This window comes from Leucogemmata humicola (genome assembly GCF_055379415.1).
Genome location: NZ_AP040875.1, coordinates 4,997,942 through 5,055,403 on the forward strand (window position 1 = coordinate 4,997,942; position 57,462 = coordinate 5,055,403).

The 57,462-nt window shown below is 63.3% G+C and carries 51 protein-coding genes and 1 pseudogene (1 of these 52 running past the window's edge); 23 read left to right on the plus strand and 29 right to left on the minus strand.

All coding sequences use genetic code 11. From position 1 onward, the window contains the following. The first annotated feature begins 115 nt into the window (after positions 1-115). Positions 116-1,828 carry a gamma-glutamyltransferase gene (gene ggt / locus AC6H4Z_RS21485; RefSeq protein ID WP_497544018.1) on the plus strand — a complete coding sequence of 571 codons (1,713 nt, stop codon included), beginning with the start codon at positions 116-118 and terminating at the stop codon, positions 1,826-1,828. 22 nt (positions 1,829-1,850) lie between these two features. Here ggt (AC6H4Z_RS21485) and AC6H4Z_RS21490 read toward each other — a convergent pair whose 3' ends face one another. Next, complete coding sequence (locus AC6H4Z_RS21490; protein ID WP_497544019.1) at positions 1,851-2,027, minus strand: hypothetical protein; 177 nt, start codon at positions 2,025-2,027, stop codon at positions 1,851-1,853. Positions 2,028-2,311: 284 nt separating this feature from the next. On the opposite strand from AC6H4Z_RS21490, the gene AC6H4Z_RS21495 reads away from it, so the two are divergent. Beyond that, positions 2,312-3,052: a hypothetical protein gene (locus AC6H4Z_RS21495; protein ID WP_497544020.1), complete on the plus strand. Its 741-nt coding sequence runs from the start codon at positions 2,312-2,314 to the stop codon at positions 3,050-3,052. A gap of 13 nt (positions 3,053-3,065) precedes the next feature. On the opposite strand, the gene AC6H4Z_RS21500 is transcribed toward AC6H4Z_RS21495, so the two are convergent. Beyond that, positions 3,066-3,290 (minus strand): hypothetical protein, encoded by a 225-nt coding sequence (locus AC6H4Z_RS21500; protein ID WP_497544021.1) that lies wholly within the window; start codon positions 3,288-3,290, stop codon positions 3,066-3,068. A gap of 148 nt (positions 3,291-3,438) precedes the next feature. Here AC6H4Z_RS21500 and AC6H4Z_RS21505 point away from each other — a divergent pair, with 148 nt between their 5' ends. Continuing rightward, complete coding sequence (locus AC6H4Z_RS21505; protein WP_497544022.1) at positions 3,439-3,873, plus strand: hypothetical protein; 435 nt, start codon at positions 3,439-3,441, stop codon at positions 3,871-3,873. Between the two features lie 6 nt (positions 3,874-3,879). Here the strand turns inward: AC6H4Z_RS21505 and AC6H4Z_RS21510 are convergent, their stop codons facing one another. Together AC6H4Z_RS21510 and AC6H4Z_RS21515 are read right to left on the minus strand one after the other, a co-directional pair. Further along, on the minus strand, positions 3,880-4,905 hold the full coding sequence (locus AC6H4Z_RS21510; RefSeq protein WP_497544023.1) for an ion channel: 1,026 nt from the start codon (positions 4,903-4,905) through the stop codon (positions 3,880-3,882). Between the two features lie 166 nt (positions 4,906-5,071). Then, a complete protein-coding gene (locus AC6H4Z_RS21515) occupies positions 5,072-8,131 on the minus strand; it encodes a S9 family peptidase (RefSeq protein WP_497544024.1) in 3,060 nt (1,019 codons plus the stop codon). Between the two features lie 204 nt (positions 8,132-8,335). On the opposite strand from AC6H4Z_RS21515, the gene AC6H4Z_RS21520 reads away from it, so the two are divergent. Genes AC6H4Z_RS21520 through AC6H4Z_RS21530 form a run of 3 tightly spaced genes read left to right on the plus strand, consistent with a single transcriptional unit; the run spans position 8,336 to position 12,022 of the window. After that, positions 8,336-8,923 carry a hypothetical protein gene (locus tag AC6H4Z_RS21520; RefSeq protein WP_497544025.1) on the plus strand — a complete coding sequence of 196 codons (588 nt, stop codon included), beginning with the start codon at positions 8,336-8,338 and terminating at the stop codon, positions 8,921-8,923. 58 nt (positions 8,924-8,981) lie between these two features. Beyond that, a complete protein-coding gene (locus AC6H4Z_RS21525; RefSeq protein ID WP_497544026.1) occupies positions 8,982-9,344 on the plus strand; it encodes a PadR family transcriptional regulator in 363 nt (120 codons plus the stop codon). Beyond that, complete coding sequence (locus AC6H4Z_RS21530; RefSeq protein ID WP_497544027.1) at positions 9,341-12,022, plus strand: ABC transporter permease; 2,682 nt, start codon at positions 9,341-9,343, stop codon at positions 12,020-12,022. Before AC6H4Z_RS21525 ends, AC6H4Z_RS21530 begins: the two co-directional genes overlap by 4 nt. A gap of 10 nt (positions 12,023-12,032) precedes the next feature. Here the strand turns inward: AC6H4Z_RS21530 and AC6H4Z_RS21535 are convergent, their stop codons facing one another. The 7 genes from AC6H4Z_RS21535 to ggt (AC6H4Z_RS21565) all read right to left on the minus strand — a co-directional run bounded on the left by AC6H4Z_RS21535 (position 12,033) and on the right by ggt (AC6H4Z_RS21565) (position 18,485). Further along, positions 12,033-12,785 (minus strand): hypothetical protein, encoded by a 753-nt coding sequence (locus AC6H4Z_RS21535; protein ID WP_497544028.1) that lies wholly within the window; start codon positions 12,783-12,785, stop codon positions 12,033-12,035. After that, positions 12,782-13,213, minus strand: a complete 432-nt coding sequence (locus tag AC6H4Z_RS21540; RefSeq protein WP_497544029.1) for a hypothetical protein — start codon at positions 13,211-13,213, stop codon at positions 12,782-12,784. Before AC6H4Z_RS21540 ends, AC6H4Z_RS21535 begins: the two co-directional genes overlap by 4 nt. Further along, positions 13,210-13,821 carry an RNA polymerase sigma factor gene (locus tag AC6H4Z_RS21545; protein ID WP_497544030.1) on the minus strand — a complete coding sequence of 204 codons (612 nt, stop codon included), beginning with the start codon at positions 13,819-13,821 and terminating at the stop codon, positions 13,210-13,212. The genes AC6H4Z_RS21540 and AC6H4Z_RS21545 overlap by 4 nt, the downstream gene beginning before the upstream one ends. A 33-nt stretch (positions 13,822-13,854) precedes the next feature. Then, entirely contained in the window at positions 13,855-15,012 is a 1,158-nt protein-coding gene (locus AC6H4Z_RS21550; protein WP_497544031.1) for an MFS transporter, read from the minus strand. 199 nt (positions 15,013-15,211) lie between these two features. Beyond that, a complete protein-coding gene (locus AC6H4Z_RS21555) occupies positions 15,212-15,877 on the minus strand; it encodes a hypothetical protein (protein WP_497544032.1) in 666 nt (221 codons plus the stop codon). 61 nt (positions 15,878-15,938) lie between these two features. Next, positions 15,939-16,721 carry a DUF5715 family protein gene (locus tag AC6H4Z_RS21560; protein ID WP_497544033.1) on the minus strand — a complete coding sequence of 261 codons (783 nt, stop codon included), beginning with the start codon at positions 16,719-16,721 and terminating at the stop codon, positions 15,939-15,941. A 102-nt stretch (positions 16,722-16,823) separates the two neighbouring features. Beyond that, positions 16,824-18,485, minus strand: coding sequence for a gamma-glutamyltransferase (ggt, locus tag AC6H4Z_RS21565; protein WP_497544034.1), 1,662 nt, complete (start codon positions 18,483-18,485; stop codon positions 16,824-16,826). A gap of 236 nt (positions 18,486-18,721) precedes the next feature. Here ggt (AC6H4Z_RS21565) and AC6H4Z_RS21570 point away from each other — a divergent pair, with 236 nt between their 5' ends. Continuing rightward, the gene (locus AC6H4Z_RS21570) at positions 18,722-19,468 is read left to right on the plus strand and encodes a carboxypeptidase regulatory-like domain-containing protein (protein WP_497544035.1); all 747 of its coding nucleotides are present in this window, start codon (positions 18,722-18,724) and stop codon (positions 19,466-19,468) included. Positions 19,469-19,477: 9 nt separating this feature from the next. On the opposite strand, the gene AC6H4Z_RS21575 is transcribed toward AC6H4Z_RS21570, so the two are convergent. The 5 genes from AC6H4Z_RS21575 to AC6H4Z_RS21595 all read right to left on the minus strand — a co-directional run bounded on the left by AC6H4Z_RS21575 (position 19,478) and on the right by AC6H4Z_RS21595 (position 23,503). After that, positions 19,478-20,050, minus strand: coding sequence for a nucleotidyltransferase family protein (locus AC6H4Z_RS21575; RefSeq protein ID WP_497544036.1), 573 nt, complete (start codon positions 20,048-20,050; stop codon positions 19,478-19,480). Beyond that, complete coding sequence (locus AC6H4Z_RS21580) at positions 20,047-20,415, minus strand: iron-sulfur cluster assembly scaffold protein (RefSeq protein ID WP_497544037.1); 369 nt, start codon at positions 20,413-20,415, stop codon at positions 20,047-20,049. The genes AC6H4Z_RS21575 and AC6H4Z_RS21580 overlap by 4 nt, the downstream gene beginning before the upstream one ends. Beyond that, the gene (locus AC6H4Z_RS21585) at positions 20,412-21,464 is read right to left on the minus strand and encodes an XdhC family protein (RefSeq protein ID WP_497544038.1); all 1,053 of its coding nucleotides are present in this window, start codon (positions 21,462-21,464) and stop codon (positions 20,412-20,414) included. Before AC6H4Z_RS21585 ends, AC6H4Z_RS21580 begins: the two co-directional genes overlap by 4 nt. 5 nt (positions 21,465-21,469) lie before the next feature. Continuing rightward, positions 21,470-22,198: an SGNH/GDSL hydrolase family protein gene (locus tag AC6H4Z_RS21590; RefSeq protein WP_497544039.1), complete on the minus strand. Its 729-nt coding sequence runs from the start codon at positions 22,196-22,198 to the stop codon at positions 21,470-21,472. An 81-nt stretch (positions 22,199-22,279) separates the two neighbouring features. Then, a complete protein-coding gene (locus tag AC6H4Z_RS21595; protein WP_497544040.1) occupies positions 22,280-23,503 on the minus strand; it encodes a 4-hydroxy-3-methylbut-2-enyl diphosphate reductase in 1,224 nt (407 codons plus the stop codon). Positions 23,504-23,569: 66 nt separating this feature from the next. On the opposite strand from AC6H4Z_RS21595, the gene AC6H4Z_RS21600 reads away from it, so the two are divergent. Together AC6H4Z_RS21600 and AC6H4Z_RS21605 are read left to right on the plus strand one after the other, a co-directional pair. Beyond that, positions 23,570-25,525, plus strand: coding sequence for a serine/threonine-protein kinase (locus AC6H4Z_RS21600; protein WP_497544041.1), 1,956 nt, complete (start codon positions 23,570-23,572; stop codon positions 25,523-25,525). Continuing rightward, the gene (locus AC6H4Z_RS21605) at positions 25,522-26,499 is read left to right on the plus strand and encodes a S66 peptidase family protein (RefSeq protein ID WP_497544042.1); all 978 of its coding nucleotides are present in this window, start codon (positions 25,522-25,524) and stop codon (positions 26,497-26,499) included. The genes AC6H4Z_RS21600 and AC6H4Z_RS21605 overlap by 4 nt, the downstream gene beginning before the upstream one ends. Here the strand turns inward: AC6H4Z_RS21605 and AC6H4Z_RS21610 are convergent. Beyond that, a complete protein-coding gene (locus tag AC6H4Z_RS21610; protein WP_497544043.1) occupies positions 26,484-27,053 on the minus strand; it encodes a DUF84 family protein in 570 nt (189 codons plus the stop codon). The two genes, AC6H4Z_RS21605 and AC6H4Z_RS21610, sit on opposite strands and share 16 nt — an antisense overlap. A 179-nt stretch (positions 27,054-27,232) precedes the next feature. Between AC6H4Z_RS21610 and AC6H4Z_RS21615 the strand changes: the two genes are divergently transcribed. Then, a complete protein-coding gene (locus AC6H4Z_RS21615) occupies positions 27,233-27,901 on the plus strand; it encodes a CGNR zinc finger domain-containing protein (protein ID WP_497544044.1) in 669 nt (222 codons plus the stop codon). A 30-nt stretch (positions 27,902-27,931) separates the two neighbouring features. After that, the gene (locus AC6H4Z_RS21620; protein ID WP_497544045.1) at positions 27,932-28,456 is read left to right on the plus strand and encodes a GNAT family N-acetyltransferase; all 525 of its coding nucleotides are present in this window, start codon (positions 27,932-27,934) and stop codon (positions 28,454-28,456) included. Position 28,457: 1 nt separating this feature from the next. Here the strand turns inward: AC6H4Z_RS21620 and AC6H4Z_RS21625 are convergent, their stop codons facing one another. The 4 genes from AC6H4Z_RS21625 to AC6H4Z_RS21640 all read right to left on the minus strand — a co-directional run bounded on the left by AC6H4Z_RS21625 (position 28,458) and on the right by AC6H4Z_RS21640 (position 33,162). Next, positions 28,458-31,109, minus strand: coding sequence for a DEAD/DEAH box helicase (locus AC6H4Z_RS21625; protein WP_497544046.1), 2,652 nt, complete (start codon positions 31,107-31,109; stop codon positions 28,458-28,460). A gap of 104 nt (positions 31,110-31,213) precedes the next feature. Further along, positions 31,214-31,591, minus strand: coding sequence for a hypothetical protein (locus AC6H4Z_RS21630; protein ID WP_497544047.1), 378 nt, complete (start codon positions 31,589-31,591; stop codon positions 31,214-31,216). Positions 31,592-31,800: 209 nt separating this feature from the next. Next, positions 31,801-32,880 carry a 6-phosphofructokinase gene (locus AC6H4Z_RS21635; RefSeq protein ID WP_497544048.1) on the minus strand — a complete coding sequence of 360 codons (1,080 nt, stop codon included), beginning with the start codon at positions 32,878-32,880 and terminating at the stop codon, positions 31,801-31,803. Positions 32,881-32,928: 48 nt separating this feature from the next. Further along, positions 32,929-33,162: a hypothetical protein gene (locus AC6H4Z_RS21640; RefSeq protein ID WP_497544049.1), complete on the minus strand. Its 234-nt coding sequence runs from the start codon at positions 33,160-33,162 to the stop codon at positions 32,929-32,931. Between the two features lie 95 nt (positions 33,163-33,257). On the opposite strand from AC6H4Z_RS21640, the gene AC6H4Z_RS21645 reads away from it, so the two are divergent. From AC6H4Z_RS21645 to AC6H4Z_RS21665, 5 genes are all read left to right on the plus strand, one after another. Continuing rightward, entirely contained in the window at positions 33,258-33,680 is a 423-nt protein-coding gene (locus AC6H4Z_RS21645) for a pilus assembly FimT family protein (RefSeq protein WP_497544050.1), read from the plus strand. A 167-nt stretch (positions 33,681-33,847) separates the two neighbouring features. Continuing rightward, positions 33,848-34,387: an RNA polymerase sigma factor gene (locus AC6H4Z_RS21650; RefSeq protein ID WP_497544051.1), complete on the plus strand. Its 540-nt coding sequence runs from the start codon at positions 33,848-33,850 to the stop codon at positions 34,385-34,387. Continuing rightward, positions 34,380-34,964, plus strand: a complete 585-nt coding sequence (locus AC6H4Z_RS21655; RefSeq protein WP_497544052.1) for an isoamylase early set domain-containing protein — start codon at positions 34,380-34,382, stop codon at positions 34,962-34,964. The genes AC6H4Z_RS21650 and AC6H4Z_RS21655 overlap by 8 nt, the downstream gene beginning before the upstream one ends. Beyond that, positions 34,961-35,629 carry a hypothetical protein gene (locus AC6H4Z_RS21660; protein ID WP_497544053.1) on the plus strand — a complete coding sequence of 223 codons (669 nt, stop codon included), beginning with the start codon at positions 34,961-34,963 and terminating at the stop codon, positions 35,627-35,629. The genes AC6H4Z_RS21655 and AC6H4Z_RS21660 overlap by 4 nt, the downstream gene beginning before the upstream one ends. A gap of 1 nt (position 35,630) precedes the next feature. Beyond that, complete coding sequence (locus AC6H4Z_RS21665; RefSeq protein ID WP_497544054.1) at positions 35,631-36,917, plus strand: glycogen-binding domain-containing protein; 1,287 nt, start codon at positions 35,631-35,633, stop codon at positions 36,915-36,917. A gap of 258 nt (positions 36,918-37,175) precedes the next feature. Here AC6H4Z_RS21665 and AC6H4Z_RS21670 read toward each other — a convergent pair whose 3' ends face one another. From AC6H4Z_RS21670 to AC6H4Z_RS21680, 3 genes are all read right to left on the minus strand, one after another. After that, positions 37,176-38,360, minus strand: coding sequence for a DEAD/DEAH box helicase (locus AC6H4Z_RS21670; protein WP_497544055.1), 1,185 nt, complete (start codon positions 38,358-38,360; stop codon positions 37,176-37,178). Between the two features lie 323 nt (positions 38,361-38,683). Continuing rightward, positions 38,684-39,538, minus strand: coding sequence for an alpha/beta fold hydrolase (locus AC6H4Z_RS21675; protein WP_497544056.1), 855 nt, complete (start codon positions 39,536-39,538; stop codon positions 38,684-38,686). 27 nt (positions 39,539-39,565) lie between these two features. Further along, on the minus strand, positions 39,566-40,726 hold the full coding sequence (locus AC6H4Z_RS21680; RefSeq protein ID WP_497544057.1) for a hypothetical protein: 1,161 nt from the start codon (positions 40,724-40,726) through the stop codon (positions 39,566-39,568). Between the two features lie 259 nt (positions 40,727-40,985). Between AC6H4Z_RS21680 and AC6H4Z_RS21685 the strand changes: the two genes are divergently transcribed. Further along, a complete protein-coding gene (locus tag AC6H4Z_RS21685) occupies positions 40,986-41,354 on the plus strand; it encodes a hypothetical protein (RefSeq protein ID WP_497544058.1) in 369 nt (122 codons plus the stop codon). Positions 41,355-41,505: 151 nt separating this feature from the next. Further along, the gene (locus AC6H4Z_RS21690; RefSeq protein WP_497544059.1) at positions 41,506-42,330 is read left to right on the plus strand and encodes an alpha/beta fold hydrolase; all 825 of its coding nucleotides are present in this window, start codon (positions 41,506-41,508) and stop codon (positions 42,328-42,330) included. Between the two features lie 7 nt (positions 42,331-42,337). On the opposite strand, the gene AC6H4Z_RS21695 is transcribed toward AC6H4Z_RS21690, so the two are convergent. Both AC6H4Z_RS21695 and AC6H4Z_RS21700 read right to left on the minus strand, forming a co-directional pair. Then, positions 42,338-44,278 (minus strand): serine/threonine-protein kinase, encoded by a 1,941-nt coding sequence (locus AC6H4Z_RS21695; protein WP_497544060.1) that lies wholly within the window; start codon positions 44,276-44,278, stop codon positions 42,338-42,340. Beyond that, positions 44,279-46,156 (minus strand): protein kinase domain-containing protein, encoded by a 1,878-nt coding sequence (locus AC6H4Z_RS21700; RefSeq protein ID WP_497544061.1) that lies wholly within the window; start codon positions 46,154-46,156, stop codon positions 44,279-44,281. It lies immediately after the preceding gene. Between the two features lie 358 nt (positions 46,157-46,514). Here AC6H4Z_RS21700 and lon point away from each other — a divergent pair, with 358 nt between their 5' ends. After that, positions 46,515-49,115, plus strand: coding sequence for an endopeptidase La (gene lon / locus AC6H4Z_RS21705; protein ID WP_497544062.1), 2,601 nt, complete (start codon positions 46,515-46,517; stop codon positions 49,113-49,115). A 111-nt stretch (positions 49,116-49,226) separates the two neighbouring features. Here lon and AC6H4Z_RS21710 read toward each other — a convergent pair whose 3' ends face one another. Continuing rightward, complete coding sequence (locus AC6H4Z_RS21710; protein WP_497544063.1) at positions 49,227-51,284, minus strand: transglycosylase domain-containing protein; 2,058 nt, start codon at positions 51,282-51,284, stop codon at positions 49,227-49,229. 110 nt (positions 51,285-51,394) lie between these two features. Here AC6H4Z_RS21710 and AC6H4Z_RS21715 point away from each other — a divergent pair. Next, positions 51,395-52,201 (plus strand): annotated as a pseudogene (locus AC6H4Z_RS21715) (nitrilase-related carbon-nitrogen hydrolase); the annotation flags it as partial. A gap of 228 nt (positions 52,202-52,429) precedes the next feature. Beyond that, the gene (locus AC6H4Z_RS21720) at positions 52,430-53,233 is read left to right on the plus strand and encodes an NAD+ synthase (protein ID WP_497547074.1); all 804 of its coding nucleotides are present in this window, start codon (positions 52,430-52,432) and stop codon (positions 53,231-53,233) included. A gap of 49 nt (positions 53,234-53,282) precedes the next feature. Here AC6H4Z_RS21720 and AC6H4Z_RS21725 read toward each other — a convergent pair whose 3' ends face one another. Both AC6H4Z_RS21725 and AC6H4Z_RS21730 read right to left on the minus strand, forming a co-directional pair. Beyond that, positions 53,283-53,690 carry an HNH endonuclease gene (locus AC6H4Z_RS21725; RefSeq protein ID WP_497544064.1) on the minus strand — a complete coding sequence of 136 codons (408 nt, stop codon included), beginning with the start codon at positions 53,688-53,690 and terminating at the stop codon, positions 53,283-53,285. Between the two features lie 260 nt (positions 53,691-53,950). After that, positions 53,951-54,622, minus strand: coding sequence for an HIT family protein (locus AC6H4Z_RS21730; protein WP_497544065.1), 672 nt, complete (start codon positions 54,620-54,622; stop codon positions 53,951-53,953). Positions 54,623-54,712: 90 nt separating this feature from the next. Between AC6H4Z_RS21730 and AC6H4Z_RS21735 the strand changes: the two genes are divergently transcribed. Further along, on the plus strand, positions 54,713-56,488 hold the full coding sequence (locus AC6H4Z_RS21735) for a diguanylate cyclase domain-containing protein (RefSeq protein ID WP_497544066.1): 1,776 nt from the start codon (positions 54,713-54,715) through the stop codon (positions 56,486-56,488). A gap of 15 nt (positions 56,489-56,503) precedes the next feature. Then, positions 56,504-57,462 carry the start of an alpha-ketoacid dehydrogenase subunit alpha/beta gene (locus AC6H4Z_RS21740; protein ID WP_497544067.1) on the plus strand. It continues 1,150 nt past the right edge of the window, so 959 of the gene's 2,109 nt are visible here — the first part of the coding sequence; its start codon is at positions 56,504-56,506; the stop codon falls past the right edge of the window.

A 57,462-nucleotide genomic window follows, 5' to 3' on the forward strand; every position in this document is an offset into this window, starting at 1 on the left:
CCCGCAATGGGACGGACGGTGTTCGGAATCTGTTGCGACGGCGCCTGGCGATGACGAGGGTGAGCGGTAGCTTCCTGCCGATCGCTTTTCCCCGCTGAAATTCGTGAGGTTCGTCATGCGTCGCGTTTGGCTCACTGCGTGTCTGCTCGCCCCCGCCGGCGTCCCATCGCTTTTGGGCGCCCAGCAATCCGACTCCGGCATCGTGTCGTCGAAGAACGGCATGGTCATCACGACGTCGGCCCCGGCGTCGGACGTTGGCGCAGCGATTCTGCGCAAAGGCGGCAACGCAATCGACGCCGTGGTCGCGACAGCCTTCGCGCTCGCGGTCACGCATCCGAGCGCCGGCAACATCGGTGGCGGCGGGTTCATGGTGATCCGGCCTGCCAACGGCGCGCCAATCACGATCGACTATCGCGAACGCGCGCCGCTCAAGTCGACGCCGACGATGTACCTCGATTCGACGGGCAAAATCGTGCGACAGATGACGGCGACCGGCTACCTCGCGCCCGGAGTACCGGGCACCGTTCGCGGGTTGGCCGCCGCGCACAAACGCTTCGGCAAACTCTCCTGGAAGGCCGACGTCATGCCGGCGGTCGAGCTGGCCGAGAAGGGATTCGTCCTCTCCGAAGCCCTCGCACGCTCGCTGAATCGCGAAGTGACCGGCTCGATGGCGCGATACCCGGCGTCCGTGGCCGCCTACGGCAAACCCGGTGGCGGTCAGTGGAACGCCGGCGACACGCTCGTACTTCGCGACCTCGCCCGCACGCTTCGGGCAATCGCCACGAAAGGCCCGGACGCGTTCTACACCGGCTGGATCGCCGATAGCATTGCCGTCAGCATGTCGCAGAACGGCGGCCTGATCACCAAGAAGGATCTCGCGCTGTATCAAGCCAAAGTGCGCGCACCGGTGCGGGGGAAATACCACGGCTACGAGCTGATCAGCATGCCGCCACCGAGCAGTGGCGGGGTCGCGATCATCGAGATGCTGAACATCCTCGAGAACTTCGACCTTCCCAAGCTCGGTCCGATGTCGGCGCAGGCGATTCACTACGAGATCGAAGCAATGCGCCGCGGCTATCTCGATCGCGCGCGCTTCCTGGGCGATCCCGACTTCGTGAAAATGCCGCTCGAGCGGCTCATGTCGAAGTCGTACGCGAAATCACTCGCCGAAACGATCGATCCGCAGCACGCCTCGAAGAGCGCCGAGCTTGGAAAGGACATCGTGACACAGGTCGCGTCGAACGAACACGATGAAACGACGCACATCTCGGTCGTGGACAAAGCCGGAAACGCCGTGTCCAACACGTTCACGCTCGAGGGAGGCTTTGGCTCACACGTGGTGGTGAGCGGCGCCGGTTTCATTCTCAACAACGAGATGGGCGACTTCAACAAGAAGCCCGGCGAAACGAACGCCACCGGCGATATCGGCACGCCCGCGAACATCATTGCGCCGGGCAAGCGGATGCTGAGCTCGATGTCGCCGACGATCGTCACGAAGAATGGAAAGCTCTTCATGGTCGTGGGCTCGCCGGGCGGTCGCACCATCATCAACACGGTCTTCGAGATCGTGCTGAATGGGCTCGACTTTGGAATGGACGCTCGGCAGGCGGTCGACGCGCCGCGCTTCCACCATCAGTGGATGCCGGACGAGATCACGTTCGAGCGCAACGCGCTCCCCGATTCGACGACGCGCGCGCTCCAGGCAATGGGGCACACGATCAAGACGGGCGGCACGCAGGGCGACGGACACACCATCATCGTAAAGAATGGCGTGGCCTACGGCGCGAACGACCATCGGAGCGCTGATTCAAAAGCCAGCGTCCCCTGAGGGCCGCTGGCTCAATCGCTGATCAGAACTCGCGCTTCTTCATCTGGGAGAACAGCTCGTCCGCCTCGTCGTCCTTTTCCGTTCGGGGACGACGCGTGGCGTCGAGCGTGGCATCATAGCTCTTTCGTGGCTGCTGCTTTGGCTTCGCTGCCTTTGCGACCGTCTTCTTCACGAGCTTGGCGAGCTGCTTTTCGTCCATGGGCCCGAACTCCCGACTGTGGGTGAGCGTAGCGGATGCTCCTAAGTTATTGTTCAGCAACGATTCCAAACAGACCCGCCGCACCTTCCCACTGAATGGAACCGAGTACCGAGCGAGGCCGTGCGCTGTCTGCGGCACGAGCACATCTCGATCGCGGATTTCGTTTCGAACAGGCCGGAAGCCTGGAACGGGCGCTGGAGGCCTATCGAGACGCTCTGGGGGCTCGCCCCACCCCCGTCGAAGAAATCGAAGGGCGACTGCGCATCGCGCGGGTCTTTCGCGGCATGGCCTCCTGGGAGGAATCCCGCGCGGCGTCCGACGAGGCGATCAGGCTCGCCGATGAGATCCAAGCCCACGACCTCGCCGCCGAAGCGATGAACGTCGAAGTCGGAGCGCTCCAACATCAGGGACGTTTCGCCGAAGCTGACGCCATCTCACTCCGGGCAATCGCACGAGCGCAGTCGGCTCGGGTGCGCGGCATCACGCTGCAGAATCTCGGTCGGAGCGCCGCGGAGCGACGCGACTTCGACGCATCCGATCGCTACTTCAGCGAGTCGATCGAGTCCTTCCGCAACGCCAACTACGACATCGGGCTGGCCGTCGCGCTCACGAACGCATCGAAGGTATCGCTCGACCGCGGAGACGCCGAAAAGGCGCTCGAAATCGGCGACGAGGCGATCAGCCTGGCGCGTCGATTAAACGCACTGGACGTGCTTCTCACGGCGGTTCAAAACCAGGCGGAGGCGTTCGTCGCACTGGGAAACCTCGATTCTGCCGAGTCGCTAATCACCGAGGCGCTCGGACACTTCACGAGCGCACGGAATCGAATGCGGCAGGCGGAATGCCTGGAGGTCATGGGCCGCCTGAACGAGCTTCGTCCCGACGGAGGATTCACCGCCAGGCGGTGCTACGAACGAGCGCTGGAACTGGCTCTCGAGGTCGGAGACGCTCCGCTGGTTGCGCGGCTCCAACAGCGTCTGGCGACCATCAAGGCCTCAGAGAGCGCAGGCGACAGCGCTCCCTGAGACAACTTCGGTTTTACGGGCGAACCGGTCGCGTCGCGCTCGGGCTCTGCGGGCGGTCTGGCGCGCAGTACGGGTTGCCGTCCTCGTCATAGGCCACGACGTAGCCGCTCTTGCACGTCAGGTCGAACGACGGACGTTCCGTAGGAGCTTTGCTGCTCGGAGCCGACGGAGACATCGGGGATTCAGCGCAGGCGGCCATCATGAGCGCGCCACCGACAATCAACAAAAGCTTCTTCACGACTCCCTCCGCGGACGTTCCGCTTGCCAGTCTCTTCGTTATTGTAGGTCTGCCCGATCCGAGTCGCTGTGCACGAAGGCACAAGTGACACAACCGGCACCGGACTCGGGCAAGGCACTTTCCGTGCTCAACCCGGTACGGGACGCACGTGTTCCGCTCGCCGGGTGGCGCGCAACGCGTGCGCCCGTTGTACTTTATGCCAACCTTGGCCGAGGGCCCGACCGACATGGCACGTCAGGGACGACGAGTACGAACGTCCAGCAAGCAGAAGCAGCCGCCGAAGTCCGATTACTTCACGCAACCGGGCAAACGCGGGGCTGTCATTGTTTTACGCAAACCAATCGGCAATCGGGCCACGGCGAAGGTGTGCGGCGTGATGCCGACGCGCGTCCATGCGAAAATGCTCATGACTCAGCTCGAGAAGGCTGAGTCCGTCGTCAAAGACCTCTTCATGGAGGCGACCGATGACGGCATCGAAGCGCTCGAGGCTGTGCTCGCTGCGTGCTGCAGGGAAGTGATGGAGAAGGGCCCCAAGGTGCGGCAGGAAGTCGACGCCGATGCACCCGAGCCCGGCTCGAAGTAACGCGTCTCAGGGCTTTGAATCGCGACGCGGCGGAGCGTATCCGGCGAAGTGCCCGGTGTGGTGCCACGTCGACGTCGCTGCCCAATCCTCCTCGGCTGGCTCCGTTTCGCTGAGCTTGCGAACGTCGATGCTCACCACGCCCTGATCGTCCATCCCGTTATAGATGTTGACGAAGCGGTGGCCGTAGACGATCTCAGCCGCCTTGTATGACGAGCGCGCGTGGACGGTCTGCGAAAACGTCTCGTCTGTTCCGGCGAGGAGAATCATGACCTCGGCATCGCGACGGACGAGGTCGTCGTGCAACATCGTGAACATCGGACTCTTGTCGTCGATCGGGTGGACGATCGTCCAGCTGAGCGGAAAGAAAACGACGCGTGTCCGTTCCAACGCGAGCTGGTAGTACCGGCGCGACGACCCTTCGATGTAGCTGAAGAGCACCTTCGCCTCGAGCTCTACCAGCTGATTGCTGCGTGCGTTGGTGATACGGAACATGAACGCCGTGAGTCCACGATATGGCGTCACGACGGCGCGTTCGCTGAACATGACCGCGGCCGTTGGACGAGAGAAGCGCGCGAACAGAATTCCCGTCCCCAGCGCGAACGCCAGCAAACCCACCAGCGACTCGGCCGTCATGACGAAGTGCGCGGGCAATCCATTCGGCGTGATGTTTCCGTAGCCAATGGTCGCCAGCGTTTCGACACTGAAGAAGAAGGCGCGCCAGAACGCGTTGCCAATCGCGGACGACGTCACTCCGACGAGCGAGTCGGTGCCGCAGGCGAGATACGCGAGGGCAAACAGCATGTTGGTGGCGAGATATCCGCCAACGGCCAACACAAAAAATCGCGGCCAGCTGATCGTGAGGAAATGGTGATAGAAGCTGAGCGATCGAAGGAACGACAATCCGCGGCGGCGCGGATTGAACGTGCCGTCGCGATTGAGCAGCCGCTTTTCGTTGATACCACCAACGACACTCCCGAAGCCAAGATCTTTCGGTTCTTCGGATGCCTGGTCTTGCAATGCAGGTGAAGACATGAGGTAGATGCGAGATGCTAGGTGCTAGACACTAGGCGCTAGAAATTCGGAAGGAGTTCATTTGATGAAACCCCCGTCGGATCTCTAGCGCCTAGTCGTAGTTTCTTCCAATCAATTTTCTTCCGAATCTCTAGTGTCCAGCGCCTGGCGCCGGCACTCGGCGCCGTTACGGCACAATCGTCGGTCCGGCCTGCTGCGCTTTCAGTTCCTTCCAATAATCATCCATCTTCAGGCGCGGAATGCCCTTCGTCATCCAGTCCGGAGCGGGCACGCCCTTGAGATAGTGGTCGAACCAGTCCTTCTGACGCATCGCGTAGTCCTTCTGATTGATCGGACGCGCGAGGCCATGATTCTCGCCGACGTACTCGAGCAGAATCACGTTCTTGTCCATCTGACGAAGCGTGTTGAAGTACGTGATGCCCTGGTTGAAGTCGACCGCGCCATCCTTGTCGTCGTGCAGGATGATCAGCGGCGTCTTCACGTTCTTCGCGTGGAAGACCGGCGAGTTGCGAATGTACGCTTCATAGTTGTCGGTGAAGTTGCCCTTGAAGCGGCCCTGGCTCGACTCGAAAATCGCCTGGTTCGTACCACCCGAGTTCCAGTAGATCGAGCTGTACATGCTCACCATGTCGGTGAGCGGCGCGCCGGCGATCGCCGACTTGAAGATGTTCGTCTGCGTGACGAGGAACGCCGTCTGATAGCCGCCCCATGAGTGGCCCCACAATCCAACATTCGTCGAATCGACGATGCCGGATGCGATCGCAGCCTTCACCGCGGGAACCACGCACCACACTGCCGACATACCCGGATCGTTGATCTTGTAGACGATGTCCGGATCGAACACCGCATAACCCTGGCTGGTGTACATGCTGCGATTCGGCGTGCTCGTTTCGTTCGGCGTCACGTAGCTGTGTGCAAGCTGCGAGCGCTTCTCGTAGATCGTGACGAGCATCGGATACTTCTTGCCCGGCTCGTAGTTCGCCGGCAGGTACAGCGCGCCTTGCAGCTTGTCACCCTTGGCGCTCGTGTAGTTGATCAGCTTCACGCCGCTCGTCCACGCAAACTCCTTCTGCTGTGGGTTCGCATCGGTGAGCTGACGTCCACCCTTGAAGTCCGCGTTGGCGACATAGTAGTTCGGGAAATCGATCGCCGACTGCTTCGTGTAGACGTAGACGTCCGCGTCCTTCGCCTTCTGGAAGGCGTACTTCGCGTCGTCGTACACGAGAACCTGCGCGCCCGGCTTGCTCGGATCGACCTTGGCGAGACCTTCCTTCTTCGTGCGCTCGCCGTACGTGCCGAAGTACATCGGCTGCGAGAGATCGATGCCATTCACCGCACCGCCGCCACGTCCACCGCGTCCGCCGCGGCCACCACCCGCTGCCGCCGCACCGCTCGCCTCGAACGAATAGAGGCGCTGATAGCGAATGCCATTCTTCTTACCGTCGACGGTGAGATTCGTCGCCGTACCGCCGCTCACCGGAACCTTCCACACGTCGAAGCCGTCGGACAGCAACACCGCGCTCCCGTCCTTCGTCCAGCCGAGTGGCTGTGTCGGCGGCGGAACGATCGTGTTGTGGTCGTCGGAGGTGTCCGCGAACATCGCCGGAATGCCCTTCGTGAGTCCCTTCTTCTCGCCAGTGGCCAGATCCAGCAGCCACCACTGCGCATCATCACCCCAGTAGATCACGCGCTTGCCGTTCGGCTCGGCGACCGTTGCCGTCGAGACGCGCTTCTTGAGCAGCAGCTTGCGCTGACCCGTCGCTAGGTCGACGCTATAGAAATCCTCATAGCGACGGCCGCTGTAGCTCGCCGCCTGTTCGTACTCGCGCGTGTCCACGCCGTACGCGGCGCGATCGTGACCGACGACGTTCACCGAACGCAGCGCGTCGTCCGACAGGCGCACGAACTTGTTGTCGACGATGCGGTACTCGGACAGATAGTTGAACGCGCGGTCCTGCGCTTCCTGCACGATCTGCTGCGACTGAAGTCGCGGATCCTTGGCGTGCCAGAGAATGAGCGACGGATTCTCTTCGTTCGCTTCGTTCACGCGCGGCTGGTTGATCGTGCCGCCCATACCCGGCGCACCCGCTTGCGATACGCCGCTCGGACGCGTCGCAACCTGTCCGGCCGGCAACGCCTTTTTCGCTTCCTTGATGCCGAAATAGATCGTCGAGTAGTCGTCGGAGAAGCGCGGCGCGCGGTCGATGGCGACCTTCATTCCCGCCGGGAAATCGCTGCGCCCTGCCGGATCGAACACGACCTTCTTCGGCGACGGCACGTTGACGTTGTTGAAGCTCACGACGGCGAAGAGCGTGTCGTGCGTGAGCGTGTCGAGCTTGCCGCGAAGCGCGGCCAGTGCGTAGCCGCTATCGGACCACACGAGCGAGCGATACATCGCACGGTCGGAATCGATCGCACGCACGACATCCGTGCGCATGTTGCGCAGCTGAATTCCGTTGCCGATCTGATCGCGCGCGTCGATCGCGTAAGCAAGCCACTCACCAGAATCATCAAACCCGAACTCGGCCACATTGCCAACGTTCACCGCGTCGGTCGACGCGAGGTTGTAGAGGACCAAGTCGGTACCGCTTGCTGCGCCGCCACCACCGCCGGCGCCACCGCGTCCGCCTCGGCCGGCTGCCGCCGCGCCAGCATCGGCGGCACCCGCGGCAGGGGCGTCTGCATAGCCCTGCATGGCGACCCAGGTCGGCTTGTCGCCGTTGAATGAGAAGCGACGAACCTTGTCGAACTCCTTTTTCTCGCCCGTGGCGAGGTTGAGAAGTCCCATCTTGTTCTGCGTAGGCGCGGCGGGTGTCGCGGCTGCGGCAGGAGCGGCCCCTCTGCCACCGCGTCCACCACGGCCGGCAGTTGACGGCGGAGAAATCGTGTACGCGACCCAGCGTGAGTCCCCGCTCACCGTGAATGCGCCGCCGCCAACGCCGCCGTCGCCGATCGAGATTTTTGTCTCTTTGGCGTCGGTACCGGTCGATCGCGCAACGAGGGTCGCGTCGCCCTCGTTCGGCGCGATGACGTAGACAAACCATTTGCCGTCGTTGGAGAGAACCGACTGACGGATCGTCTTCCACGCCTTGAGATCGGCGGGAGACATCTGCTTCGTCGGGCCTTTTGAGGCAGTTGCCTGCGCCATCGCGACCGGTGCGGCGGCGATGACCAGGACAGCGGGGACGGCGGCGAACCGGGTGCGCCGGAAGCGTGCGAGCGACATGTGAGTCTCCCCGTCAGCGCGTGACGGTGGACAAAGGGGGAAGAAGGCCAGAAGCTATGGTAAGGTCACCGACCTGTCCATCGGCGGGCACCGCTGGGGCCGCCCTCAAGTCCTCGGCGACGCCGACCGATACTCATTTCCGGGAAGTCCTGCCCCGCTGCGGGCGGCGTACATGTACGGAGCTCGAGGACGAGGAGAGAGGCCATGCAAAAATCGATCGTCGGCGTCGCGATGCTTGGGGCGGTAGCCGTTTTCAGCTACGGATGCTTCCGCAACGCGCATCCCAGCCATAAGCCAGACGCGCAAGGCAACGCGGCGCCGATCAAGGACGTGGCCACCGAGGCGCACGCCAAGGATATCCAGCAGCTCGAGCCGTACGACGGGGTTGACCACCTCTATCGAAACGCCAAGAGCCAGATCCCGACCTCGGTTCGACTGGCAATCCTCGACACCGCCGATTGGACGGCAATTTGGCGCCGAATCGTTGGCAACAGCTCGCCGGCACCGGTTCCTCCGGTCGACTTCTCGCGAGAGATGCTCCTCGTGGTCGGGATGGGCCAGGCGCCGTGCATGGGCTACCAGATCAACGTGGACACGGTTTTTCGCGACAAGGACAAGCGCATCTACGCCGTCGTTCGCGAGCGCCATCACGGATCGCGCTGCGGCTGCCTCAACGAGGTCGTGTCCCCAGTCGACGTGATTCGAGTTCCACGGACGATCCGCCCCGTCACCTTCCTCGAGCGTTCCGAAACGAACGTCTGCGAAGAGAGAGACCAGTTCCCGTTCAAGTAGCCTGACCGGCCCATCACCGCGCCCTTGCCGACTACATCCGCGACGGATATAGTCGGTCATGGCCCAGCGCGACCCGAAAACCAAGCTTCCACTCACGCCGGTCGTCCTGCACATCCTCCTCGCCCTCACTGACGGCGAGCGGCACGGGTACGCGATCGCCCAAACGGTCGAACAGGCGACGGACTCGCAGATTCGGATGGGGCCGGGAACGCTGTATGGCTCGATCCAACGGATGCTCACATCGTCGCTGATCGAGGAAGCGCCACACCGCCAGCGCGCCGAGGATGACGACGAGCGCCGGCGGTACTACCGCATGACGACCGTCGGCAAGCGCACCCTGGAGCTCGAGCTCCAGCGGCTCGCCAGCGTCGTTCGACTCGCTCAGAGTAAAGATCTCCTCAGCGGTCCAGGCGTCGCATGACTCCGCGCTCTCGATTCGAGCGCGCTTACCGCGCGTCGCTGCTGATTTTTCCGCCCGATTTCCGCGCGCGCTTTGCTGACGAGATGACGTCGTTCGCACTCGCTGCAGTCGCCAGCGCACGAAAGCGTGGCGTCGCCGCCGAGCTGCAACAGATCGCCACACTCGTTGCCGACGCGATTGCCTCCGCGCCAGGACAATGGATCACCGAACTCCGTGAGCAACGCGCCGCACATGCGGCCGCGATTGCCTCCGGCGAGCTACCGAGAGACAACATGGACATCGTTCTCCAGGATATCCGATTCGGCGCACGCGCGCTGCTAAGGCGCCCGGCGTTCACCGTCGTCGCTGCGCTCACGCTCGCACTCGGCATTGGCGCGAACACCGCGATCTTCTCGGTGCTCAATACGGTGCTCATTCGGCCGCTCGCATACCCGAACGCTGATCGCATCGTCGCGATCTGGGGCGTACAGGGCACTCAAGGACAGAACGGCATCGTCTTCGCCGACTATCTCGAATGGCGCGCGCAGAATCGCTCGTTCGAAGACATGGGTGTGTACCGCGGACAGAGCGTCAATCTCACCGGCGGCGACACTCCGCAGCGCGTCACGGGATCATTCGTGTCGGCAAGCTATCTCCGTCTCACCGGCGCAACCGCCGCACAAGGACGCATCTTCACCGACGCCGAAACTGAAATCGCGACCAAGGCGCCGGTTGCGGTTCTCACCTATGAAGCGTGGCAAACGCGCTTCGCTGGCGATCCCGCCATCCTCGGCAAGACGCTCTTTCTGAACGGGCAGGCGCACACGGTCGTAGGCGTCACGCCCGCGAACGTGCAGGCGCCATTCGGCCGGCCCGACGTCTTCATTCCAATTCCCTACTATCCCAACGCGAGCGGCCTTCAGCGCGGCAACCGCGGCATGCTCGCACTCGGTACGCTCAAGCCAGGTGTCACGCTCGCGAACGCCGAGCGTGAGCTCAAGACGCTGGCGAAACAGCAAGAAGAGGCGTATCCGGCCACCAACAAAGGCTTCGGCGTCGAGCTGCAGTCGCTGAAAGAACAGCTCGTCGGCCAGACGCGCGCACCCATCTACATCGTGTTCGGCGCAGTCGCCGTCGTGCTTCTCATCGCCTGCGCCAATGTCGCAAACCTGCAGCTCGCGCGCGGTGCCGCACGCTTTCGCGAACTCTCCGTTCGCGCCGCGCTTGGCGCCGGACGCGCGCGAATTGCGCAGCAGCTGCTCACCGAAAGTGTGTTGCTGTCGCTCGCCGGCGGTGCTGCTGGAATTCTGCTCGCCGTGTTGGGTACGAAGTGGCTGAGCACCGCGTTGGCCAACGCGATTCCGATTCCGACCGAGATCAAGGTTGACGGAACGGCGCTCACGTTCGCCGCGGTCATCTCGATTGCGTCGGGCATTCTGTTCGGAGTGGCGCCGGCGTGGAAAGCGTCGCGCACGAGCGTGCACGACATGCTACGGACGCGCACCGGCGCGCCCGGTTTGGGACACGCGCGAACGCGCAACGCACTCGTCATCGTGCAGCTTGCGCTGTCGCTCACGCTTCTCGCATGCGCGGGGCTTCTCACCAGATCACTCATGGAGCTGCAGCGCGTCAAGCCGGGCTTTGACCCGAGCAACCTGATGACAATGCAGTTCCGCCTACCCGTAGCCAAGTACGACAATCCCGACAAGATCTGGACGATGTTCCAGCAAACCGTCGCCGAGATTCGTGCGGTGCCTGGCGTACAGTCGGCGGCGCTGGTGCGGGCATTTCCGCTCACCGGCAATGGCGATTCGTATCCGGTGACGATCGAGGGTCGCGCGCCCGTCGCGCCTGGAGATGGACCACAGGTGCTGATCAACAGCATCACCGATCAGTACTTCTCTACGATGCGCATTCCGCGACTCGCCGGTCGCGACATCCAGACGTCGGACACCAAAGACGCAACGCCGGTGATCGTCATCAACGACGAATTCGCCAACAAAACGTGGCCGGGCCAATCCGCGCTCGGCAAGCGCATTCAATTCTCCGGCGACGATCGTTGGTGGACCATCGTTGGCATCGTCGGCGCAGCGAAGCACCGCACGCTGAACGAAGCAACGCTGTTGCAAGGCTATGTCCCGCACGCGCAGCGTCCGCAGATCTTCACCACGCTCGCAGTGCGTACCACCGGAGATCCGCTGCGCCTCGCCAACGACTTGCGCAAAGCGGTGTGGCGCGTCGACAAGGACCAACCCGTGTGGGGCACGCAGTCGATGGATCAACTCCTCGACAGTGCAGTAGGATCGCCGCGTTTGATCGTGCGCATGACGATGGGCTTCGCGATCGTCGCGCTGCTCCTGGGCGCGATCGGCATCTACGGCGTGTTGAGTTACACCATGTCGCAACGCACGCACGAGGTCGGGATTCGCCTGGCGCTCGGCGCGGAGTCGCGTCAGGTCGTGCGAATGGTTGTCGGCGAAGGCATACGAATCGTCGCAGTGTCTGTGGTCATTGGACTGCTCGGCGCGTTCGGCGCGACGCGACTACTGCGAAGCCAACTCTTTGGAGTGGGCCCGACCGACATTGTCACATTCACCGTGGTCACCGCGCTCTTGAGCGGTGTCGCGATTCTCGCGTGCTATCTCCCCGCTCGACGCGCGAGCCGCGTCGACCCAATGGTGGCGCTCCGCAGCGACTGACCCTGCCGCGCTACTTCTTCGCTGGAACGAGCTGCGGACGAACCGTGAGGATCAGCGCGCGCTGACCAACGCTGTCGCCCGCAGCCGTCGTTCCGAGGACGACTGTCTGTCCCATTGGCACGGTCACGCCGGTCATCAGAATTCTTGGAGTGGAGCTCACGCGGCCGGGGATTGCCGGACCAGCCGGCTTCCATAGCTCGACATTGAGGTGTACGCTCGCATCCGAGCCGCCGACGCGTAGATCGGTGACGTCAACAGTGAGCGTGAACGCCTCCCGTTCTGTGGGAATGCTCTGCGAAATGCGTTCGCGCTCGCTCGCGGTAGCAACCGATGTTCCGAGCAGGCGGTAGCCCGAAAACTTGAGTACACCACGCAGCAGCGAATCGAGTCCGGCGACCGCTGGATCGCGCGTGCCGCCGTTCTCGGCGGAAATGAGCTGAAAGTTGAGCATCACGTTCGCCGGATCGCGATCGTAGCGCGCGAGCACGACCATCATTTCGTCGAAGATGTCCTGACGTTCGCGGATAGTGACCGCTCGAATCGACGGAACGTCGTAAACGCCGCCCCCGGCGGTTCGGGAATAGGGCGAGAGCAGCTTCACTGCTTCGCTCGACGAGAGATGGTGGAGCTCGACCGTTTTCACGACGAGCGCTTCGGGGTGTTTCTTTTCCGCGAGCTGCACCGCTTGGCTCTGCTGCTGAGCGAGGCCCGTTTGGGCGAGCAAACCAATAGCGGCGACCGCGACGAGGCGAGCGATTTTCATTGTCCCACTCCTGGCGTCAGCCAGATGACAGTGACCGTCGAGTCTGCAGTCTTGAGAACGGTTGTCTGTTGGCCACGCGCGACGTCCACAGACACGTTGCGCGCGACGGGCAGCGACGGATCAGGCACTCGCGGCGACACAATCGGCGCCCGACGCGCGTTCATCGACACAACCACGAGCAACGCGGCAGCGAACGGCAACGACGCGATGACCGCAAACCGCCGCGCGGAGCGCGTATGCTGCGCCGTTCGCGTTCGCCGGCGAATGAGTAAATCGAAATGTGTCGTTTGGCTGACGATACTCGCCGCGCGCGCACGGCAGGCGTCGCACACCGAGAGATGTGCCGAGAGTGCCGACGTCGGGGCACCGACGCCCAATTCAGCCGGTTCCGCGACCAACATCGCGTCGCGTGCCTGAGTGCAATTCATGACGTGTACTCCTTCAACAATCGTTCGTGATGCTCGAGCATGCGTTCGCGAATGGCCTTCCGCGCGCGGAACAGGTGCGCGCGGACAGTGACCTGTTGCATTCCCAGCTCGTTCGCGATCTCGACGGGCGACCAGCCGCGCACGTCAGAGAGTTCGAAGATCTGTCGCTGGCGTCGCGGAAGCGTGTCGAAGTACTGAAGGACAAGCGCGGCGAGTCGTGCGGCGTCGGGATCGTCGCCGGCGGGCTGCGCGGTGTCGATAGCGAGCGCGCCCTGCCGTTTGAGTAGCTCTGCTCGTCGCTCGTCACGACGGAGGTGCGAGAGCGCGACATTACGAGTGACGGCAAAGAGCCACGTCGAAAAGCGGCTCTTGCCGTTGAAACGGCGCACACGCCGCTCGAGGCCGATGAGAACGACCTGAGTCACGTCGTCGGCCGCGTCGGCGTCATTCGTGAAGCGGGCCGCCCAGGCATGTACCTGGGCGCGCACGCGGACGGCGAGCCGCTCCACGGCGGCAGGTCGCCCCGCACGAACACCATCTACGAGGGACGGCAGGTCCCCGTCGTCGCCGTTCCCGGCGATCACCGCAGCGCGTATGAACACGTCCATCAGACGCCGCCTCCTCGGACGGCGTTTACCTGCCTACTCGCCGAACGCCACTCCGTGTCGCTCGCGACCCACCCACGCAGCAACGGCACCGAGCGTGAATACCGTAATTGCCGTAAGAGCCATGGCGTGCGCGTAGGTCATTCGATCGGCAAACACCGCTTCGATGTACGCCACAGATCCTGCCACCGCGACGCCGCACTGATACGCAAAGCCCGGCAGGAAGCCGCGCACGGAGTCCGGCGCCAGCTCGTTGATGTGCACCGGAATCACGCCCCACGCGCCCTGCACCATGAACTGCATCGAGAATCCGCCAATGATCAGCAGCGGAACCGACGGCGAGAACGCCCAGAGCGGAATCGCACAGATCGCCAGAACGAGCGCCGTAATGATCGTGCGCCGACGACCGATCTTGTCGGAGAAGTGGCCGAACAGCAGTCCGCCGAGGATGGCGCCGGTGTTAGCGATCATGCTGATCTGTGCGACGCGCTGCGGCGTGAAGTGCCAGTCGCGCTTCAGGAACGTCGGATACATGTCCTGCGTCCCATGCGAGATGAAGTTCATCAGCGCCATGAAGACGAACAGGTACGCGAACAGCTTCCAGTGCGACGCCACTTCTTTCGCGTAGTTCGAGAAGCTGCGACGCGTACGCCGCTCCCACACTTCAGACTCCGTGACGTACATCCGGACGTAGAGCGCCAGCAGCGCCGGAATTCCGCCAACGAAGAACATCGCGCGCCAGCCAAAACGCGGGAACACGAAGAAGTACGCTGCCGCAGCCAGCAGATTTCCAGCCGCATACCCTTCCTGCAGCAACCCGGAGAAGATCCCGCGGCGGTGCTTCGGCGCTTTTTCCATCGCCAGCGACGACCCCACGCCCCACTCGCCGCCCATTCCGATACCGAAGATCGCGCGCCAAAAGAGGAAGCTCGTGTAGGTGCGCGTGAATCCGGTCGCAACTTCGGCTGCCGAATAGAAGAGCAGATTCGCCATCAGCGCTTTCTTGCGGCCGATTCGGTCGGCGAGCAGACCGAAGAGCAGTGCGCCAACTGGCCGGAACATCAGCGTGAGCGTCAGCGAGAAGACGATCGCCTTATCGGTGACACCGAAGTCGGTGGCGATGGTCGTCAGCGTGTACGTGACGAGAAAAAAGTCGAACGCGTCGAGGGTCCAGCCCAGAAAGCTCGCGGCCACTGCGGCGCGATGCCCCTTCTCCGCCGGCGGAGAATAGGTCGACTGGTCTCTTTGGGTGACTGTAGCTGACAAGCGAGAAGCGGAAAGGGGACGCGGAAGTGGAACGGCGGTAGGAAAACAAACGGTGGCGCCCAAGATGTGTCTTGGGCGCCACCGTCGCTAGAACCTCGAGCCTCGAAACCTCTACATCAACGCCGACTTACTTCATCACCATGTAGTTGGAGATGTGCACGTCGAGGTTGTGGTTCACGCGGAAACCCGACTGGCCGCTGGCGTCGGTGATTTCCTTGCGCGAGATCGCATGCACCTGAGCGTTGTTCACGAGGAAGCGCACGGAATCCACACCAACCTTGATCGCCAGGTCGTTCGAGGTGTTCGGCGCGTCGTCGAACTTCTTGATCGCGGGGTTCGCGGTCCAATCGACGATCTTGTGCACGTCGGCGCCAGCGCGATGGTTGATCAGGAACTTGCCGTCCTGACGAACCAGGAAGTAGAAGTAGCTCTGCTTGGCGGGATCATCGAGATCCTTGCCGCCCGTGAACAGACCGAAGGCTTCGCCGGCGTCGCCGTGGCCCGTGATCTTCTTGGTCTGACGGAAGTTTGCCATGACCGTGAACGGCGCGTTCGGCTGAGCGTCCTTCGTCGTGTAGTAGATCGCCGCGCCACCCGACGTCACGTGATAGCCGGGACCCATCGTGATGAACTTGGCGGACATCGAAGCGGCCTGCGGATCCAGCTTCATCGACCAACCGGCTGGCAACGGTGCCTTGTCGACGGCGGACGTCGGATCCTTCGCTGCCTGCTGCTGCGCTGCCAGCGGCGCAGCAATCGCGAGCGCGGCGAGCACGGAAAGCGTCTTTCGCATCGGAATCTCCCTCTGTCAGGTGCGGTGAGACGAGGAATATGACCCGGTGCACGTGCCGTCGCTACGGCAGCTTGAGCTGCTGCCCCACTCGCAAGCGAGTTGTTCCCAACCTGTTGAGCGTTTGTATCTGCCTCGTCGTCGTTCCCGTGCGCTTGGCAATCGTCGACAGATTGTCGCCCGCGCGAACACGGTAGCTCTTCGCGCCTTTGTTCGGCCCGCCAAGGTCACCGCTGGCGCTCTGAACTCGCTGGGCCGATGACGAACGCGGTGGGGGCTGGACCGTCGCGCTCGCCAGTTGGCTGGCGTGCAGCTCCGGTGCCTGATCGAGCACCGCGACGTGGAAGTGTGGCGGACGTCGCTCCTCAGTCGCCTCGATTACATGGCGCTGCTCGAGTGCCAAAAGGTTCGTCCGTAGCCACGAAAGGCAAGCGCCGGTCGGCTTGTGAAAGTCCACGGCCATTCCGGTCGGATGCACTGACAGCGGCGACGCGTTCCGCGGCTGCTGGTCCACAGGGCGCGCGCCGCTCGTCACCACGAGCCGCTCACCGCAGCCGGCATGGTAAGCGGCTGCCAGCGAGTCGACGAAGCGCTTGGTATTCGGGAGGACGAACGGAAAAACGACGCGCTGAAGCGTCACGTCCTTGGTTATGCCAAGAACCTTCAGGTCACCCAGCCGCGCGGCCTCGTACAGGTCCGCCTTGGTTTGCAGGAATGCGAGCTCATGCGTCCGCGCACTCGCATACATGAGATCGACACTCGCATGCGACCCGCGCAACGTCTGCCCGCGCGCCGCACTCCCGGCCATCGCGATCCCCACCATGACTACACAAATGACTGCACGCATATGCCGCTACAACGCACTGACCGTGCTACGCGCAACATCCTGCTCGCAGTCCGACGTTCACTAAAAACTTCTAGCGTCTCGCGCCTGGTGCCCCGCCAGTCGTCAGTACCCGGCGGCGTGACCGTCCTTTCGCGGATCCGACCCCGCCACGTAGCCCTTGAGCAACTTGATGATCGCCTGACTTCCGCCGAACGACGACGCCTTCGCGATGTTCACGTCGTGGCCCATGGCCTTGAGCTGCCCAATCACGCTATCCGGAATGGCCGCCTCGACGATCACCCTGGCGCCCTGTTCGTGCCGAAAACGGCCGGCGTCCATCGCTTCCTGCACATCCATTCCAAACACGAGCATGTTGATGAGGAATTGCGCATGCCCCTGTGCCTGCATTGCGCCACCCATCAGTCCAAAGCTCATGTACGGCGTGTCGCCCGTACCGTCCGCGGCGCTCGTTGCGCCCGGCTTGGTCACGAATGCCGGGATCAGTGTGTGAAACGGACGCTTTCCGGGCGCGACGGTGTTCGGCAGCCCCTCCGTCATCGTGAAGCCTGAACCGCGGTCCTGCAGCGCGAAGCCGGTGCCGGGCACGACGACGCCCGAGCCAAATTCGTCGAACAGGCTGTTGATGAACGACACCATGTTGCCGTCCTTGTCGGCCACGGTGAGGTAGATGGTCTCGCTCGACGTCCGCTCCGGGCCCGGCGCCACCTGCGTCGTTGCCGCCTTCTTCGAATCGAGATGGCTGCGCCGTTCATTGATGAACGGATCGGACAGCATCTGAGCCGGCGAAATCGTCAGGTGATCGGCGTCGCCCACGTACTTGGTGAGATCGGCGTACGCCAGCTTCTTCGCCTCGATCAGATGGTGCAGATAGATCGCCGAGTTCTGTCCCATCGCCTTGAGATCGTACGGCTCGAGGATGCGAAGCATCTCCAGCGCCGCAATGCCCTGATTGTTCGGCGGCATCTCCCACACGCGATAGCCCTTGTACAGCGTCGAAATCGGCGTCACCCACGTCGGCTGATTCTTCTTCAAGTCCTCGAGGGTAATGAACCCGCCGAGTTGTTGGATGCGCGTCACCAGCTTCTGTCCCAGCGCGCCGCCATACAAAGTCGACATGCCGTTCTCGGCGACATCACGCAGCGTCGCCGCGTAATCGGGATTGCGGAACCACTCGCCGGCCTTCGGCGCGCGACCGTTCGGAAGGAACGTCGCCTTCGCACCTTCGTCGCGCTCGAGAATCCGCGCCGCGCCAGACCAGTCGCCGGAGATGACTGGCGTCACGGGAAAGCCATTCTCGGCGTAGCCAATCGCCGGTGCCACGGCTTGGGCGAGCGTGATCGTTCCATACTTTTTCAGCAGCGCGTCCCAACCGGCGAGCGCGCCCGGAACCGTCACGCTCTCTATCCCCCGCTCGACCCGCGTCCGACCGCGTTTCACCAGCTCGGCGCGCGTCATCAATGCGCCTGCCCGTCCGCTCGCATTCAGCGCGACGAGTTTTTTCTCTTTCGCGCTCCAGATGATCGCGAACATGTCGCCGCCAATTCCGGTCATCATCGGTTCGACGACGGACAGCACGGCCGCGGCCGTGACCGCCGCATCGATCGCGTTGCCCCCGTGTTGCATCACGGAGATGGCGGCTGTGGTCGCCAGCGGCTGACTCGTGGCGGCCACGCCATTCGGCGCATACACCGCCGATTTGCCAGCCATGGTCGGCGCGCGCTGCGCCTCGGACTCCTCGGCCGAAAACGACAGGAGGCTAGTCATCAGCACCAAGAGGCGTAGAGCTGTGCGGGAGGGGGACATCAGCCATCTCCATGATTGGTTCGCGCGTGCGATCGTGTCGTACTACCAACGCCCGTCCGCGGGATGGCGTTGACGAAAACCGGGGGCTCCCGTGGCGATCAACCATACCGCCAGAAGGTCTGGATTTACAGACCATACCGATATTCGTTTTCTTTCGTCAGCGTTCGTACACGTGTCGCCACCCCGACATCGGTTCAATGCGCTCACTGCATCGCCTCACCGTCGCTCTCGCGGTGACACTGACAGCCGCCGCTCGCGGATCGGCGGCTCAGGGCCGAGGGTCCGTCCCGCGCGGAATGATGGACGGCGTCGTCACCGACTCGCTTCTCATGCCGCTAGCCGGCGTGACGATCTCTCTTGCCGGCTCCTTCATCTCCGCGACGACTACCGATAATGGACGTTTCCGCATCGTCGCGCTCCCGGCGGGCGACTACGTAGTGACGGCGCGTCGCTTCGGCTACAACACCGCGTCCACAGCATTGCATATCGATGGCGGCGACACGCTCCGGCCGTCGTTCTCGCTCAGCCGCGTCGTTGCGGAGCTCGATACGGTTCGCGCGTTGGCGAGGCACGCGCCAAATCGCATGAGCGAATTCGAGGAACGCCGAGCCAAGAAGATCGGACACTTCATCACCGCCGAGCAGCTCGAACGGCAAGCTCCTGTCTATGTCGGCGATGCGCTCGAACGCGTTCTCTCGGTCAAGATCAGGGGAATGAGGCTCGGCGAACGCGTCGCATTGTCGATGCACACCATCAATCCATGTCCATTCACCATCTTCGTCGACGGACGGATCCACTCCGAAACGGGCGACGTCGCGGGCACGCCCTCGCCCAAGGACATCGCCGGTATTGAGATCTACTCGGGGCCGTCGTCTATTCCGCTCGAATTCAGACGCCTCGATATGATATGCGGCGTCATCCTGATCTGGACCAAGCGCGGATAACCGAAGCGATCAGTTCGACAGCGTTCTTAGATCTTCCGCAGTGTCTACATCGCGCGGAGCCGCAGTCGGCACGTCCACAAACGCAACGCGCTCACGCGACCGCTCGATCAGCGATCGTGCTCCCTGATCTCCCTGCAGCAGCATGAGTTCCTCGAACACCTCGCGCGCAAACAGCACGGGGTGACCGCGTCCGTCAGTGTACCGCGCAACGACGATCGGGCGTTGCGTTTCTCGCCACCGCGCGATCACGGCGCGCGCCACTTCCGGATCGATCCCCGGCTGATCACCGAGCGCGACGACGACGCACTCGGCGTTAGTCGGCGCGGCGCTGATACCAACCTTCAGCGACGTCGCCATTCCCTCTGCCCACGACGCATTCTCGACGATGTGCGCGCGAACTCCGTCGAGCGCAACGCGAACCAGTTCGGCGTCGTTCCCCACTACGACGATCACGTCATCGACCGCCTGCGCCAGCGTATCCGCAGCACGTCGCACGATTGGGACGCCACCCAACTGCGCGACGAGCTTTTGCGATCCGAATCGACGCGCGCCGCCTGCAGCGAGGAGCACTCCAACGATCACAGCGCGCGCTCGTTCACAGCGCGACGCAGCGTGTCGAGCGGAAGCGCCGCGCACTTGAGACGACCCGGCGGCGGATCACCGTCCAACAAACCGCTGATCCATGCGGCATCGAGCGCCGTGGCCGCGTCCGTCGTCATGCCTCGCACGCCCTCAGTGAGCAATGATGCAGATGCGATGCACAGCGCGCAGGCGTCGGCCGTAAATCGCGCCTCGACGATCGCATCACCTTCGACGCGAAGCTGAATCCGAATTCGGTCGCCGCACAACGGATTCGCACCCTCGGCGTCGCGATTGGCATTGGGCAGCGTCGAGCGATTGCGTGGTTTGCGAAAGTGCTCGAGGACGACCGCCCGGTACGTCGTCACGCACGCTTCCCGCTGCGAATCGCTACCACTTCGGCGAGAATCGACAGCGCAACTTCAGGCGAACTCTTACCGCCGATATCGAGACCGATCGGCGTGCGAATCCGCGACAGCTCCTGATCGCTGAATCCTTCGTCACGTAGCAGCTCGCGCACTGCCGCACCGCGCTTCTTGCTGCCGAGCAGTCCCAGATAGCCAACTCCGGAGCGCAGCATGCTGCGCAGCACCGGAAGCTCGTATTTGTAGTCGTGGGCTACCAGAATCATCGCGACGCGTTTGCCCGGCGCGATTCCCGCCACGATTTCCGACGGCATGCCGACGCGAATTTCGTCAGCGTCAGGAAAACGATCGCGCGTCGCGTAGCGCTCGCGTCCATCCACCACGATCGTCCGCATCTCGAGCTCGCGGGCAAAGCGCGTGAGCGACATCGCGATTTGCCCAGCACCAACGATCACGAGCGTCGTCGGCGGCGCGTATCGATCAAAGAATACTCGACGTTCGCCATTCGACGTCCGGAGCAATTCGGCGCGCGACGAGGTCCGCAGCACATCGGCGGCGACCGTCGCCGCAGCATCGTCGAGTGTCTCGTCGCCGAGGGTGCCGGTGCGCGTTCCGTTTTCGTCGATCACGAGTGACATGCGCGGTCCGTCGAGCGACGACGCGACCACAGCAGCGCGATCTCCATTGATCGCGTCGCGGACCGCAGCGTGCGACGCCACGACGGGATCGCCTCGATCCGTAGGCGCGATGCACTCGATCAGCACCTCGACGTTCCCGCCGCAGGTGAGTCCAATTTCCCACGCCTCATCGTCGTCGAGCGAAATGTCGAGCATTCGGCGGCCGCCCTCGGCGATCAGTGCGTCACCAGCCTCGATTACCTGCGCGTCGACGCATCCGCCGATCGTCACACCACCGAGCAGTTTACCGCTCGCGCCAACGAGCATCTTGGCGCCGATCTTCTTCGACGAACTTCCGGTCGCCGACACGAGCGTCGCCTGCACGACGCGCGCTTCGTCGCTCCGATCGAGTGACTCGAGAATGGTGTCCGACATACCGCTCAAGTCTGCTCGGCGGTGTCGAGCGCGTCCAGCCAGAGGTGCCGAAGTTCGCTTGCTCCGCGGGCGTTCGGCTCCACGAGCGATCGCTTCCAATACCAGCAGTCGGCCGCCGGGGCCGACACTCCGTGGCCCATGAACCGCGCGTATGCGTCGGCCAGAACGAAAGTCGCCGTTCCGCCGGCGAGAGCACGAATGTGGTCGTTCAAACGGTCGAGCACGTCGAGGGGCAGGTTTCCGCCTGCGTCGAATACGCCGGGGATCTTCGCCGTTCGGTCCGACGGATCGCAGACCGTCGTCAGGATGATCCGGCCATTCGGAAACTGACCGCGCAGTGTCTCCGCCAGAAAGTCGTATGCCTCGATGATGTCGGCGCCGATCTTATCGATCAAACGACTCCGTGAACGAATACTCGCCGCACTGAACACATCCGTCTGACCGATCGTCAGCGTCAGTAGCACCGGTTCATCGCTCGGCTCGATCTGCGTCAACTGCTCGCCGAACACTTCGCCAATCGTCGCGCCATCCGTAGCAAGATTCTCGAACTCGAGGCTCGGGTACCGCGACGACAGATCGTTGCCAAGATCGTCAGGCCAGTGCTCTTCGGAATTCTGAAAGAAGAGCGACGCCGCGCCCACGGCGCCAACACGTCCGGCCGACGCCACACGTTCGAGCGCCACCGCAACGTCGATCTCGCCCGCATCCAGCGCGGGGTATAGATCGAGCGACATCGAGTCGCCGAGAGCGATGTACTTCGACGGAGTGAAAATGAGAGTACGTGAAAGTGTGAAATGCGCTCTGGTTCGCGCCGGTCACACGGGCGCGGACAGCCCTCTCGTTGCTAGGATACGCGCAACGACGTCGCCAATCTTGTTGTTCGGCGTACTTGCACCAGCGGTTACACCTACACGCAGCGGGCCACTGGGCAGCCAGTTGACGGCGTCGGCTTCGGTGTGCTTCACGAGCGCCGGGCGAAAGTGAACGCTCCCAGCATCGGGATTGATCGCGCTCGACGTTTCAATGTGGTACGTCGGTACGCGATCCGCGCAGAGCGCCGCGAGCGAGATCGTATTGCTCGAATTGAAGCCGCCGATCACGACCATCACGTCCACGCCCTCGTCGAGCAACTCGCGAACGGCGTCCTGGCGTTCCTGCGTTGCGCTGCAGATGGTGTCGAAGCTGCGAAAGTTCGCCGCACGTGCCGCTTCACCCCGACCTCGTGCGATCGACGCGCCAACTTCCTCGGCGATCGCCAGCGACTCGCGTGCGAGCATCGTCGTTTGATTGGCCACGCCTACGCGCTGCAGATGACGCTCCGGATCAAAGCCCGGCGACACGGCACGCGCAAACGTCGACATCAGCGCGTCGCTCGACAGACGCCCCTCGATGTATTCGCAGACGAGTCGCGCTTCATCCATGTTGCGCACGATGAGGTAGTGTCCCTCGGGATACTTCCGCACCTGCGACGCCGTGGCGCGCGTCTCTTCGTGGTAGTACTTGCCGTGAATCAGCGCCGTAAATCCGTCGCGCGCGTAGCTCTCGACGCGCTTCCAGACGTTGAGCACCGACCCGCACGTCGTGTCCACGAGCACGCAACCGATCTCGCGCAGCGCCGCGAAATCGTCGATCGTGACGCCGAACGCCGGCATGATCACGACGTCTTCAGCGGCGATCTGACTGAAGTCGAACGCACCGGTCGGATCCGGCCGCTCCAGAATCTCGACGCCCATTTCGCGGAGCCGAGCATTCACGTGCGGGTTGTGAATGATCTCGCCAACGAGAAAGATCCGGCGCTCCGGGAACTTGCGGTGCGTTTGATAGGCGTAGTCCACCGCCCGCTCTACGCCGTAGCAAAACCCAAACTCCCGAGCGAGCCGGACCGTAGTATCTGCCACGGTCAGCGTGTACTCGTGCGCCTTCAACAGGTCGACGATTCGTCCGTCGTAGTCGGCCGCAAGTTCTTCCTGGACATCGGCTTTGAGGCCGAAACCCTTTCGGAAATACGTCGACGGGTCGCTTGGGGAGGGGGGCGCCATGTGTTGTAAATCTAGTTATGCGTTCATAGGATAGCCGGTGCGCCCTCCGCCCTTCAGCCGCCCAGAATGACCGCCCCAGACTCGCTGTTCGTCCAGTTCCAGACGGCCCTCGCCGGAGAGTACTCGCTCGAACGAGAGCTCGGCCGTGGTGGAATGGGCGTCGTGTACCTGGCCCGCGAGGTTCGCCTTGCGCGCGAGGTCGCGATCAAGGTTCTGCGACCGGAGCTCGCTACGCTGCCGGAGCGACGCGACCAATTCGTTCGCGAAGCCCAGATCGCGGCGCGCCTGTCTCATCCGAATGTCGTGCCCATCCACCGCGTCGACGAGGCTGGCGGCTTCGTCTACTTCGTGATGACGTACATCGCGGGCGAGACTCTGGCGCAGCGGATCGCCGAGCGTGGGCCGTTGCCGCCCCATCAAGCAGCGCGCGTGCTTCGCGAAACGGCGTGGGCGCTCACATACGCGCACTCGAACGGCCTCGTCCATCGCGACATCAAGGCCGACAACATTCTCATCGAGCGTTCGACCGGCCGTGCAGTCGTCACCGACTTCGGCATCGCTGGTACGGCGCACACCGACGCGCGCTCCTCCGACGGTACGATCACCGGTAGTCCGCACTACGCGAGCCCGGAACAGATCGCCGGACAGCCCGTCGACGCCGCGAGCGATCTCTACTCGCTCGGCGTCGTCGGCTACTTCGCGCTCACAGGCCGGCTGCCATTCGATGCGCCCACGGTTCGCGAAGTCGTCGGCATGCACCTTACCGCCCGGGCGCCGTCGATCGCGTCGATCGCTCCAACCGTTCCCCCTCGGCTCGCGCAGATCGTCGAGCGCTGTCTCGCGAAACGATCTGAAGACCGCATTGCCGATGCGCGTACCTTCGCCGAATCACTGGATCAAGCGATCGATCCGCCGCGAGAGTTGCCTGCGCCGATTCGCGTCTGGCTCGCGCGCACACAATGGCGGAATGCGGCGCCGCCGGTGTTGGCAGCGTACACCGCGCTGCTGACGGGACTCCCGTTCCTCTGGGCCGGCCGATGGGGCATCATCGCCGCACCCATCGTTGGACTCTGCATCGGCGCACTCGCGGGCTCGATCCCCGCCCTTCTGCGCACGCATCGTCTGCTCGCCGAGGGATATGGGATCGACGACATACGTGCTGGGTTGCGCGAGTATTGGCAGGCGCGCCGCGAAGAGTCGGCTTACGAATGGAATCAGCGACGCAGTCTCTCGAGCCGAACGACTCTATCGCTGTTTGCCGGTGGCCTGGCCAGCTGGATTGGCATCGGCGTGCTGACGTCCTTCACCAAGCAGGTCTGGCTCGCGCCGCTGGTGGGGCTTGCCGCGATTTTCACGATTGGGACAGGCGCGCTTTCGTTTGGCAGCAGGATTCGTCGCAAAATCAGCCCGAAACTCGGCGGCGGTCAGATCAAATTCTACGACAGCAAATGGGGCGAGCGGTTCGTGAAGCTCGCCGGCGTCGGCATTGATAAGCGTGTTCCAGTCGAGACACTTCCTCAGCTCACGGAAGTCGCGCTCGGACGCGCCACCGACGCGCTGTACGATGCGCTTCCCAAACATCTCAAGAAGCAACTGAAGCATCTTCCGAGGACTGTGCATCGCCTCGAGCACGACGCGCGCGACCTGCGCGCTGAAATCGATAAGCTCGATGCCTCGTTGATGTCACTCGACGGCGACGCGAATGCAATGCCCTCGGCACTCACAACGACCGAACACGAAGCATCCGTTCGACGCGAACGCGATCGCCTACATGCCGACGTTCGTGCGACGCGCGACCAGGCGGCGGCGCGATTGGCGTCGACCGTTGCGGCACTCGAGAACATTCGGCTCGACCTTCTACGGCTACAGCTCGGCGACGGCAACGTGGAGTCGGTCACGGCATCGCTCGACGCGGCGCGTGAAGTTGCGTCCGACCTCGGCGCCTTCGTCGACGCCACCGAAGAGGTAGAGCGCACGCTACGACCGCCGTTGCGCCTCACGCCGCGCACGTCGCTGCCATGAGCGACATCGGCCTTCCAACACCAGACACGCAACGCCCAGTGTTGCTGCGCCCGCCAGCAATCTCCAAGGGCGACACGATTGGCGTCGTGTCACCGTCGTACGCGCCGAAAATGGGGTGGCTATCGCGCGGAGTACGTGCGCTCGAGCGCGCCGGCTTCCTCGTGAAGCTCGACCCCGAAATCGATCGCCTGCCTCGCTTCACTCGCGCCGAAGACCTGCGACGTGCAGAAAGTCTCATGCGCATGTGGGTCGACCCCGAGGTCAAAGCGATCGTCGCCAGCACCGGCGGGTACGGCGCCGTTCGTCTGCTGCCGCACCTCGACCCAGCAATCTTCCACGACAATCCGAAGGCACTCGTTGGCTATTCCGACATTACCGCGCTGCACCTGTGGCTGATGCGCCGCGCGCACCTTCGGAGCTTTCACGGCCCTACAGTCGACGATTTGATTCCGAGCCTGCGCGATCCGACCACGTCGGCACTCGTCACCGCGCTCACGACGCCGTGTCCGCTCAAGCCAATCGGACGCGAACTGTCGCGCGCTGTCAAACCGGGACGCGCCACGGGGCGTTTGGTCGGTGGCAATCTGTCGCTCGTACAGCAGACGATCGGAACGTCGTATCAGGTCGATATGGACAAATCGATTCTCTTCATCGAAGAGACTCGCGACCCAATGTCCGTCGTTGATGAACGGCTCGTACATCTCCGCGCCGCCGGACTGCTCGAGCAAGTGTCTGGAATCATCTTCGGTCAGCTCTCGCTCGACCGTTCGGAGGAAGACGAGTTTGAGGATTTTCTACTCGACCTCATTTCCGACCTCGACGTCCCGGTGCTCATGGATTTTCCCGCCGGGCACGAGAATCCGAATCTCACCATTCCCTTCGGAACCGAAGTGGAGCTCGTCGTCGAAGATCAGCGCGGCTGGATCGTGTATCGCGAGGACGCGCTGACCGCGCCTGCTCAGCCAGCGTCGTAAAGCTCGGGCGTGATAAAGCGCGCCGCTGCGTAGCTCACGAGCACTTCATACGCGCGCTGCCGATCCACGAGGCCAGCCGTGAGAATTCCCACGGCACCCAAGCCATGCTTCGTGTTCTGCTCTCCGATGAGTTTGTCCATCGCGTGGCCGAGCTCGAGCCCGTCGCGAATCATTGCCGCGACGCGATCGGGAAGTGGCATCGCGAGAGACCCGCCGACGCCAACACGCCCCGCTTCATCGACGATCACCGCCCACGCACACGTGCGCATCGAACCGTCGGGTTGTTCGACGACGCCGCCTTCGATACCGACACCGAGCTGCGAGTGCGCGGCAATGCGCGCTGCAGTCGCACGCGCCAGCGCGCCGCGAATCGTCTCGTCGTCTCCGAACGGTTGATCGGCAACCGTTGATGCAACGGCAATTCCAGTGATCGTTGCGCGAGGCGCCAGCGGGCCGAGCACTGCACGCGCCGCAGCAATCTTGACCGGGTTCGTTGAGCCGACGGCAATCGTCGCGATTGCATCGAGTGACGACACTGCTGCGTCAGTGGACATGAAGAACATTAAGTATCTTTTCGTTCACAATTCACTGGTAAAGCGCGGCAAATGTACAGGACACAATCTACCGTCGTTAGGGCCGGGCTCGGATAAATCCGTCAAGTACTTGGGCTCGCACTCGCTCGCTTGCTGTGCGTCGTGCGGCAGGATATGCTTGCTGACCTTCGCAGCCGACGATGCTCACACTGACTCCCGTTTCAGACACCGCCGCGGTCACCGCATTCGCGCCTCCGCGTGCAACGATTGAACGTTCGCCCTTCGTGTTTGTTGGTGAACGGCTGTGGCTCGATTTCGTGAACTGTGAGCAGGGACTTCGTCGGTTCGATGCACTCCGAGATTTCGAGACGCTCGTACGCTGGCTTGAAGCAGCGTCCATTCTCGATGCGGAGCGCGCCGGTGGTATTCGTCGTCGCGCGCAACAGCAGCCTGCTGGCGCCGCCGCCGCACTCGTCGACGCGCGCCGCGTACGCGGTGCACTGCGCAGCCTGGCGGAGCGTGGACCGATGAGTGAGCGCGTGCGCGCCGAAGGACTCACGGAGATCAATCGCGTGTTGGGACGCAGCGCGGGCACACGACGCGTTGACCTCCGAAGCGACGGCACCTTCATTCGCGCCTTCGTTCCCGTCGGTGACGCATTTGCCGGTCTCGTGATCCCCGTCGTCGAGTCAGCAGCCGATGCACTCATCCTCGGCGAACTCTCGCGCGTACGACGCTGCGCCGATCAGCGCTGCCAGCGCGTCTTCTTCGACAACACGAAGAATGGCCGTCGCCGTTGGTGCGACATGGCCACGTGCGGCAATCGTGCGAAAGCCGCGCGCCATCGGGAGAAGTTGAAGTCGCATTGATGTTCGCGTCGACCTCGCGGTGAACTCGCAGTGAGTCCGTCCATCGAAGTCGTCCGCACCTACCTCGAGCTGCGATCGCCATCGCAGCTCTGTGCGGCACATGCAGCGGATTCGAGCGTCGAGTTTCGTCGACTCGACGACATTTCGGTCGAACGCTACCGGCAGCTATACCAGGCGGTCGGCGCGCGTTGGCAGTGGGTCGACCGCAACGCGTGGAGCGACGATAGACTTGCTGCGCACCTGGCTCGCACGGAGATCATCGTTTGGGAATGTTTGGTCGCCGGAGAAAGCGCCGGTTTCTTCGAGCTCGAACGTCGCGACGATGGTTCGACTGAGATCGCCTACTTCGGTCTCGTCGAAGCGTTCATCGGACAAGGGCTCGGCAAGATCATGCTGACGCGCGCCGCAGAAGAAGCCTGGATGCTCGGCGCAACGCGCGTGTGGCTGCACACGTGCACGCTCGATTCACCGCACGCAATGCCGAACTACAAGGCGCGCGGCTTCGAAGAAGTGAAGAGCGAGACGTACGTCGTCGATCTGCCGTCGGCGGACTGACTCAGCGACGACGACGGCCTCGCCCCTTCGAACCTGGCGGGCCCTTCGACGATCCGGGCGGCTTGAATCGACGCCCGCGCTTTCGTTCTCGACGATCGTCGTGCGCGCGTTCGAGGTCGGCAATCTCTTTGTCGGTGAACGGCCGCTCGAGTTCATCCTGCAACGCGGTCAGCGTATCAGCCCGCGCCGCGCCGCGCGCACCACGTGTTACGATGAAGCGCAGTGGACGATCGAGCCTCGGCAGTTCATCCTCGGTGAGCGAGCGCGCGATTTTTTCCGGCAGTCGCAGGCGTGCCACACCTACTGGACCGCTCTCGGTCTCTTCGACGTCGTAGTGAATCTCGACATCTCGTCCGCGCACAGACACGTTCGACGGTAGCGATGCATACTGCTCGCGCACCTCGTGCGGCACGATCTCGTCTGCATTGATGTCGAGCGGCACGTGGCGAAAATCCGCCATCGAGTTCACCGACGAGAGCTGACGTTCGTAGAGCGACGCGAGCTCCGCTTGTCCGAGCTTCGGCGTCTTTCCACCCGAGCGACGATACGTCTCACGAATCGTATCGATCGCCTGCTGGTTCCGATGCGCTCCACCGTGTCGGGCCTCGCCGCGCGCGAGCGCTTCTGCCAGCACGCGCCGCGCACGCTCCGCCAACTCCGGCGGAAATTCGTCGATCGCTTCGATCTCGCGCTCGAGTTCGAAGCCGTGATAAGTCACACGTCGCTGAACCGAAAGCGGGGCGCGTTTGCTGTCGGCGTTGTACACCAACTCGCCTTCCTTCACGCCCGCATAGGGACGCAGCAGCGAGTAGGGCACCTGCGTGCCCTCGATCGACGCGCGCGGATTGCCAAACTTGTCGGCGAAATACCGCAGCGATCCGGTGATCGGTCCCCAACTTCCACACACGCTCGTCTTCGACACGCGCGCCTCGTCACCTGACGACGTGTGCTCGTCGATCACCAGCGTGAACGGCATGAACTGCGCGAGAAGCGCCTGGAACGCACGCAGCGTTTCGTCGCCCGCAATCGTCAAACGATTCGGCAGTTCCACGCCCACCGCGCGATAGATACTGGCCATGCCGAGCGCCGCATCCTCGATCGACTTCACCAGCGCACCGCGACGCTCGGCCCAACGCTCAATGCGAGCCTCGTCGAAAATGTGGCGCGGGAGACCGTACACGCTCCCCATACGGCCGGCAAAATTGTACGCGTCGGCGTACAGATTGTACGCCGTGAGGTGATCGCTTCCCGGAATGATCAATCCGCCGAGGTCGCGCTCTTCGCGTGTCATGCGGTGCAGCGATTCGACGGAGCTCATCACCGCGAGGTACGGCAGCAGCTCGTCGCCGGCATTGACGAGCAGTTCGGCCCACGCGCGCTCCACCGGCATTGCCTCTACCGCGCGGCCGTAGCGTGTGAGTCGTCCACGTTCGACGATGCCGCGCTCTTCGAGCAGCGCCATCGCCGCACGATACGACACGCGATCGAGCGGGACCGGAAGATCCAGCTCGTCCGCACGCACGCCCAACGCCGCGCACGTCATTGCCACGCGTTCGGAATCGCCAGCGAGCTGGAATTCTGGCTCTGTCGGCGTGAGCGCCGTGAACTCGATGTCGCGATCCGACAGAATGAAAACGCGACCGCCTTCGACGCGACCGTGTACGCGCCCGGCCATCTGCAGGATCTCGTTCGCGCCGAGGTGCTCCTGCGTCAGCACGTTGCGGCCGCGATTGATGACGTTGAAGAACTTCGTGTCGTCGATGATCACGGTGTCGAGGCCGCGCACGTTCAGCGCGCTCTGGCCGGCTGCCGTCATCGCGAGGAAATACGGTTTCTGCTCGCCGCCCTCGAGAAACGGCCGCAGAATACGAATCGGCTCGCCGCCGTGATAGAACGCCGTATTGATGCGCGGCGCCAGATGACGCACGTGCTCGGCCGCTTCTTCCACACCACGCCGCGTCGGCACGAACAGCGCGACACCGCGCCGCTGCTTGCCAAGCTGCTTTAGAAAACCATCATCGAGAAACTGGATCGGCCGTTTGCGGATCACCTTCACGTCGGCCGCTTTCTTCGGGTCGAAGTCGAAGACCTCGAGCACCTCGGATGAGCCGAGGTAGCGCGCATAGAACGCCGGGTTGACCGTGGCCGAGAGCCAGACGTATCGACAGCCGACACGTTTGCCCAACGCGAGACACAACTCGAGTTCGGCCGACGTTTGATGGATCTCGTCGACGATGATCGTGTCGGTCTTGAGGATGTCACCCTCTTCGAACCATCGGCGCGCGATGCCCGTGGTCACGACGATGACGTTCCAACTCGGCGTCTCAGGCGTCGCTTCTCGCTCGCGATTGACGACGCCGACCTTCAGCGTCTTCGTCCGCAGGATTTCCTCGGCGATCGGTCGGATGGCGAGCGTCTTTCCGGTGCCGGTTCCGGCAACAATCCCAAAGCCTCGCCCGGACGCAGCGAGCTCACGAACGCGCGCACCATACCGCCGCTCGAGAAACGTCTCTATATGAAGTCCGACGGCGAGCTCGATCGTTTCGCACGCCGCGCGCGTTGGCGCGATGACAATGACACGACCCGTCGGCGGCTCAGCGCCTACAAAGGAGTCGTGGTCGGGGAGATACGGATCGCGGACGTTTCGCAGCACTCAGCACGGTAAGGGACACAGGGTGAACGGTGAAGTGCGAAACGGAAAGCAAAAACGCCCGGGATGCTGAGCATCCCGAGCGCCATACCCTAAACGATCGACAACTATTGTTGTGGCGGCCGCTTGGGCAAAACCTGCGCGGGCGCAGGCTTCGTGTCCGTGAAGCCTTTGATGTTCGGTGGAAGCTTGGGCTTGTCGCCCCCCTTGGTCTTTGCCGAATCGGCGAAATCGTCGCCAAACAGGATTCGCGCGTTCGCCGGGAGATTCTTCACCGCGGTTGGGCAGTCGGTCGCCGCAGGCTGCTGCGCCGCCGGCACTCCGTTGAGCCACACGCGGCACATGCCCTTGGGCGGACGAGCGTCCGCAGGGATGGCAGACCGCTTCGCACTATCCTTCTGCGCGCCCGCCGAACCCTGCGCCTGAGCGCGGGGAGCGAGCACAGCAATCAACGCGACGGATACGACCGAACTCAACAGCTTCATTCACCCTCCACATCTACCACCCGGACATCGGGCGACGACACCGAACTTAGGCAGAGCCAGTGCCAGCGGTCGCGATTGGACCCACCGCTCGAACACTAACGATTTCAACCACTTACGGGAAACACTGTATACATATTTCCCGATTCGGTGTCCGTGGCGCAGGAATGAAGTGTCCCGCGAATGAGACGGTAGCGCGACTGGATGCCCGCTTAGTCGCCGAAGCTGATTCCCGTGGCGCGCGCAGTCAGAACCACATCGTGCAACGGATCCACGCGCTTTGGCTCACGCAGCGCTTCTTCGATCGGAATACACACGATATTGGGCGACTGCAGCGCAACCATGTGGCCCCACTTCCCCTCCTCGATCGCTCGCACCGCCGCGCCGCCAAAACGAGTCGCGAGCAAGCGGTCGTAGCCCGTCGGCATTCCGCCGCGCTGGAGATGCCCGAGCACCAACGATCGCGTCTCTTTTCCAGTCATGCGCTGAATCTCGCGGGCGATCGGCTCACACAATCCGCCGAGTCGTCGCGACTCTCCCGGGAGCGATTCGCCGATCAGCGATACGGTGCCGCCCTTGGGGAACGCGCCTTCGGCGACAACCACGATCGAGAAATGCCGTCCCGCGCGATCGCGCGCCCGGATCTTGTCGCACACTTTCTCGAGGTCGTACGGAATTTCGGGAATCAGAATGACGTCCGCCGTTCCCGCGAGACCGGCATGCAGCGCGATGAATCCCGCTTCACGACCCATGACTTCCAGCACGATCACACGATCGTGGCTCTCTGCCGTCGTGTGTAGCTTATCGATCGCCTCGAGCGCCGTGTTGACGGCCGTATCGAAGCCGAACGTGGTGATGGTTCCACTGACGTCGTTGTCGATCGTCTTCGGCACGCCCACGATCTTCATGCCGCGGTCGCAGAGCAGCTTCGCGATCGTCAACGAGCCGTCACCGCCGATCGAAATGATCGCGTCGATGCCGTAGCGGCTTGCGGCCGCGATCAACTCGTCGGACCGGTCCACTTCGACCATCGTGCCGTCGGGAAGACGCGTCGGATAGAAGAACGGATTGCCGCGATTCGTGGTGCGGAGAATCGTTCCGCCAAGGTGCGCGATTCCGCGCACTGAATCCTTCGTCAGCGGAACGACTTCGTCCTCGCCCATTAGCCCGGCGAAACCCCGCTTGATGCCGAGCACCTCCCAACCGCGGTTGATCGCTGACAGCACGGCGGCGCGAATGACCGCGTTGAGGCCAGGGGCGTCGCCCCCGCCAGTCGAGATTGCAATGCGCATGATCAGGGAAACATAGCAGACCCTGAAGTACCGCGACGACCGCGCACGTCAGCGCGAAATCGGAATGTTGTTCACCGCGGCAATGCGCGAAATGGTCGAGTCCTGCTTCATGAGAATGGTATGAAGCGAATCGATCTGCGTCTGCATCTGCGCCACGTCGTTCTTCAGACCGCTGATTTCGTTCGCGGCGTCATTGAGCGCTTGAGCAACGCCCGCTTCGGCGCGGGGATTGGTGCAGGCCGCAATCCCGGCGGTCGCGAGTATCAAGACGGAGAGACGCATGAGGCGCATGGGCACGGACTGATTTGAGGAACACAACGGGAAGGATCGAAGCAAAATGATCACGGCCGGCCGGCACGTCGAGGTTTCTTTGCGCCATGACGCGGCGCGGATTCACTCTCCTCGAGCTCACGATCGTGTTGACGATCGTCGGCGTTCTGCTCACCCTGGCCCTCCCGCAGTTGTCCATAGCGCGTGATCGGTCGGCGGTTCGCTCTGCGGTGAACGATCTCTCCGCAGCGCTGTCCACTGCTCGCCGATCGGCCATCCTTCGACGAACCCTGGTCGCGGTCGTCCTTGATTCCACGCATGGAGAGGTACACGTTCGGGCCGGAAGCCAGACCGTCTTCACGCGCGCGCTTCGCTCCGCCTATGGGATTGCGCTCGGCTCGAATCGGGATTCTGTCGTGTATGACCCACGTGGACTGGGCTACGGCCTATCGAACCTGACAGTGACGGTTCGCAGTGGACCTATAGTTGACACGTTAACCATGTCTAGGCTCGGTCGTGTCAGGTGGTGATCCCCTACATTTGAAGAAAAGCGCGTCCAGCCACCGCGTCGCTCATCGCGGAGCGGCGCGCAGTTGGCATGGAGCGGGCTTGAGTTGGCGTTTCGGGCGCAGCCGTGTGAGGCCGCTCACATTGCAATGTGACTCTCAGCGGACGGAGGCGGGTTATAGAAATGGACATGAGCGACGATGCCGCCGACGTTCAACGCGTGCTGGCAGGCGACGTTGACGCTTACGCCGCGCTGGTGGATCGGTATTACGACCGATGCGCGCGGTTTGCCGTTCGAATGCTGGGGAACCGCGACGATGCGGAAGATGCGCTGCAGGCGACCTTCCTGCGCGCGTACAAAGCACTGAATCGTTACCAGGAACGGGATCGATTCAGTGCGTGGCTGTACCGCATTTTGGTGAATCAGTGCCGGAGCATTGCAGCACGGCGCGCCCATCGCGAACGGATCTTCGTACGCGAAGAAGCCTTACTGCTCAACGCGCCGGATCGTACGCCGAATTGGACTGGCGAAGAGGAAGAATTCGTCCAGCGCGTGCTCAGTGAATTGGACCCGTTGTTGCGGGAAGCGTTTCTCCTCAAGTACATCGAAGAGTTGAGCTACGAAGAGATGTCTGCGTTGACAGGCGTTGGCGTCTCTGCTTTAAAGATGCGTGTCAAGCGAGCGTGTGACCGTCTTCGTGAGCGCTGGGAACGAATCAAGAATGACTGACTCCGAACTCCATCCATATATCGAACTGATCGCCCGCGAGGCGCGACGCCCGGTCATCACTGACTCGGCGGCCCGCGACCGTATCATGGCGGCCGTTCGTGCGGAATCGGCGCCGGGTCATCGTTTCGTGTTCTGGAAGCGAGCGGTCGAACCACGCGCGTTCAAACTCTCACCGGCCCTGGGTGGATTGCTCGCGGCCGGTCTCGTCGGCATCGGTGTCATTGCCGGCGTGTTTTCGACTAACCGGGACGGCCGAGCATTGGCCGGGCAACCTGTTGCTGCCTTCGGGCTCCCGGTTTCTGACACCGTCGTCAAGTTCGTCTTCCTCGCGCCTCAAGCCGCCAACGTCTCCCTCGTGGGCGACTTCAACGGATGGGACGCGACGAAAGTGCCTATGGTCCGCACGCCCAACAGTGGATTGTGGACCGTGACGCTGCCGCTGACGGCCGGTCGTCATCTTTACCAGTTCGTGGTTGACGGAACATGGATTCCCGATCCGAGCGCGCCGATTGCCGGCGACGATGGGTTCGGTCACGCCAATTCTGTCAGGCTCGTACAGAAAGGATCGACGCTGTGATCCGACTCCCGTCGCGCGCTCTCACTCACGTCCCACGCTCCCTGTCGGCCGGTGCGCTGCTGCTCCTCGCGGCGCTGCCCCTGGCCGCGCAGGACCCTGATCCCTGCTTCCGCATCGATCAGAACAGCAAGTTCGCCGTGGAGTCCCTCCTCGACTCGGCAAAGAACCTGGGTCTGCCCTGGATGCCGCTCCGCGCGCAGGTCTGCGAGGGGATCGTCAAAACCAAGGGCGACGGCAAGCGAATCCTGGTTGCGGTTCGCGATCATTTTGCCCGACTCAAGCTCGCGCAGACCACCTTGGGTCCGGTGGGCGACGACGAGCTCGAAGCCGCGGCCACGGTGCTCAAGCTCGCCAAGCCGGTTCAGCTCCAGGCCTTCCGGGAGCGGCAGAAAGGCCGAAGCGACCTCGAGGCCTTTACCGTCTGGACGGACCTGATCACCCGGGGCGTCCCAAGTGAAGATGCCTTCACGGCGATCAGTAAGCTGTGGCGGGACGGGGCGGACGATGCGACCTTCAGAAGCTTGTGGAACAACGTTCAGGCGGATATCTCTCAGGGGTTGAACCCGGGCGCTGCGTTGCAGAACCGGATTCGAGAGGCCCCCGGTCGAGCGCCACCTAAGCCGACGCAGCCCGAAGGGCAGAAGGAGAACCAAAGCTCGAGATGATATGAACGAGCGGAAGGTCGCCAACCTGATCGTCGCTGTAGCGCTGCTGGTTCCCGTTCCGCGGGAGCTTGCAGCGCAGATCGTCTCCAAGCTGGAGGCGGGGCAGTATACGGTCTCAGACGGCGTCCTTCCGATGAGTGCCCTCCGCGTGGCACCAACCGTTCAATTCGACTTTCCGCATGCGTCCTTCAAGGCGCGCGGATCTGCGTTCCTCTCCGAACAAGCGCTCCAACTCGCCGACGGAATCGTCTCCGGTACCTTCACGTCGCCCACCGTCTACGGCGTTCGTGCCGAGATGATCGGCAACGCGAGCCGCGCGATGGATGAGCGCTCGCTCGGCAACGATCAGGTCGACGTCCAGACGCGCGTCCACGTGCTCTTCCGCCAGCATGGTGGAATGTGGCTCGGCGGCGGCGTCGCCCGGCCGTGGCGCGTTGCCGTGGTCTCCTCTGCCGACGTTACCGACGTGGGCGCCTGGGCCAAAATCGGCGACGCAACGCGCGCGCTCGGTATCGCCACGCTCACGGCGACCTTCACAAACTTCTCATTTACCAAGGTCGCGTCGGTTCACGACACCGAAAGCGCGGCCTTGTCGTGCGCGACGGGAACGCTCGCCGCCAGCGCAAGTGTGACGATGCGGCCACTGTTCACCGAAACGGTTGGCAGCGGTGCGTGTGAACGACAGTCGCGCTTCGGTGATCTCGAAGGCGTGCTGCACTGGGATCTGGGCGCACTCGAACTGACCGCGCAAGCCGGCCATCGCTTTGGCGATTCGTACGACGTCACCGCGGACTCACGTCGCTGGTCGTCGGCCCGGGCAACGTTGTGGCTGAATGACCGAATTGCGTTCGTAGGCGGCGGCGGACGACAGCCGGCGCTTCCACTGCGCGGAATTCCGGCGCGTAGCTTCGGCATGGCTGGAATCGAGCTCGCGTACTGGCCGCTCTCCAAGAACTCGGTGCCGGTGTCGTTGCCTCACATGGCGCTGGTGAAGAGCTTCGAATACCGCACCGGCAATTCTGGAATGCAGCGCATCACGATACACGTGGGCGGCGTTGAAACCGTCGACGTGATGGGCGACTTCAGTGATTGGAGTCCGCTCACGCTCGTGCGCCGCGGCCGCGACACATGGGAATTGTCGATCCCGATGTCGCCCGGCACGCATCAGATCAACATCCGCGTCGACGGTGGCCAGTGGATGGCGCCGCCGAATATGCCGACGATGCACGACAGCTTCGGCAGCGAAGTGGGACTGATGGTCGTCTCGCCCGAGAAAGCCACCCACTGATCACTGCGTGGGTTCGGCAAGAAAAAGGGAGCGCCAAGGCGCTCCCTTTTGATTTCTCGGTGGTCGAATCGATTGTCGTCCAGCAGATCGAGTCGCTCGGTCTACGCGCGCGCCTGCGCGGCGATGGCCATCAGTACAGCGACCACGAGCGCCAGGACCCGAAACACATTGCGGGACACAGCGAACTCCTCTTCGTGGGGTGCACGAAAGTTACGGAGTTGCACACGTGCCCGCTGCATCAAAACGTGGAGGCGCGGCTCAGTCCGCCGCGACGGTTCCGAAGTCGTAGCCGGCGACCGAGATTCGCGGAATTGGCTGGCCGATCACACGCTCGATCGACTTGACCATCGAGATCTCGTCGGGCGACATGAAAGTGAACGCGTCGCCCTCCTTGGCTGCGCGACCCGTTCGGCCAATGCGGTGCACGTAGTCTTCGGCCTGCTGCGGCACGTCGTAGTTGATGACGTGCGTGATACCCGAGATATCGAGACCGCGCTGCGCGATGTCGGTGGCCACGAGCACGCGTACCTTGCCGCTCTTGAAGTCCTGGAGCGCTTTGGTGCGCTGCGGCTGCGTCTTGTCGGCGTGCATTGCCGTGGCTTCGATGTGCTCACGCTCGAGATGCCGCACGACGCGATCGGCGCCGTGCTTCGTGCGCGTGAAGACGAGCACTGAATCGAGCTTCTCTTCGCGAAGCAGTCGCGCGAGCAGATCGCTCTTTCGATCGCGCGGTACTGGGTAGACCGCGTGGGTCACAGTGTTCGCTGCTTGCGACCGGCGGCCTACCTGAACGACGATCGGCTTCCGGAGATACTTCCGGGCCAAGGCCTCGACTTCGGGCGGCATAGTGGCGCTAAACAGCAGAGTCTGCCTGTAGCTCGGGACTTCGCTCACGATGCGGTTGATCTGCGGAGCAAACCCCATGTCGAGCATACGATCGGCTTCGTCGAGCACCAGGAACTCGAGGTCGTCGAAGACGACGTTCTGGCGTTCGAGATGGTCGATCAAACGTCCCGGCGTGGCTACGACGATGTCGACTCCGGCGCGCAGTTTTTTCTGCTGTGGCTCGAGCGGAACGCCGCCGTACACCGACACGACATTGAGCTCCGAATGTCGTGCGTACTTGTGAACGCTCTCTTCGACCTGGACGCAGAGTTCGCGCGTTGGCGTGAGAACGAGCGCGCGAGTGCGCTGCGGTCCGCCCAGGAGTCGATCGATGATTGGGAGAGTGAACGCGGCGGTCTTGCCGGTTCCCGTTTGCGCGAGACCCATCACATCGCGCCCCTTGAGCACCAGCGGAATCGCGTCCGCTTGAATCGGGGTGGGCGTTTTGTAGCCCGCGTCGGTGACTGCTTTCAGCACTTCAGGTGAGAGTCCGATGTCGGCGAACGTTCGCTGTTCGGACTCGGTGCCCTGCTCTACTTCTGTCGTCTCGGTTTCCATGATACCCATCGCTGCGCACCGGGGCCGCTCACCCAGGACCATCCTGGGACCGGTGTCTCTCTCTCGTGCTGGCGAGCAGAGGGCACGCCGAGCCAAGTTCGCGAAGCATCGGCTTCGCTACCACGAGGGGCGTTGCGGCCCACGCATTCACTGCGCGTCGACCCCCGTGTCCGCGACCGTTCTGGCGGTTCGCCTCATAGCGACCCCTGCCGCGGAAACTGAATACTTTAATCTAACTCATTGAGATACATAACGCTACAGCAGTTCACAGGTCTCTGGTCACAGGTCTCCGGGTCTACCCCACACCCCGCACGCCTCACGCCTCACGCTCCATCGACGAACTCGACAATCGCCCCATACACATCGGCCGGATGCTCTTCGTGAACGCAGTGGCCGCCAGTCATACTCAGCACCTTCGCGCCAGGAAGTCGCTCCGCCGCGGCGAGCGCATGACGAACGACTCGGTCCTGCATTCCGATGATCACCAGTGTTGGAACACGCAACGCTGACGGCAGCGCCGGCGCCCAGCTGAATTCGCCAATCGCCGCACGGATCGCGTGCATGAAGCCCGGCCGCTGCGTCGGCGCCCAATTCTCATCCACGTCCCGCTCGGTGACGAGTGACCCGTCGCCAAACGCGAGATTTCGAAGGATGAACCGCGTGAGCCAACGCGGCAGCGCGCGTCGACCGAGCCGCTCCATGAGCATTTGTGGAAGCAGGCGCATGAGCGACACCCAGCCGATGGATACGAGACCCACCGGGTTGATGAGCACGAGATGCTCAATGCGCTCCGGATTCCGCAGCGCAAAGTGGAGCGCCACTCCCCCACCCATCGACTGCCCGATGATCGTCGGCCGCTCGAGCCCGAGCGAGGCGTACAACGCGCTGAGATCATCGAGGTATGCGTCGAGCGCATACGATCCCACGGCGAGCGGAATGTCCGACAGCCCGTATCCGCGAAGGTCCACGGCGATCGCGCGAAAGCCCTGCGCCGGCAGCAGCGCGAGCGCATGACGAAACATGTATAGCGACGCACCCCAGCCGTGGAGCATCAACACTGGCGGTCCATCGGGCGGACCGCTTTCGGCGACACGCACACGCACGCCGGTCGGGAGGCTGATCATGCGCGTCGTGACCCCCGCAACGCCGGCGGGATAGATCTCAGCTGCGCTGAGCATGAACGTCGAGAGGCTCCGGTGTGCGAACTACCGGACCTCGATCGTTCTCCCCGAGAGTCGAGCGATCAGGCCAAGACGGAACGTCACGTCGGTCCAGCGTTCGTCGCCACTCATCTGATCCTCGAGCGGGTACATGGGCCAGAGGAACGGATTGTCGCTCTTGGGCGTAAGCATTCCCTTGTGCGGATGCCAGACACCCTGCGAATTGCGGTCGTCGAGGAACCGCTCGTACAGCTTCATCCAATTCTCGTTTCGGCGAAGGAAGCCGAGCCGCGCCATGAGCTCGAGCCAGGTCACGGCAAAGACGACGTCGCCGTCAGCGACGCTTCGATTGGCCAGTGGATCGCCGAGTACGAGGTGGGGCTGAGACACGACACCCCTACCGCACAGCTGCATCGCCTCCTGGCGCGGCAGCTGCTGCGTCAGGTGGTGATAGAGCTGGGCCATGGCCTCATGGTGCTCATTCCGGAAGAGCGGCATGTAGGCGAGCATGAGCAAACCATAAACCGACGGCGGCGCTGCTTCGCCCGGCAAGACGTGCTGGTTGCCGACACGAACGAACGGCTTCTGCGCCAGTGGCGACCGCAGGTACGACGACACGCGCTCGAGGATGCGTCGGGCGGCGCCGCGAAGACGAGGATCTCCTTCGTAACCTGCCTGCGCGAGCGCAGCGGCCGCCGCCTCGCGAAGGATGGCTCGACCACGACGAGCCATGTCCTCGTCAGGCGGCGTCTTGCCCCCACCGAACTCGAACAAGTAGTCCGGATCGTCATCCTCGGCGAGCAGCCGAAACAGCGCGCGTCGCGCCAGCGTGAGCGGCGGCGTGTCGCGGTTCCATCCGTACTCGAGGAGACGACGGAACGCGTTGATGGTTCCCACGCCTTCGAAGTGTTCTACGCGGCCAGACGGGACCGTGAGCATTCCTCCGCGCCAGGCTCCGTCAGGTTGCTGCGTCATCGCCAACGTCAACGCCGGGCGATGCGTAAATGGCAGAGATGCGACTTGCTCCGGCACCGGGCTCGAGAGTTTGGCGACCTCGGTGATTGCGCGGAATTTTATGGGCGCCGACGCATGATCCATCAGCCAGGTCAGCGGAAACACGACGGACGGTGACGGCGGAGCCGCAACCTGGGTCAGTGGCGTTGCAGACGCGCTTGGACTGGTCGGAAGCTGGGGCGGCAGGGTCACTGAGCGCTCTTTAGCAGACCTAGTAAACCGGGCGAGCTCGTCGTGGAGCGTAGGCGTCCTGGTGAAGGGCGGTAAGGATAGCAGTTTTGAGTCGTTGCGCTAGAGGGCGGCAACTAAGTTGTTGCCGCCACGAAGCTTGTCGTTTCGCGGGTCTTGGCGCGCCCGAAGCTGATGTCGCAGTCCTGTCGCGATGGGGCGCAGGCTCGCGTCTGATGTGCGAACGACCGATCAACTCCCCAACCTTTTTGAGGGTACCAGAATGAAGAAGATGCTTCGAATGGCTGCGCTTGCGGCTGCGATGTTCATGGCTGTCACGACGGTTGCGAAGGCTCAGGGCGGCGGTGGCGGCGGTGGTCGTGGCCGTGGTCCGAACATCCAGGCAGTGTTGAAGGATTCGCTCAAGGTCTCCGACGCCGTCATGGCGAAGGCCGACTCGATCATCAAGGCTGCGCAGGCTGAATCCGCGCCGTTGATGGAAGCCGCCCGCGGCGGCGATGCCGAAGCCCGCACCAAGATGGGCGCCGTGACGGCCAAGCGTAACGAAGCGATCAAGGCGCTCCTCACGGATGCGCAGAAGGCGGAGTTCGACAAGCTGATGCCGGCCGGCGGCCGGCGCGGCGGTCTCTAAACTCAGTCGAAAGATCGCAGCAACAGCACCAACGCTGCATCAACGAAGGCCGTCACCAACGTGACGGCCTTCGTTGCATCTACACCGCGCGCACTGGCGTTGTTCGAACGGTCCAGTCATCTTCCGGCCCGCATGACACTCCGGGTCCCGAATGCGCGGTGAGTTTCTCGATCTCTCCGGCGCGCGAATCTACTACTACGCCGCCGGAACCCGGGGCGCCGGTGAGCCCGTCGTTTTTCTTCACGGGTTTCCCACGTCGAGCCACCTGTGGAGCGACGTCATTCCGCTCATGCCCCCAGGGCACCGATTGGTCGTCGTCGACTTGCTCGGCTACGGACGCAGCGATCGCCCACTGAATCGACACGTCGACGTTCGGGCCCACGCGGAACGCGTCGTGGAACTGCTCGACCAGCTGCGCATCGCGCACGCGTGCATCGTTGGGCACGGCATCGGTGGTGGCATTGCTCAATCGCTCGCCATTCGGCACCCCGCTCGTGTGTCACGCCTCGGCCTCATCGACAGCGTTGCGTTCGATCGCTGGCCAACGCTCGAAGCGCGCGTCGCGCGCGCCACGCTGCCGCTCACGCGCTTTCTTCCGCCGCCGCTTCTCGTTGGTATCCTGCGGCGTGACCTGGCGCGTGGCTACGGCGACCCCGAGCGGGCGGCGCATTCCCTGGATTTGTACCTGCGTCCGTTCGTTAGTGCCGAGGGCCGCGACGCGCTCGTCGCTCACATCCGCGCGCTCACGACCGACGAAACTCGTGAGCTCGGTGGGCAGCTCGGACAGATCGCGGCGCCGACGTCGATCGTGTGGGGCCAGGGCGATCGCGTGATTCCGCTCTGGGTCGCCAAACGACTGCAGCAGGCCATTCCTGCCGCCACGCTCGAAGTCATTCCCGGCGCGCGCCACTTCACGCCAGAAGAAGCGCCGCGACAAGTGGCAGATGCGATCGGAAGGTTGTTGGATCGGCGCTAGCGCCTGATCACAGCTTCTTCAGGTCGTCCGACGCCTCCACGAGCAGCCCGATTTCGCGCGAGAGTGCGCGAGCTTCCTGCGTCGCGCTCGTCACGTCTTCGATGGCCGAGCCGACGCCAGACGAGCGGAGCTTGAGCAGATCGAATTTCAAGTTCTGTAACATCAGCCCAGCGCTCTCGAGCTGATTGGCCAGCGACTGCCGCCGTGCGAGAAGCTCGTGAAGTGATGCGCGCTGCCGTTGAAGCAGCGACATACGACGTTCCTGCTCGGGTGTCTCCGGCTCCGTGCCCAGCGATGCGATTCGGGCGTCGAGGCTGCCGAGCGAGGCGCCGGATACGTCGGCGTCGAGCCGGTGCAGTGTCGTCGCCACGGAACCAACCCGCTGCGCGAGTGCGTCGACCGTAGGGCGAATGTCGGGAATCATCTCACGCTCCACGGGACGCAGGGAGTCGACGATTCCGAGCATCAGCGAACGATCAGTTGCGGCGCGGCGCACGGCGTCGCCGTGCGCACCGGCCAATACGTCGGCCGCCGCAAGTTCAGACGCGAGTTGTTCGGCCGTTCGCGGGAGCGGAACCGCCGGACCCGGCACGCCAGCGAGCAACGGATCGCCATGCTCCTTGCGGATCTTGGCGCGAATTCCCTTCCGGAACGCTTCGAACGGGCCGACGCCATCAGACCAGATCGATCCGCCCTTCCGCAGCACGTTCAGGAACATGAAACCACTCGGAATGAGGAACCACGGCCCGGCGCCGTGCGTCGCTACGTTCAGGCCGAAAAAGAAGGTCGACCACACGATCCAGCCGACCACACTCCGACGAAACGCGATGACACGTTCCTCGAGCGGGCGATCGTCGAAGCCGCGGAATGGAATGACGCGATTGTTCACCACCATTCCTACGCTGTGACCGTGCATGGCCAACCGCCGCTGCGCGCGATACCACTCCTTGAGCTGACGACGGCTCAAGCCCGGTGGCGGCGCTGGAAACGGCGCCATCACGGGAATCGGCGGAATCTGCGGAGCAACCGCAGTCACGGGAGCCGTAGCGGGCGCCGGCAGCGGCGGCGGTGAGCTGAGCCGTCGCCCACGCGGCGGAGCGGTCAGCGCACCGTCGAGCGCGTCACGGAATTCGGCGGCATCGGCCCATCTATCTTCCGGGCGCTTCGCCAACGCGCGGTCGATGGCGACGGCGAGATACGACGGCACTTCCGGCCGCCGTTCGCGAATCGGTCTTGGACGCTCCGATACGTGCTTGACGAGCATTGCGGGCGTGTTGCCTGCCTTGAACGGCGTATCACCCGCCAGCATGTGATAGCCAACGACTCCGAGCGAATAGAGATCGCTGCGTCCGTCGATTTCGCGCTCGCCCAAGGCTTGCTCGGGCGACATATATGCCGGCGTGCCGACCGCGACGCCCGTGACCGTAAGCCGAGTCTCGCCGGCCGCCGCACGCGCAATGCCGAAGTCGGTCACCATCGGCCGGCCGCTCGCTCGATCGATGAGCACGTTGTCCGGCTTGATGTCGCGATGGACGACGCCGCGCGCATGAGCATACGCTAATGCGTCGGCGACGTCGCGCAGCACGCGCACCGTACGATCCACTGGCCACGCACCTTCGCGCGACAGTCGCACGCCAAGGCTCTCGCCGTCGATGTACGCCATGACGAAGTAGACGAGACTACCACCATCCTTGTCGTCGACCGCGTAGATCGGAACGATGTTCGGATGGTTGAGCTGTGCCGCCGTTTGCGCCTCTCGAATGAAGCGCGTGCGCACATCCGGATTGAACGCGAGATCGGGGGGAAGGACTTTGATCGCGACGGTGCGGTTCAACCGGACGTCGGTGGCGCGATACACAACGGCCATTCCGCCGCGCCCGACCTCACCATCGATGAGGTATTGGTTGCCGACCGCGACGGTGACGCGGTCGCGCAGATAGTCGTTCACCTACCGCGCGGCCTGACGACTCGCCGGCCGTGTCCCGGTGTTGCGCATCTCGTCGGACACGTACAGGGCGGTGTCGACGCTGTCGGCGAGGTTCAGCGCGTCCATCGCGAGCGACGTGATGTGCTGCGGCGTCTGCGAGCCCGCGCGCAAGCGGAGAAGATCGAGCTTGATGTTTTGCAGCGCGACGACGCATGTCTCGAGCTTTGCCGCCACGGCATCGCGCCGCACCGACACGTCGGCGACGGCTCGGCGCTGACGCTTGAGTTGCGCGAGACGGCGAACACGCTCGTCGCTTCCGCTCTCGTCGAGGGGATTGGCTGCGCTCTCGAGCCGCGAAATCTCCGACTCCAACGCATCCGAACCGCTCCCGGCAACGCCGCGCTCGAGATCGGACAGCGCCATCGCAAGCTGTCGCACCTTTTCAGCGAGCGCATTGGCCGAGCGGCCAACGTCGGGAATGCGAGAACGCTCACCGGCGGGCATCTGCTCGAGCAGACGCAAAACTTCGTTGCGATCTGCTTCGGCCTTTCGAATGCGATCGCCGTAATTCCCTGCTTCGCGAACGACGTCGTCGCCGGACATTCCTCCGGTGAGACGCGGCATGTCCGTGGGCCCGCTCGTACGACCGATGCGTGCGCGGCGCTGCTCGCGCATCGCCTGACGCTCGTTGCGGTTGAACATCGCACGCAAGTACATCAACGCGTCATCGGCAACGTCGATCAGGTCACGATCACGCGGCTGGCGAAACACGTCGCGCCAATCGTAGCCCTCGGACCAGAGCTTCGCGTACTTGAACGCGAGGTAAATGGACCAGAGAACTGTGATGCCAAAAAAGTCGTTCTGCCCGACCACGGACGCGACGACGATCACACCGTTCACGAAGAGATACGGTGCAAGCTTCTTTCGGAACTTCACGACGTCGGTCGCTTCCCAGCGACGCCATTCCTCGGCCGTTGGGCCTACGGACGCGTAGTCGTCGGTGCGAACGCCCGGGTAGGGCGTGTTCGTTCGCCGCGAGGGGAGGTTCTGATCGACTGGCGTTTGCGTGGACGTTCGTAGCGTCGGCACTGCGCCCGTGTCGAGCGCCGTCACGAACGACGCGGCCGACGGAAAGCGATTCGCCGGATCCTTCTCGAGCAGCATCATGATCGCGCGCGAGAGATCCTGCGGCACGTCGGACCGACGCTGCTCGAGCGGCGTGGGTCGCTCGGAGATGTGCTTGACGAGAATTGCCGGCGTGCTGTTCGCGATGAACGGCGGCTCGCCGGTGAGCATCTGATAGCCGACGATGCCGAGCGAGTACAGATCGCTGCGTCCGTCGATCGTGCGCTCGCCAGCGGCCTGTTCGGGCGACATGTACGTCGGCGTGCCGATGGCGATGCCTGTCGCCGTGAGCCGCGAATCGCTGTCGGTGATCGCGCGCGCGATACCGAAGTCGGTCACCATCGGTCGGCCGCTTTGCGCGTCGATGAGGATGTTGTCCGGCTTGATGTCGCGGTGGATGACGCCGCGCTCGTGCGCGTACGCGAGTGCGTCGGCAACGTCGCGCAGCGTGCGGCGCGTCTCGTCGACCGACAGCGCGCCGTGGTCGTGCACCCGTTTGGCCAGGTTGTCGCCCGTGATGTACGCCATCACGAAGAACACGATGCCTTCAGCCTCGTCGACGGCATAGATGTCGACGATGTTCGGGTGGTTGAGCTGAGCGGCCGTCTCGGCTTCGCGGAGGAAGCGCGTTTTGATCTCGCTGCGGAACGCCAATTCGGGCGGCAGCACTTTGATGGCGACCGTGCGTTTCAGGCGCCGATCTTTGGCCCTGTACACGACACCCATGCCCCCACGGCCGATCTCAGTGTCCAGCTCGTAATGCGGGCTGAGCACGCGCTCTACGTGCGTGCGCAGCTCGGAATCCGAATTAGGAACGGCAGGATCCGACAATCGAGTGGCTCGCGTGTCTAGGGCAAGTAGGCGGGATGATTCATTTTAGCATGTGTCTATACTTCCGGAAAGGACGCACGCCGGAGCGGCAGTGCGTCACGACAGCGGGTCAGCTCGATATCGGCGATTGCTGCCAGCATGACGTGTTTGGGTGTGTGCGCTTTGTGCAACCTTGACGGCCGTCGCAGAGGGCTCCATGTAAGTCCAGGCCTGGCATCGCTTAGCCAGGCCCCGATCTGCTTGGAATAGCTTGTGCGAGAACGGCACCGATCTACCGTTCCACCTTTCTTCGAGATCCATCATGGCTAACCGCCAGACCCTGCCAGTCCTCCCATTGCGGGGGACTGTCATTTTCCCCGGACTAACTGCACCGATTGCCGCAGGACGCCCGGGAACGCTTCGCGCGATCGAGGCGGCGCTCAAGGGCGAGCGCCTCGTTTTCGCCGTGGCGCAGCGCGACAACACGGACGAGCCGACGCCGGATATCCTCTACTCGATGGGCGTCATTGCGCGCATCGGGCAGATCCAGCGTGGCTTGGGTGGCGTCCAACTCCTGCTCCAAGGCGAGCAGCGCGCGACCTCCCTCCAGTACAACACGACGGAAGGCTACCTCAGCGCGGTCGTCATGCCCGTCGAGGAGATGAAGCCGGTCAACGAGAACGACCCGGCCTTCGTCGCCCTCCACAAAGAACTCCGTGAGCGCGCCGCCGAACTCGGCGAGCGACGCGGACTGCCGGAAGAAGTCGTCCACCAGGTGCTCGACGCCGTGACCGACGCCGGCCGTTTTGCCGACCTCGTAGCCGGCTACATCGAGCTCCAGCCGCCCGAGAAGCAGGGCCTGCTCGAGACGCTGAGCGTGGAGGAACGCCTCCGCCGCGTCCTCGTGCACGTCCAGAAGCAGATCGGCATGCTCGAGATGCAGGAAGAGATCAAGTCGCAGGTCCAGGAAGAACTGGGCGAGCGGCAGCGCGAGATGTACCTGCGCGAGCAGATGAAAGCGATCCAAAAAGAACTTGGCGACGACGACCAATCCAAGGAGATGGTCGAGCTGCGCGAGAAGCTCAACAAGCTCGAGCTGCCCAAAGAGGCGCGACAGGAAGTCGAGCGAGAGCTCGGCCGACTCGAGCGGTCAGGCCGCGAGTCGATGGAAGCTCAGGTCATTCGCACGTACCTCGAATGGATCGCCGAGCTGCCGTGGAACAACCGGTCGGACGACAATCTCGACCAGAACCACGCCCAGACCGTGCTCGACGAGGACCACTACGGCTTGCCCGACGTAAAGGATCGGGTGCTGGAGTTCCTCGCCGTCCGCCAACTCCGCGCGCAGCAGTTGGAAGAGGAGTTGAAGCAGACCGGTGAAATGTCGATCTCCAAGCTCAAAGCCACCCGGGAGGACGCGACGCCGCAGATCGGCGTGAGCACCAACCATGAGCCGCGACCGATCACCGACGCGAAAGAAGCAAAGTCCCGCGCCATGGCAAAGGGACCAATCCTTCTCTTCGTCGGACCACCGGGCGTTGGTAAAACGTCCATCGCAAAATCGATCGCGCGATCACTCGGACGTCAGTACGTTCGCGTCGCACTCGGCGGCGCGCGCGATGAAGCCGACATTCGCGGACACCGTCGCACGTACGTCGGCGCGATGCCCGGTCGAATCATTCAGGGCATGAAGCAGGGCGGCGCGAAGAACCCGGTCTTCTTGCTCGACGAAGTGGACAAGCTTGGCGTGTCGTTCCAGGGCGACCCGGCGAGCGCACTGCTCGAAGTGCTCGATCCGGCGCAGAACGACAACTTCACCGATCACTATCTCGGAATTCCGTTCGACCTGAGCGAAGTGCTCTTCATCGCAACGGCGAACTTCATTCAGAACATTCCAGGCCCGTTGCTCGACCGAATGGAAGTCGTGGAGTTCGCAGGCTACACGGAACGCGAGAAGGCGGAAATTGCCAAGAAGTATCTGATTCCGCGTCAGCTCGAAGAGTCCGGCTTGGGCGACAAGAACGTGTCGTTCACCGACGAGGCAGTCGCCGCAGTCATCAGCAAATACACTCGCGAAGCCGGCGTCCGGCAGCTCGAGCGTCAGGTTGGTGCGGTCGCGCGAAAAGTTGCTCGACGCATCGCAGTCGGCGATCCCAAGGTCATCGAAGACGGGAAGATCGACGCGGATGAAGTGCGCGAGCTACTCGGACGTCCTCGGGTTCACCCGGAACACGCTGCCGAGGAGAACGAGGTTGGCGTCGCAACCGGCATGTATTACACGCCGGCGGGCGGCGACATCATGTTCGTCGAAGCGGCAATCCGTCGACTGTTCGGCTACGGCCAGCGCTCAACGGACGACGAGAAGACCCAGGTCAGTGGTTGGGGCAATGTGTCGCTCATTCTCACCGGCCAACTCGGCGACGTGATGAAGGAGTCGGCGCGTGCTGCAATGACATACGCTGCGACTCATGCATCTTCGCTCGCGATTCCTGAGGATCGTCTCGGGTCGATCGAAGTGCACGTGCACGTTCCGCAGGGCGCCATCCCGAAGGATGGACCGTCGGCTGGCGTGACGATGAGTACGGCGCTCGTGAGCGCGATGTCGGGACGTCCGGTTCGCAAGGACGTTGCGATGACGGGAGAGATCACCCTCCGCGGTCGCGTGCTCCCGATTGGCGGCGTGAAGGAGAAGGTGCTCGGCGCACATCGGGCGGGTATCTCCACCATCATTCTGCCAAAGGACAACGAGGCGGACATGGAAGACATTCCGGAAGATGTCCGGAAGCAGCTCACCTTCCATTGCGTGAGCACGCTCGACGAAGTGTTCGCGATTGCCCTCGTGCCCGTAACGGAAAATCCAACGACCACGCAGCCGACGTTGCTCGATCGCGACGAGCCGGCGGAAACAACGAAGGTGGCCTAGGAGGTCTCAGGTCTCAGGTCTCTGGTCCCTGGTCCCTGGTCTCAGGGGAAACGACGATGGGCGCGGAATCCTGGATTTCGCGCCCATGTTCATTTCTTGCTCTCGCTTTTGCTAGCGCCGCGGCGGCGACGCGGTCACTTTCGGCGCCACGAAGAGCGGGCCCCACTGCGGCGTCTTCCACGGATTGTTGCGCAGCGCCGCGGGCTCAGTGCCCGGCAGGAAGAACTCGATGTATCGATCGGCGTATGGCGTCGTGGGCGTTGCGAGCAAACCACTCTCGCGACTCAACTCGGCGTAAACCAAGCCATCGGGCGGCGTGCCCCAGCCGTTCGTCGAACGGCCAGCGTAGTAGCGACCCACCATCTGTCCCCAAATTGGCGCCGCGAGTCCGCCGCCAACGGCGCCGGGCATGATCGTCTTTTCCTTGTCGAAGCCGAGCCACACACCGGCGACGAGTTCGGGCGTCATTCCGACGAACCACACATCGCGATTGTCGTTTGTGGTTCCCGTCTTGCCCGCGACAGGGATTTCGTCCGGAACTGCCTTCCGTGCCTGCGTTCCGCTTCCACGCTCTGCCACGTCTTTCAGCATGTCGCGCACGATGAAGGCGACGCGAGGATCGAGAACCTGCTGTGGTGTCGATGGCAGTTTCTCATAGCGCGTGCGTCCGTTCAACGAATCGATGCGCGTGATGAAGCGCGGCTGCACCACCTGACCGTTGTTGACGAAGGCGGTGTACGCGGCCACGAGCTCGATCGGATGGACTGCCGTCGCGCCGATTGCACTCGCCGGAACTGGATCGATCGGCGTAGCGATGCCCATGCGCTTCGCGAGCGCCGCCACTGAATCCATACCGACGCGCATACCCAACTGAATGGCGACCATGTTGCGCGACCGCATGAGGCCGGTGCGCATCGTCATGTTGCCATCGAACTTGTTGTCGTTCTCGCCCGGCTTCCAGATGTCGCCCGTCGGAAGTTCGATGGTCAGCGCCGTGTCGGGGATGATCGTGTTCGCCGGAATGCTGTCTTCGATCGCCTTGGCGTACACGATCGGCTTGATCGACGAACCCGGCTGACGGATGGCTGTAATCGCGCGATTGTATGGTGCGCGCGCGTAGTTGCGACCTCCGACCAGCGCTTTCACGTCGCCGGTGTACGGGTCGATCGCCACGGCCATCGCTTGCAGGTAGTCCGTTTCGTTGCCCTTCGCGGCCGCCTGCGTGAGGTGCTTGTAGCCCTTCTGCGCCTCGATGCGATTCGTGCCGTCTACGATGGCGTCGACTGCCTGTCGCTGCAGCGCCGGGTCGAGCGTCGTGTAGACGCGATAGCCGCCGTTCATCACCTGAATGCCGGCCCGCTCCGCCTGCGCCTTGACGGCATCGACGAAGTATCCCGACTGCGCGGACATGCCGGCGTTTGGCGCGGTGACGACCGGAAGCGCCTTTGTCTTTTCGGCGAGTTCGGCCGTGATGTATCCCTGGTCCGCCATCATCCCCAGAATCAGATCGCGGCGCCCCTTTGCCACGGCGGGATGTGCGATCGGATCGTACTGCGGCTGCGATTTGGGCAGCGCGGCAAGCGTGGCGGCTTCGACGAGCGTCAGTTTCGAAGCAGGATGACCGAAGTAATGGCGCGCGCCGGCGTCAACGCCGAACCATCCGCGTCCGAGGTTGATCTGATTGAGATAATTCTCGAGGATCAGCTGCTTGGTGTAGTGCTTCTCCATTTCGCGCGCCGCAACCTGCTCGCGGAATTTGCGCGTCATGCTCGGATCGCGGCGATCGATGATGTCGGGGTGCATGTACCCAACCAACTGTTGGGTAATCGTGCTGCCGCCGCCGCGATTGTTTCCGAGAATCTTGCCCATCACCGCAGCGCCAACCGCCTTTACGTCGACGCCGTCGTGGTCGTAGAAACGTTGGTCTTCGACCGCAATGAACGCCTGCGACACGAAGGCCGGAAGCGACTTGAGCGGTACGCTCGTGCGGAATTCACCGCGGCCGATTTCGCCAATCGGCGAGCCGTCGCGCGCAAAGACGAGCGAAGACTGTGCGAGAGGAATGATCTGCCACGCCTCGCCAGTCTTTGGCGTGGCGTCCTGCGCGGCTGCGAATCGAGTCGTTCCGACCGCTACAGCGGTCGCGACAATGAGGGAGCGTGATAGCATGAGAGTGTTGAAAAGTACCCCCGCGCGGAAAGGACGATCCAGCCCGTTCCGAGCTACCGGCCCCGAGGGGCGACTGTTTACGGCCGGCCTGGTACGACTAGCTTTGAAGCATGGCTCCGCTCGTTCACCTCGCTTTGGCGCAAATCCGGCCCCGAAAGGGCGACTACGCCGGCAATTTGGAACGGCTCGGTCCGGTGTTCACGCAGCTGGATCAGCTCACGCCTCGACCCATGGTCCTGGCGTTGGCCGAGAGCGCGCTGACGGGCTACTTCCTCGAGGGTGGCGTCCGCGACAACTCCGTGACCGCTGGAACCCTCGCCCGCGACCTCGATGTCGTCTATCGAAAGTCGGTGCCGTCTGGCAAGCCTCTCGACGTCGTCATTGGGTTTTACGAGATCTGGAACAATAAGCAGTACAATAGCTCGATGTATGTGACGCTCGGCGCAGGTGATCCGGAAATTCGTCACGTGCACCGAAAGGTTTTCCTGCCGACATATGGGCTGTTCGACGAAGAGCGCTTCGTCGAACGCGGTCGCGAGGTTCGTGCCTTCGACACGCCGTGGGGTCGCGCGGCAATGCTCGTTTGCGAGGATGCCTGGCATAGTCTGACTGGCACGATTGCGGCGCTCGACGGCGCGCAGATCATTTTCGTTTGCGCTGCGCCGCCGGCCCGTGGTCCGTGGCCCAAGTCCGACGACGTTCCCGGGCCGGCGAGCATCAGCCGGTGGGATCGGCTCATTCGCGACATGGCCGACGAGCATGGGGTGTACATGACCCTCACGAGCCTCGTTGGCAGCGAGGGCGGAAAGGTTTTCCCCGGCGGTTCGTTTGTCGCGGGACCCAAGGGCGAGTCGCGCGGCCGCGCGCCCTTGTGGGATGACGCGATCCTTTCGGTCACAGCCGATCTCGCCGACGTGACGCGCGCGCGCGCCGACATGCCGCTGATCGCCGATCTCGAGACCATGGTGCCGCACCTGCGACAGAGCATCGATGCGGTGATGGCCGGGGCCCCGAGCACGTTTGCTTTCGATCCGGCTGCCATCGAGACGCCGCGCGGTCTGAATGCGACCGACCGAGGTGGTGCGCAAACGGGGCCACTCGCTGTCGTGCGCGTGGCCCCGTCCTGCGATCCAGCGCCCGCGCCCATGAACATCGATGCCGCGCTGACCGAGCAGTGGCTCGTCGAGTTCATTCGCGCCGAGATGAACCGTCGCGGATTCAAGCAAGCGGTGATCGGCGTTTCCGGCGGAGTCGATTCGGCCGTGACGGCCTACCTCGCCGCGCGCGCGCTTGGGCCGGAGAATGTGCTCGGTGTGCGAATGCCTTACCGAACGTCGAGCCAGGAGAGCCTCCAGCACGGCCAACTCGTCATCGACGGCGCCGGAATTCAATCGCGCACCATCGACATCAGCGCGGCAGTCGACGGCTATCTGTCGAATGAGCCGGACGCGGAGCCTGGTCGTCGCGGAAACGTGATGGCGCGCATGCGCATGATCACGCTCTTCGATCTCGCCGCCAAACTTCGCGGCGTGCCGCTCGGCACCGGCAATAAGACGGAGCGACTATTCGGCTACTTCACCTGGCATGCCGATGACTCGCCGCCAATCAATCCGCTCGGCGATCTATTCAAGACCCAGGTGCTCGCGCTCGCGAGACACCTCGGCATTCCGAGCGTGATCGTCGACAAGCCGCCCACGGCGGATCTCGTTGCAGGCCAGACGGACGAAGGCGACTTCGGAATCACGTACGCCAAAGCCGATGAGATTCTGAACTGGCTGCTGTACGGGTACACGCCCGCCGAATTAGCGGCGCGCGGTTTCGACGGAGCGGAAGTGGCGCTGGTCGAGAAGCGCGTGGAGAGCACGCACTGGAAGCGACGCCTGCCCACGGTCGCGATGCTCAGCTCGACGGCAATCGGCGAGAGCTATCTGCGGCCGGTGGACTACTAACAATTCGGCGTGAGCGCGCCCGATGCGCGCTCACGCTGGTACTACGACGTCACGCCGCTCGAGCGAAGGCGAGACTCACCGCACGACGCGCGCATCGCTTGAGGGTTCGGTGCACGGCACGCGCGTACGCGATGAAGTTCTGACCGGCCCACGGATAGCGCGCAAAGAATTCTGTTGGCAACAGGTCGCCCTTCAATCGATTGCAGCGACCACACGCCAACACGACGTTCCCTGAAACGTGCGCCCCACCATGCGACAGCGGATGCACGTGATCCAGCGTTGCAAAATCGAACTCGAGCAGAGCCGCGCAGTACACACATCTGTGGCCACAGTCGCGCATGGCTGCGCGTTTGATCGCTCGCTTTTGGTTGCCTGGTTGGATGATCGCCTTGGTTCGGCGACCGACGCGCGGCGCGCGGGGGAGGGAAACACGGTGAAAGTGCCGACGTCGTGACAATGTCACCTCGCTAAAAAGGCAACACCCCGAGACGGGAAGATTCCCGTGGCGGGGTGTCGCGCCGATCAGTGATGTCTGGCGGCTAGGTGGGAGACTGGAACTCGCGCGTCGCGATCGTAATCGCGGCGCTCGACATGATCCTCGATGTCGGACGAGTGGTTGCATCAGCCTCCGTGAGTGCGCACGGTGTGAAGTCGCGCGCGCCGAACAAATGCAATCTTGTCACGTGACGCGCAAGAGGCTGTTGAGAAACAACAACGTCAGGATGCGTCACCGTTGTCCGCATTCGGCTCGTACTGGAGCTCGCCGTGCGGTCCCTCATTGATACGCCAACGCTCACGGTGGGTTCCGTCATCTGTCCGCAACGAATCGTCTGCGTCGCGCGCCACGTTCGGCGATCGCGGTGGCGACTCGCGGAACGTCGGAACGGAAATGCTACGCTCAGCGCGGTCGTGCGAGGAATCGGCCGCTGAACCTTCGGGCTCCGTACGCATCGGATCGCGCAACGCCGCGATGATTCGCGCAGCATATGCATCGAGCACGGTACGATCCGGCATCTGCGAGCCGTCGAACGGCAGCGGAATGTCGAAACCGTCACCTTCGCGCCGCGGAATGATGTGAACGTGATAGTGCGGCTCGTCCTGACCAGCTTCAGCGCCACTATTCACGACAATGTTCATGGCTCGGCATCCGGACACGTCGCGCACCGCATTCGCCAAGCGCATGGTCACCTTGAACAGGTGCACACCCAGCTCCTCCGGAACGTCGAGGAGCGACTCGTGGTGTTCGCGAGGCACAACCAGCACGTGCCCATTGTTCACCGGCTGGATGTCCATGAACGCGATGGCGTCCGCGTCCTCGTGGCAGATCGACACCTCAGCGGACCCATGGATCAGGTTGCAGAAGGTGCAGTTCGAATGATCGCTTGTCATATGGGGAGCCTCCGGACTCGAGTATCGCACGCCGGGTGCCAGTGCGATGTCCGGCTTTAGCCGGACGCGGCGGCGGTCGAAACTTGAGACATGAACCTCTGGCTGATGCACCTGGCACTACCAGTTCAGGCGTGGTTGCCGCTTGGACTGGCGATCCTGGCGCCCCTGGTCGTCGTCGCCGTGGTTCTTCCGCTATCGCGTCTCCGGTCGCGTGGTATCGCCACTGTGCTTGCCCTCCGCACCGTGACGTTGCTGGCCTTCGGATTTGCCGTTCTCGCGACGGTCGCGACCGTCGCCGTGGTCCACACCGGCCTGCGTGAACTCGCCGAGCGACACACTTCCGATGTACGCGCACTCGCCGATGCACTCGAGCGAAATCCATTCGGCCTCGGCGCTGCGGACACGCAGCTGCGCCTCGCTCTTTTTCGGACGAAAGACCCCGACATCGCCTTTGTCGCCGCTGGAACTGACGGCTGCCGCACGACGTGCGTGATCACCGTGGCCGATCCACGATTCGACTCCGAAATACTCAGAACACGACTCGCCGAGGCGTGGCCGTCGACCGATGTCGGCCGCACCGCGATGACGATCGATCGTCGCCCCTACCTGCTCGTTGCGGCATCACTTCGCGGAGGTGCAGCCAACGCACGATCGATGGTCATCGTCGCTGTCGAGGCCGAGTACCTCGCCGATCAGGCGGCGCGCACCGCCTGGCTGCTGCTCGCCATCTCGTACGCGCTGCTCATCCTCGTCGGTTGGAGCACGTGGCAGCAGGTCAGCCGGTCGCTGGCGAGCCGCATTGGCGCAATCAACACGCAGCTTCTTTCCGGAAACGCCGACGAATCGCACGAGAACCTCGACGTCGACGGGCACGAGCTCCAGGTGTTGGCCGACAGCGTGTCGTCGTACATCAAGCGCACGCTCGAGGAAAAGAGCTCCAGTGATGAGCGGTATCGCCGCCTCGTCGAGCTCGCGCCCGACGCCGTGCTCATGTGCGCCGACACGCGCATTCGCTCGGCGAACCCGGCGGCGATTGCGCTTGCTGGCGCGCAGAACCGAAGCGACGTCATCGCGTCGACAATCGACCGCTTTCTCAAGTTCGACGAGCGCGGCCCCGACGCGCGCTCAGGTGGAGTCCGACTCGCCACGTGGACCCAGCTCGACGGAAGTGTGCTCCACGTGGAAGTCGCGGAGATCGCCGACTCGATTGGCGGCGAGCTGGTTCGACAGTTCGTGGTGCGCGACGTGACCCACAGCCGCCGCCGCGAAGCGGACCTCGCGCATCGCGCGGAGCATGACTCGCTGACCGGCCTGGTGAACCGCTCACGCTTCGAATCGCGCATCCGCGAGCTCCTTGCGCCCGGTGGCTTGGGCAAGGCGCGCGACGCGACCGACGTCGCCGTCATGTTCATCGACCTGGATGACTTCAAGCCGGTGAACGATACCTACGGCCACGCCGCAGGCGACGAAGTCCTCATCTCGGTGGCGGCCCGGCTCCGGGATTCCACCCGCGGGACAGACCTCATCGCCCGTCTTGGCGGCGACGAGTTCGCCGTGCTGCTCGAGGTCCGCGACTCGGCCGAGGCCGATGCCGTGGCCAACCGTATTCTCCGCGCGCTCCACAACCCGATCAACTGCGAAGGCGTGGCCGTCTCGATTCGCGCCAGCATCGGAATCGCGACCACTCGGCCGAACCAGGGCACCGTGCCCGACACGTTCGACCGCGCCATGACGTCGGGCGAGTTGCTCCGGGCGGCCGACGCGGCCATGTACGCGGCCAAGTCGGCCGGGGGCGACCGTTACGTGACCGGTGCTGGAGGATCCCCGGAGGCCGCCTCGGACGTTAGTTTTCCCGCGATGGCTTAACCCACGTGGAGACCCATGGCGACAACCACGCGTGCCGAGCGTAAAAACACCGCCGGCCTGACCCCCGACCAGCTCGTGGGCGCGTATCGCACCATGCTCCTGTCGCGCCGTTTGGACGACAAGGAGATTCAGCTCAAGCGACAGAACAAGATCTTCTTCCAGATATCCGGCGCCGGCCACGAGGCTGTGCTGGCTGCTGCTGGCTTGGTGTTCAAACCGACGTACGATTGGTTCTACACGTACTATCGCGATCGCGCACTCTGTCTGTCGCTCGGCATGACGGGCGAAGAGATGCTGCTGTCCGCGGTCGGGGCTGCCAGCGATCCGAATTCCGGCGGCCGGCAGATGCCGAGTCACTGGGGTCATAAGAAGCTCAACATCGTCTCGAATTCGTCGCCAACCGGCACGCAGTTCCTGCAAGCCGTCGGCTCCGCAGAAGCGACGATGCGTGCGAAACTCCTCAAGATCACCGAGGGTTTCGAAGAGGATGAGGTGGTGTTCTGCTCGACCGGTGACGGCACGACCAGCGAAGGCGAGTTCTGGGAGTCGCTGAACAACGCGTCGAACCTCAAGCTGCCGGTCGTCTATCTCGTCGAAGACAACGGCTACGCGATCTCCGTCCCGGTCGAAGTGAACACGGCGGGCGGTAGCATCTCCAAGCTCGTGAAGTCCTTTCCCGATCTCTATATCGAGGAAGTTGATGGCTGCGACCTGATCGCGAGCTATCAGGCGCTTCAGCGCGCTGTGGACTACGCACGCAAACGGAAGGGACCGGCGCTGATTCACGCGCACGTCATCCGTCCGTACTCACACTCGCTGTCCGACGACGAAGTGTTGTATCGCCCGGCCGCCGAGCGCGAAGCGGAAGCCCTGCGCGATCCGATCACGCAGTTCCCGAAGTGGCTCGTTGCCCAAAGGTACGCGACCGACGCTCAGATCACGAAGATCCAGGAAGAGGTCGAAGCCGAAGTCCT

Coding starts and splice junctions, on each gene's coding strand:
- ggt (WP_497544034.1), bottom strand. CDS start 18,485: ATGACTAGCCTCCTGTCGTTTTCGGCCGAGGAGTCCGAGGCGCAGCGC.
- AC6H4Z_RS21495 (WP_497544020.1), top strand. CDS start 2,312: ATGGCCTCCTGGGAGGAATCCCGCGCGGCGTCCGACGAGGCGATCAGG.
- AC6H4Z_RS21555 (WP_497544032.1), bottom strand. CDS start 15,877: ATGCGAAAGACGCTTTCCGTGCTCGCCGCGCTCGCGATTGCTGCGCCG.
- AC6H4Z_RS21735 (WP_497544066.1), top strand. CDS start 54,713: ATGAACCTCTGGCTGATGCACCTGGCACTACCAGTTCAGGCGTGGTTG.
- AC6H4Z_RS21655 (WP_497544052.1), top strand. CDS start 34,380: ATGACTGACTCCGAACTCCATCCATATATCGAACTGATCGCCCGCGAG.
- AC6H4Z_RS21615 (WP_497544044.1), top strand. CDS start 27,233: ATGCTCACACTGACTCCCGTTTCAGACACCGCCGCGGTCACCGCATTC.
- AC6H4Z_RS21675 (WP_497544056.1), bottom strand. CDS start 39,538: ATGCTCAGCGCAGCTGAGATCTATCCCGCCGGCGTTGCGGGGGTCACG.
- ggt (WP_497544018.1), top strand. CDS start 116: ATGCGTCGCGTTTGGCTCACTGCGTGTCTGCTCGCCCCCGCCGGCGTC.
- AC6H4Z_RS21710 (WP_497544063.1), bottom strand. CDS start 51,284: ATGCTATCACGCTCCCTCATTGTCGCGACCGCTGTAGCGGTCGGAACG.
- AC6H4Z_RS21720 (WP_497547074.1), top strand. CDS start 52,430: ATGAACATCGATGCCGCGCTGACCGAGCAGTGGCTCGTCGAGTTCATT.
- AC6H4Z_RS21570 (WP_497544035.1), top strand. CDS start 18,722: ATGCGCTCACTGCATCGCCTCACCGTCGCTCTCGCGGTGACACTGACA.
- AC6H4Z_RS21520 (WP_497544025.1), top strand. CDS start 8,336: ATGCAAAAATCGATCGTCGGCGTCGCGATGCTTGGGGCGGTAGCCGTT.
- AC6H4Z_RS21670 (WP_497544055.1), bottom strand. CDS start 38,360: ATGGAAACCGAGACGACAGAAGTAGAGCAGGGCACCGAGTCCGAACAG.
- AC6H4Z_RS21635 (WP_497544048.1), bottom strand. CDS start 32,880: ATGCGCATTGCAATCTCGACTGGCGGGGGCGACGCCCCTGGCCTCAAC.
- AC6H4Z_RS21590 (WP_497544039.1), bottom strand. CDS start 22,198: ATGTCGCTCGATCTATACCCCGCGCTGGATGCGGGCGAGATCGACGTT.
- AC6H4Z_RS21545 (WP_497544030.1), bottom strand. CDS start 13,821: ATGGACGTGTTCATACGCGCTGCGGTGATCGCCGGGAACGGCGACGAC.
- AC6H4Z_RS21645 (WP_497544050.1), top strand. CDS start 33,258: ATGACGCGGCGCGGATTCACTCTCCTCGAGCTCACGATCGTGTTGACG.
- AC6H4Z_RS21540 (WP_497544029.1), bottom strand. CDS start 13,213: ATGAATTGCACTCAGGCACGCGACGCGATGTTGGTCGCGGAACCGGCT.
- AC6H4Z_RS21685 (WP_497544058.1), top strand. CDS start 40,986: ATGAAGAAGATGCTTCGAATGGCTGCGCTTGCGGCTGCGATGTTCATG.
- lon (WP_497544062.1), top strand. CDS start 46,515: ATGGCTAACCGCCAGACCCTGCCAGTCCTCCCATTGCGGGGGACTGTC.
- AC6H4Z_RS21510 (WP_497544023.1), bottom strand. CDS start 4,905: ATGTCTTCACCTGCATTGCAAGACCAGGCATCCGAAGAACCGAAAGAT.
- AC6H4Z_RS21535 (WP_497544028.1), bottom strand. CDS start 12,785: ATGAAAATCGCTCGCCTCGTCGCGGTCGCCGCTATTGGTTTGCTCGCC.
- AC6H4Z_RS21690 (WP_497544059.1), top strand. CDS start 41,506: ATGCGCGGTGAGTTTCTCGATCTCTCCGGCGCGCGAATCTACTACTAC.
- AC6H4Z_RS21730 (WP_497544065.1), bottom strand. CDS start 54,622: ATGACAAGCGATCATTCGAACTGCACCTTCTGCAACCTGATCCATGGG.
- AC6H4Z_RS21650 (WP_497544051.1), top strand. CDS start 33,848: ATGAGCGACGATGCCGCCGACGTTCAACGCGTGCTGGCAGGCGACGTT.
- AC6H4Z_RS21600 (WP_497544041.1), top strand. CDS start 23,570: ATGACCGCCCCAGACTCGCTGTTCGTCCAGTTCCAGACGGCCCTCGCC.
- AC6H4Z_RS21640 (WP_497544049.1), bottom strand. CDS start 33,162: ATGCGTCTCTCCGTCTTGATACTCGCGACCGCCGGGATTGCGGCCTGC.
- AC6H4Z_RS21560 (WP_497544033.1), bottom strand. CDS start 16,721: ATGCGTGCAGTCATTTGTGTAGTCATGGTGGGGATCGCGATGGCCGGG.
- AC6H4Z_RS21665 (WP_497544054.1), top strand. CDS start 35,631: ATGAACGAGCGGAAGGTCGCCAACCTGATCGTCGCTGTAGCGCTGCTG.
- AC6H4Z_RS21585 (WP_497544038.1), bottom strand. CDS start 21,464: ATGTCGGACACCATTCTCGAGTCACTCGATCGGAGCGACGAAGCGCGC.
- AC6H4Z_RS21630 (WP_497544047.1), bottom strand. CDS start 31,591: ATGAAGCTGTTGAGTTCGGTCGTATCCGTCGCGTTGATTGCTGTGCTC.
- AC6H4Z_RS21490 (WP_497544019.1), bottom strand. CDS start 2,027: ATGGACGAAAAGCAGCTCGCCAAGCTCGTGAAGAAGACGGTCGCAAAG.
- AC6H4Z_RS21515 (WP_497544024.1), bottom strand. CDS start 8,131: ATGTCGCTCGCACGCTTCCGGCGCACCCGGTTCGCCGCCGTCCCCGCT.
- AC6H4Z_RS21610 (WP_497544043.1), bottom strand. CDS start 27,053: ATGTCCACTGACGCAGCAGTGTCGTCACTCGATGCAATCGCGACGATT.
- AC6H4Z_RS21530 (WP_497544027.1), top strand. CDS start 9,341: ATGACTCCGCGCTCTCGATTCGAGCGCGCTTACCGCGCGTCGCTGCTG.
- AC6H4Z_RS21605 (WP_497544042.1), top strand. CDS start 25,522: ATGAGCGACATCGGCCTTCCAACACCAGACACGCAACGCCCAGTGTTG.
- AC6H4Z_RS21525 (WP_497544026.1), top strand. CDS start 8,982: ATGGCCCAGCGCGACCCGAAAACCAAGCTTCCACTCACGCCGGTCGTC.
- AC6H4Z_RS21595 (WP_497544040.1), bottom strand. CDS start 23,503: ATGGCGCCCCCCTCCCCAAGCGACCCGTCGACGTATTTCCGAAAGGGT.